Source organism: Ruminococcus sp. YE71, from assembly GCF_900119155.1.
GTDB lineage: Bacteria > Bacillota > Clostridia > Oscillospirales > Ruminococcaceae > YE71.
In genome coordinates this window covers 115,344-173,014 of the sequence record NZ_FPIR01000001.1, presented here as the reverse complement: position 1 = coordinate 173,014, position 57,671 = coordinate 115,344, and the positions used below count along the sequence as shown (strand labels likewise).

Sequence of the window (57,671 nt, the reverse complement as noted above, 5' to 3'; positions counted from 1 at the left end):
GGAGGTAATTTCCAATGGCAGTAAATAAGAAACCTATCCTTAAGACCTGCAGAGAGCTCGGCATCAGCCCCATGGTAATGGGCGTTGGCAAGGAGACTAAGAGAGACCCCGGCGCAGGCAAGCGCAAGAAGGTCTCCGAGTACGGCACACAGCTCAAGGAGAAGCAGAAGCTCAGATTTATCTACGGCGTTCTTGAGAAGCAGTTCAGACACACCTATGAGATCGCTCAGAAGATGGAGGGTCAGGCTGGTGAAAACCTCATCACCCTTCTCGAAGAGAGACTCGACAGCGTAGTGTTCAGAATGGGACTTGCTCTTACCAGACGCGAGGCAAGACAGCTCGTAACACACGGTCACTTCCTCGTAAACGGCAAGAGAGTTGACATCCCTTCCTACACCGTTAAGGTTGGCGATACCATCTCCCTCAGCGACAAGAGCAAGAAGAGCGAGAAGTTCAAGCAGATCGTTGAAGGCACAGCTGACAGACTTATCCCCGCATGGCTGGATGTAAACAAGGAAGCACTTACCGCAAAGGTTCTTCGTGCTCCTGTCAAGGAGGATCTTGACTACGAAGTTGAGGAGCACCTCATCGTCGAGCTGTATTCGAGATAATCCCCCGCCGCGGCTTTATAGAAGCTGCTGCATCCATCGTAAACGAGATCATGGTTCCTTACTGCCGCCGCAGATGTCTGCGGCCGGCATGGGATCCACAAAACAGGAGGGTTTTAAATGCTTGAAAAAATCGAAAAGCCTGAAATTGAAACAGAAGAGCTTAAGGCAAACGGCACATACGGCAGGTTTGTTCTTGAGCCGCTCGAGCGTGGCTACGGTATTACCTTAGGCAACAGCTTGAGAAGGGTACTGCTCTCCTCGTTACCGGGTGTCGCTGTAACATCGGTCAAGATCGATGGCGTACACCACGAGCTTACGACAATTCCGGGAGTTAAGGAAGATGTTACCGAAATCATCCTGAATCTCAAGGGACTTACGGCAAAACTGTACGGCGAAGGATCCAAGACCATATACATCGAGGCTGAAGGCGAATGCGAAGTCACCGCAGGTGACATCAAGGCAGATTCCGAGGTAGACATCCTCGTGCCCGATATGCACATCGCTACCCTCGGCGCCGGCGCAAAGCTGTATATGGAGATCACCATCGACAGAGGCAGAGGCTATGTTTCTGCTGAAAAGAACAAGTCCCTGACACCCAACGCACCCATCGGTGTTATTGCTGTTGACAGCATCTACACCCCTGTGCTGAAGGTAAATTACACGGTTGAAAACACCCGTGTAGGTCAGATCACAGACTATGACAAGCTCACCTTAGAGGTATGGACCGATGGTACTATTTCCGCTAAGGAAGCGGTTTCAATGGCAGCCAAACTCCTCAACGAGCATCTGAATCTCTTCATCGACCTGTCCGAAGAGGCAAGTGTTGTTGAGATCATGGTAGAAAAGGACGACAAGGGCAAGGAAAAGATCCTTGAGATGACCATTGAGGAACTTGACTTATCGGTGCGCTCGTTCAACTGCCTGAAGCGTGCAGGTATCAACACTGTGAACGACCTTATTGAAAAATCCGCTGAAGAAATGATGAAGGTCAGAAACCTTGGCAAGAAGTCGTTTGACGAAGTCAAGGAGAAGCTCCATTCGCTGGGCTACGACCTCAGTTCTGAAGAAGACAATTAACTTATCAGGAAGGAGTTGAAGATCATGCCGGGTACAAGAAAGCTTGGAAGAACGAGCGACCACAGAAAGGCTATGCTCAGAGCTATGGTTACTTATCTTCTGGAAAACGGTAAGATTGAAACAACTGTAACGAGAGCGAAGGAAGTCAGCGCTATGGCTGAAAAGATGATCACTCTCGGTAAGGCAGGCGACCTGCACTCTAAGCGTCAGGTTTTCTCCTATGTAACTAAGGAAGCTGTTGCTAAGAAGCTGTTTGACGAGATCGCACCTTCTTACGAGGGCAGACAGGGTGGTTACACCAAGATCGTTAAGATCGGACCCCGTCGCGGCGACGCAGCTGAAATGGCTATCATCTCGCTTGTTTGATAGAAATACAGTTATGTGATATAAGGGCACTTTTGTCGAAAGGCAGAAGTGCCTTTTTTGCCTTATGTGCGGAAGGGTATATTTTTTCGGGGGTGTTTTTGAAATCGCTGGCGCGATTTGGGGGCTTTGCCAAAAATCGCTTCGCTCTTTTGGCAAAATAAAATCGGCATTTCGCGCTTGTAGGTCAGGTGGAGCTTTGCTTTCTTGCGGAGCTCTTTCTCTCTGTTTTTTGGGAAATGCCGATTTTATATTTGTGGGTTACTGTGGCGCTCTTACGGGTCATAGCAACCTTTCGGGGCGGGGACTCTGTCCCCGCGCCCCTGCTGGGGGGACCCTTTGAAAAGGGTCTCCCCCAGACCCTCCCCTAAACTTTTTGATTCTCTGGCGCATCCGAGGGGTGTGCGGGGGTGGTTGCATAGAAACGCCCCGAGAACCGGGGCTCGGGGCGTTTTGGGTTTGGTTTATATTTACTGCTTCTGGGTGAGTACCAGTTTTTCCGCCGCTTCGGGGTCGAGCGGTCTGCCCCAGATATATCCCTGTATGAAATCACATCCGATACTCCGCAGCGTCTCCAGCTGTTCCATATCCTCCACACCTTCGGAAATTACCCCGAAATTCATGATGTGTCCGATCGAAATGATAGCCGCAACATACTGCTTCGCCGAGTCGCCCGTGTTCATCTTGTCGATGAACGACTTGTCGATCTTCAGCAGGTCGGCAGGGAAACTGTTCAGATAGCTCAGCGATGAATACCCCGTCCCGAAATCGTCGATGGCGATCTTGATGCCCATCGCCTTCAGGTCGTTGATACATTGGAGCGCCTTGTCCGCCGACTCGATCATGATGGACTCGGTGATCTCAATCTCCAGTTGCGATGCAGGCAGGCCGCACTCCTCGATGATGGCTTTGAGCTCCGCAAGAAAATCGGTCTTCATCAGGTGTCTGACCGAGATGTTCACGCTGAGGGTGATGTCCGCGCCTGTCTTTTTCAGTATTTCACTGAAAAATCTCGCGGAATTTTTCAGAACACAGATGTCCACCTTGTCGATCAGCCCGACCTTCTCCGCAACGGGAATGAACTCGCCCGGGCTTATCATACTGCCGTCGGTGTCCTTCATACGCGCCAGCGCCTCAAAACCGCGCAGTCTGTGCTCCATATCGAACTGAGGCTGCAAATTGAAGAACACCGTCTCGTTTTCGAGTGCGAGTCTCAGCTTACATTCAATGTCGAGGGTGCGTTCGGTGTTGTTCATGAGGTCGGGCGTGAACCTGCGGATGCGGTTGGTACTGCTGTTGGTGCGCTTGACCTCGTACATGGCGGCGTCGGCGCAGGTGAATAGCATATCCGTGTTGTCCGCGTCGGTCGGGAACTCGGTGTAGCCGAAGCTCGCGGTCATGTACAGCTCGCAATCGGTGATGCTCATGGGTCGGGCAAGCTCCTTCTCGTAGAACCTGATGGAGTCCAGCAGCTGATCCTCGGAGCTGTAGTCACGGATCACAAGCGAGAACTCGTCGCCGCCCTGTCTCGTCACGAAGTCGTGAGTCCCCGTACTTCCCGAGTCGGCAGCCGTCCTGAGCCGTCGGGCGATCTCCCTGAGAACGTCGTTGCCCATTTCGTGCCCGAAGGTATCGTTGATGCTCTTGAAGTTGTTGAAGTCGATGGACACCAGCGCGAACTTTCCGCCGCGTTTCACCAGATCATTCACAAGCTCGGTGCAGGCGAAGCGGTTCGGGAGCCGCGTGAGGGTGTCGGTGACCGCCTGATTTCGCAGTCGTTCCTGGTATTTATTGATCCTGACGTTGTTTCGGTACAGGAGCGTCATGACGACGATGGTCATGAGATTCAGGAAAACGCCCGGGATTGTGCTCGGCGAGTGGTTCACGAAGATGTTGTTCAGCTGCATCGGAAATTGCAGCAGGAGCAGTCCCAGCGAGGTGAAGTACCCGACCTTGCCGTAAAGCACCACGATGCAGAATATGCACATATGCGACACCGATGAGAACACGCCTGTCAGCGTTGACATCGGCACTTTCATGTCCGCGAACCCGAACGCCGCGTCCGACCTGGAAACTATCGTCAGAAGCCTGATGGCAAGGAAAAACAACAGCAGAAGCAGAGCGAAGAAATACGTTGGCGCATTCCCGTTGGACGACAGCCGACTCAGGGTCTTGTCTATATTTTTCTCTTTATTTTTATCTTTTCTCAAACTTCTCCCCCCTAAAAGCAAAAAGGGTATCAGCCGCACAGCGATATGCAGGCGACTTTTATTATATTATACAATATTTAAGAAAATATTTCAAGGGGTATAGACAAAATTATTTAAAAGTCTTGTAAATATATGCTGTTAAAATATGCCATATTTGTTAATGCTGCCGTTTAGTTATGCACCCAGCCCTGTTCAGCCCGGAATTCATCGAGCAGGCTCCTGACCTTATCCATGATGAGGGGCTTGATGAACCAGTCGCTGCCGTAGCCGATAGCTATGCTGATCTTGCTGTCGCTGTTTTTGAACTGATCTATCTTGTCGTCCACCATGCTCTCGGCTTTTTCGAGCAGCATATCGTAGACCTTTTCCTGAGCGTAGGTCTTGACTAGGTCGTAAGCCAGCGCTTTGAGCTGCTGCATCGTCTCGGAAGTCACGAACTCCATCAGCCTGTCGAACCTGCCCTTTTCCTCCTGCACGGCGGCATTTTCGGCGGTCTCCTTGAAGGTAACGGATGTAGTACACCACCTCGGTATGGTTGCCCTCGCCGTAGAAGAGGGTATCGTCCACCTTATGGAAAACGGTGTCCTCCTCGCAGAGCATATAGAAGTCGCCGAAGTCGTAATTTGATGAGTTGAACGGCGGAGCGGCTGGGTGGGTCTTCGCCGCGGAAGTGGTCGTCTGAGTCGTGGTCGAAGCGGTGGAGGTAGTGGTCGTCGTAGTCGTTGCCGAGGTCGTGACAGCAGGTTCGGTCTCGTCGGGCGACTCGGCGGCAGTCGTCACGGAAGTCTTTTTCTCGTCGGAATCTTAGGTCGAGCTCTCAGCGCTTTTTCCGCAGGAGACTGCCGAAAGTGTCATTACGAGAGCAAGGCAGGCAGCGGCGATTTTCTTTTTCATGATGATCCTCCATATAGAAAAAAGTATGATATACTATTTTATCAGGAATATCCGACGAAATTCGAGATATCATGTGTCTGAATGTTTGATTTCTTAAAACATTGACATTTCGTAACAAAAAACAGCGGAGACTTTTTCACGGTCTCCGCTGTTTCTCAGCTTACGGCTGAGTCATCGTGCAGAACTTAGTGTCTGCCGCCCTGCTTGTAGGAGTCGATCATCTTCTTGACCATCTGACCGCCGACCGAGCCTGCCTCTCTTGAGGTAAGGTCGCCGTTGTAGCCCTGCTTGAGGTCTACACCGACCTCGCTTGCTGCCTCCATCTTGAATCTCTCAAGAGTCTGTCTGCCTTCGGGAGTAGTTACACCTTTCATTTCGTTCGTCCTTTCTGTTTCGTTTCGGGCTTGCACTAATATTATATGCCGCTCGCTGTCTTTTATTTATGCCAATTATTTCTGATTTTTTTCTCATGAGTGCGGGTTTTGCTTGGGGGAGACCCTTTTGAAAAAGGGTCTTCCCCCAAACCCCCTCACTAAAACTTTTTATGCTTTTTGGCTTTTGGGTGTTTCTACCCGACTTTGTGCAGGTCGGGTAGAGTGGCGCTCTTCTCTTCAATTGTGCGCTCTTTGCCAAAAAGACGTTCATGAAGAGCGTTACGCACCATTTGAGCGTAATCCTCAGAATACATCTTTTGAAATGTCAAGGGACTATCTTCCCGACCACATCCACCGAACAACATATCAAAAGTCTTTGGAAAGGGGTCCGCCTTAGCTTCGCACGGCAAGGGGAGAACCTTTCTTCTAGCCGTGCGAAGCTAAGGCGAGTTTCCCCCAGCTAAACCCGCACACAAAAAAAGCGGCGCTGACGCGCCGCGGGGTTCATATCATGAAGACGCCGATGGTCAGCTTTACTGCGAAGAGCAGCATCATAATGATGAAAGCTGTGCCGTTCATCAGCTGATTGGCGATGTTGATGTCTGAGCTCTGAGGTTCTTTGAGCTGTTCGCCGATGGTGTAGGTGCGGAGGAACTGTTCGTTGTAGACCTCCTCGGGGATCATGGAGATACCGAGCACGCCTGCGAGTACTGCGCGGCAGCCGCCGAAGCAGGTGCGCAGGCACTTGCCCGAATCGCTTTTGAGTATCTTCTCGGCGGATCTTGTGTTAAGTTTAAGGAACAGCGCGTCCACCAGCATGATTATCGAAGCGAGCTTACCGGGCAGGAAGCAGAGAGCGTTCTGAGCTTTTTTGAGCGGCTCGGCGAAGTTCTTTTCGGGGTCGGACTCGGTGGGGCAGAGGTTCGCGGCGGTGTCGATCATGCGGAACAGCAGACCTGCGGGGCCGCCCAGCAGGAACATATACAGCAGCGGTGCAGCCGCCGAATCAACAGTCCTGTCAGCGATGCCCTGGATAGTGGCTTTTATCAGCTCGTCGTCCTCAAGGTCGGCGCAGTTGATGCCACTGATAACGGAAGCGCAGCGCTCGGTCTTAGCGTAGTTGCCCGACCTCACGCTTCGGGCGGCAGCCGCGGAGAGCTTCTGCACGCCTTTCAGATCCATGACGCTCCAGCAGATGACACCGTCGAGGATAATCGCCAGCACGGGGATGAAGGTGTACAGCAACACGAGAATGAGCAGCAAAGGCAGAAGTGCGATGAGGATGATGAGTGTGAGGTACACGGTGCCTGCGGTGTGCTGACCTTCGTCGCTGTCCTCGTACTTGCCCGAGATGGAAGGCGCGAGCTTGTCGCAGAGGATGGCGGTGAGCCTTGAAGCACTGATAACGCGCGGTGTTCCGACCACCACGCTCAGAATATATCCTGCCGTCATAGCGGCGAGAGTGCTTATCAACATATTTTATTTGCTCCTTCATATAACAGAGTATATAGATTACTCTTTATTATAACATACCAACGCCTAAAAATCAACCCCTCGCCGCGAAAAAATTGAGGGAAAAATGTGGGGATTTTAACTGGTGGAAACCTTTCCAAAGACTTTTAATATTGGGAAAAATGGATCGGGTTTCTTCATTTTGTTTCTCGCCGATTTGATGAAGATATGATTCAGGGCGGAAGATGTTCTCCTCCGCCCTGTAAAAATGATTGACTTTTGATGATCGTTAAAGACCTGCTAAGGTGAGTCATTAGCGTCCCACACCAACTGCCGCCCTCGAGCCGCACAAACTATCAAGTCTGTACAACTGAAATTGAGAGGGCTTTGGCGCAGGGCTTACTTACTGCCAGTCTACTACGTCGAGCCATCTCATGAGGAGGTCTTTCTGCTCCTCGATGCCCTTGTCGAGCTGGGCGGCTGCCACGATGGGGAGCCACTGCTGAACGTAGTGCATGGATGTGCCTGTGGCGGTGCAGTACTTGTCCAGATACTTGTCGGCGAGTGCGGGTCTCTTCAGCGAGAGCAGCAGGTAGGTCTTTGCCGCGTCAGCCGAAGCGTTGCCCTGACGAGCACTGCCCCAGTTGAGTACGAAGGTGCCTTCGTCGTTGAGGATGACACAGTCGGGGTCGAAGTTGTTGTGGCAGAGCTTGATGTGCTTGGGCATCGAGTCGAGACGGGTGAGGAGCTCGTACTTCTTGATCTCGTCGATCTGACCCAGCGACTTGATCTGTCTTGCCAGCTTGTCCTTGAGTTTCGAGAGGAGCGGCATATACTGATCGTGGATCTCGCACTGGATGTCAACCAGCTTGTCGATGTACATATCGGCTCTGTCGGGATCCTCGTCGATAAGCTGACCGAGGGTCTTGCCCTCTATCCAGTCCATCGAGATAGCCCACTTGCCGTCGATGAGCGAAACCTCGTGCAGCACGGGTATTTTCAGGTCGGAGAACTTCAGCGAAGTCTCACATCTTGCGTGGGTGAGGGCAGCGTACAGGCACTTCTCCTTGTACTTCTCGTCCTTGTAGACTTTTACAGCCATGCCGTCGGATTCGTATACGTCGTAGATATCTCCGCTAGCGATAAAGTTTTTCAGTTCCATAAAAATTTGCTCCTTTTTTATATGTATTTCCGATAAAGAGGGCAGATGTCTTGTGCAGAATGCACATCTGCGGTCTGTACTTATCTGATGTCTATATTATACTACACTTTTTCCGATTTGTCCAGTACTATTTGTGCAAAATGATATATTTTACATAACGTTAACACATAAGATATATTATATTCATATAAAAACCCGTAGAATCCCGACTTACGAAAGTTTGTACTGTTGAATTTTTGTGGATATTGACGTATACATTTTGTTCACTATTGATAAAAATGTCTTAATCATTTGTGTAGGCTGTATATAAAACCAGCAAAAAACCGCATAAAAAACTATACTTTGACAGATTGACAAAAAAATAACAATCTGCTATAATAGAATCATGGGGAACAGAAAAAAGCCCCGGACAACCAAGCCGAAAGTTTACTTTAAACGCAGCCGACAGTTATGATATCAAATGTAAGTCGGCAGAGAAAGGAATGGTCCGATTATGGCTATGGCTAAGGAAATCAAGCTCGTTGACAGTGTTGAGGCTCTCGAAGCAAAGCTCGCTGAGATAAGAGCCGCTCAGAAGATCTTCTCGACTTACTCTCAGGAGCAGGTTGACAAGATATTCAAGGCTGCCGCACTTGCTGCTAACAAGGCAAGAATACCGCTTGCAAAGATGGCTGTCGAAGAGACAGGCATGGGCATCGTAGAGGATAAGGTCATCAAGAACAACTACGCTGCCGAGCATATCTACAATAAGTACAGAAACACACAGACCTGCGGAGTGTTCGAGGAGAACGAGTCCTACGGTACAAAGCGCATCTATGAGCCTATCGGACTTGTGGCTGCTGTAATACCGACCACCAACCCGACCTCCACATCTATATTCAAGTGCCTTGTCTGCTTAAAGACAAGAAACGGCATCATTATCAGCCCGCACCCCCGTGCTAAGAACAGCACTATCGAGGCTGCACGCATCGTGCTCGAAGCTGCTGTTGAGGCAGGCGCACCTAAGGGCATCATCGGCTGGATCGACGTTCCTTCCCTCGACCTCACCAAGAAGGTAATGGAAGAGGCTGACATCATCCTCGCTACAGGCGGCCCCGGAATGGTGAAGTCCGCTTACTCGTCGGGTACTCCCGCTATCGGCGTGGGCGCAGGCAACGCTTCGGCTATCATCGACAAGAGCGCCGACATCAAGACTGCCGTTAACTCCATCATCCATTCCAAGACTTTCGACAATGGTATGATCTGCGCTACCGAGCAGACCGTTATCGTTGACAAGACCATCTACAACGATGTCAAGAAGGAATTCAAGGCACGCGGCTGCTACTTCCTCAAGGAAGACGAGGCTGACATGGTAAGAAACACCATGCTCATCAACGGCGCACTCAACGCTAAGATCGTTGGTCAGCGCCCCTGCAAGATCGCTGAGATGTGCGGTTTCTCCGTTCCCGAAGAGACCAAGGTGCTCATCGGTGAGGCTACCTCTACCGACCGCTCCGAAGCCTTCGGCCACGAGAAGCTCACCACCATCCTCGGTATGTACAAGGCTAAGGATTTCGACGACGCTCTCGACAAGGCTGACACACTGCTGACCAACAACGGCGGTCTCGGCCACACCAGCGTCCTCTGGATCGACACCAAGACCGAAAAGGAAAAGTACGCCAAGTTCTGCGAGAGAATGCGCACCTGCCGTCTTATCGTGAACACTCCGTCCTCGCTGGGCGGTATCGGCGACCTCTATAACTTCGACTTCGCACCTTCGCTGACCCTCGGCTGCGGCTCGTGGGGCGGCAACTCGGTATCCGAGAACGTAGGCGTGAAGCACCTGCTCAACATCAAGACAGTAGCAGAGAGGAGAGAGAATATGCTGTGGTTCAGAGCACCCGAAAAGGTGTACTTCAAGAGAGGCTGTCTGCCTGTTGCGCTTGACGAGCTCAAGACCGTTATGGGCAAGAAGAAGGCATTCATCGTTACCGACCAGTTCCTCGGCAAGAACGGCTACACCAAGCCTATCACCGACAAGCTCACCGAGCTGGGCATCGCTTACAGCACATTCTTCGATGTTGCTCCCGACCCGACTCTCGGCTGCGCACTTGAGGGCGTAAAGGCTATCCGCGCATTCGAGCCTGATGTCATCATCGCACTTGGCGGCGGCTCGGCTATGGACGCTGCGAAGATCATGTGGGTACTCTACGAGCATCCCGAAGCTGACTTCATGGACATGGCTATGCGCTTCATCGACATCCGCAAGAGAGTTTACACCTTCCCGAAGATGGGCGAAAAGGCTTACTTCATCTGCGTTCCGACTTCCTCGGGTACAGGTTCGGAAGTTACACCTTTCGCAGTTATTACCGACGAAAAGACAGGTCACAAGTACCCACTCGCAGACTACCAGCTCCTGCCTAACATGGCTATCATCGACACCGACCTTATGATGAGCGCACCTAAGGGACTGACAGCCGCATCGGGTCTGGACTGCATGGTACACGACCTTGAAGCATACGCATCCGTAATGGCTACCGACTTCACCGACGGCATCGCTATCCGCTCGCTCCAGATGACCTTCGACAACCTCAGAGAGTGTGTTGACAACGGTCAGACCGCTGTAAAGGCAAGAGAGAAGATGGCTCACGCTGCTACGATGGCAGGTATGGCGTTCGCAAACGCATTCCTCGGCATCGGACACTCGATGGCTCACAAGCTGGGCGCATATCACCACCTGCCGCACGGCATCTGCTGCGCACTCGTTATCGAGAACGTCATGAAGTTCAACGCTAACCCCGTTCCTACCAAGATGGGCACATTCTCGCAGTACGAGTATCCGCACACCCTGGAAAGATATGCCGAGATCGCAAGAGCGCTCGGAGTTGAGGGCAAGGATGACAAGGCTCTGTTCGACGGCCTGCTGAAGAAGATCGCTAAGCTGAAGGAAGACGTAGGCTGCAAGAGAACTATTGCAGAGTACGGCATCAGCGAAGAGGACTTCCTTGCGACTCTCGACCAGATGAGCGAGGACGCATTTGACGATCAGTGCACCGGTGCGAACCCGAGATACCCGCTCATTTCGGAGCTGAAGGAGATATACAAGGCTTGCTACTACGGCACCGAGTATAACGGTTAATCAGAATTCATCAAAAAACTTCCAAATAAAAAGAGAAGAAACGCTGTCCGTGTTTGTGCGCGGACGGCGTTTCTTCTTTGTTTCGCCGTTAAAATACAGTGTTAGTATCTCATCATCCTGTTCTTCGCCCATGATGGTGACGGTCACACAGTCATTTTCCCAGCTGACATCCCAATTGTACTCGTTCATATATTTTCCGTCATTGGAAAGATCGAAATCGGTACGGCTGATCTCTTTGCCGTTTTCCAAAAGAGTGATACTGCCGTTCTGAGAACCAAAAAACACAGGCTCACTTTCTGCACTCAGTATCACCGCATAACTGCCCTGTTCCACCCTGTCTATCTCACGCGGCAGATCATCTGACCGGGCGGTTGACCAAAGATATATCATCACAATAACAACCATGATCCATTTGACAGCAGCTGCCAATACGGGGAACAAAAGAAGGCATATCATCACTCTGCTGAAAAAGCGGTCGGCTTTGTTTGGGGTATAGGTCTGCTTTCCCTGCTCATCCATACTTCGTAAACTCCACAGCCCCCGTCTTTTCGTCAACGATGACCGCCGCGCTGTGGGGGTGGTTCATGTCGCGGTTGTCGGACAGGATGTATACTACCGCTTCGTCCGAGAAATACTTCTCGAAACTCGGGTCGCAGAACAGGTTCGTGTTCTTTGGGACGAGGCTCACATATTCTTTCGCGTGCTGTGCGGCATTCTCCCTGCCGTCGCGCAGAACACTGCTGCTGTAGTATCTGCTCTCGTCCGTTAACGCAAGCAGCGGAAATTCACTCTCCGCCTGCGCCGAAAAACGCTCGGCGACCAACTGCACATACTCTTTGTCGGCAGTGAAACTCACCGTGATGTGTCCTGTGCCCTGCATAAAACCCGGCAGATAACTCATGCAGTACGCGCCGTGATGCTCGCGGACTTCCTCGGGCGCGGGGAAATAATCTGGGTAGTTCGTGTTGCGGTACATATCCATGTAGGTTTTCTGGAAGGGGAGCTGCCACGCCCGCCCCGAATCCATCACCATCGGCGGAGTCGATAGCCCCATCGCCGACACCACCGCCGCAATGAACACCCGCCCGATGAGGTTCTTCGGGTTGCTGACGACATTTCGGCGGCGGCGGTTGACCGCCCATCCGAGCCATACGCCGCCCACAAGCAGCATGAAACCGAACTTCGCGGCGTTGGTCAGCAATAACCCCGCGCCGCCGAACACCACCAGTACGCCCGAAACGATGATGTCGGTCATTCTTCTTCGCCCTCCCTGCGGAATTCGAGGATGTCGCCGGGCTGACAGTTGAGCACTTCGCATATCTTCTCAAGGGTCGAGAAACGGACGGCTTTCGCCTTGCCCGTTTTCAGCACCGACAGGTTCGCAGGCGTGATGCCGATCTTCTCCGAAAGGTCGTTGGAGGAGATCTTGCGCTTCGCCATCATAACGTCAAGGTTCACAATGATAGGCATGAGTTCTCCCCCTTTCAGATGGTAAAGTCGTTTTCCGACTTGATCTCGACCGCCTGTTCAAAGACGTTTTTGAGCACCCTCATGATGAGCCCGAGCATGACCGCCGCGAAGGCAGGCAGCGCGAAGAGGTATCTCCACAGCCCCATCATGGCGAAGGCACAGCCTGCGAGCATACACGCCCAGGAGATGCTTCGGAGACAGCTTGTGTTCTGGACGATGAATATCTCGCCGCGGTCGATGTTGCGGAGGAGAATGTGGAGCGACACCAGCGCCCACACAGCGAAGCCTTCGCAGATGTAGAGGGTGATGATGGTAGGCACGACGATAGAGCCGCCGATGAGTCCCATGCCCTGTGAGGCTTCGTCGTACCATTGAGCGAAGAACGGCACGAAGAAGGTCAGCATGAAGATGAGGACCGAGAAAGTCGTCACGAGTATGCGCGACAGTTTAAGCGAGCGAGTAGGATTCCACATAAAAAAACTCCTTTAATATCATCAAATGAAGCGGTCAATACCGTCGGTGAAGGTCTCTATGCTTTGATTATACCACATCCAAACCTGTTTGTCAACACTTTTTTATCGAAAAACAATATATTTATTCTGGAAAATAAAAAGAACAGCACCGCTCCCCCTCGGAACGGTGCCGTTCTTTGTTTTGCTGTCTCTATATAAATATATCGCGAAATATATTTATCGTGGATTGACCGCGGGGAAACGGGCGGAATTTTCGTCCGCCGTTTCCGTTGATGCGGTATGACTGCGGCGCGGTGCAGGCGCACCGTTTACGATAGACACTCCATTTTTGCCGCAGAGATCTCTGATGTTTTTGTAGTTTTGTTGTCTGTTGTTCTCCTGGAACATTAACATTATACCATTGTGAAGGGGGAAAGTCAACAAAATGTATCCCCGTCAAAAGTTACGGGAACCTTTGACGGGGTGATGAGGTATGATGAACCGATGCGAACAATGTCCCCGTACACGCCGGAGAGCGTCAGCGATTCGAGTGAAACCCAAAAGTCAGTCGCAATACAGAAAAAAGGCGGGAAGCAAGCCCCCGCCCCACAGGATCACATCCTGAACGGTGTGTCGCCGTCTGCCATGTACAGCAGGGCGTTGCAGACCGCGGCGGCGACGTTGCTGCCGCCTTTCCTGCCGCGTGCCACTATGCAGGGGATGCCCGACTCTATCAGCATCTCCTTCGACTGTACGACGTTCACAAAACCGACGGGCATCCCGATCACCAGCTCGGGGCGGAAAACGCCTTCTCTTATCAGCTCCGAAAGCCGTACCAGAGCGGTCGGGGCGTTGCCGACTGCGTAGATAAGCTTTCTGTTCAGCCGCGCCGCTTTGTCTACCGATGCCGCCGCTCTCGTGCAGCTCAGCCGCTTCGCGTCGGCGGCGATGTCCTCGTCAGCCATGAAACACTCGCACTCGCAGCCGTGACGGCTCAGCGCTCCTTTGTTGATGCCCGAACGCGCCATGTTCGTGTCGGTCACGAACAGCACACCTTCCGAGATCGCACTCAGCGCTGCCGACACCGCACCATCCGAAAAGTACAGGTTGTCCGCATAGTCAAAGTCCGCTGTCGTGTGGATGGCTCGCATTATGATGGGACGCTGCTCGTCGGGGAACACCCTGCCGCCCAGCTCGCCTGCGATTATCTCAAAACTGCGCCGCTCAATGTCGGTCGGCAGTACGTATTCAAGCTCTGTCATACGCCGCTCCTCGCTATCCTGTAAATTTCATCCATGTCCAGCGCCGACCGCACTTCGTCGGCAAGCAGGTCGAGCTGGGTGCTGCGGTACTCGCGGCGACCGATGACGGGCTGCTCAAATCTCAGCCCCTTCGCCGCAAACAGCGCCCTCAGCAGCCGCCCGCAGACCTCGGCAGTGTCGAACACCCCGTGGACATAGCACCCTGCCGCGTTCCCGCTGAAACTGCCGCCGATGTCCGTCAGCGGCGAACCTTCCGACTCCGTGCGCCCCATGTGTATCTCGTAGCCCTCGAATCCCGCGCCCGACAGACAGGAGAAAAATCCTTCGACAGCCCCGAAACTGCCGCTGACACGCTGCTGACGCTTCTCTCCGCCGAATACCGTCCGACAGGGCAGCAGCCCCATGCCGCGGATGCTTCCGCCGCCTTCACAGCCTTCGGGGTCGGAGATCGACTCACCCATTATCTGGAAGCCGCCGCAGATGCCGAACACGGGCACCCCCGCCGCCAGCGAACTCTTCACCGCCGCTTCAAGACCGCTCTCACGCAGCCATTTCATGTCCGCGATGGTGCTCTTCGTACCCGGGATGATGATGAGGTCGGGCTGCCCCAGCTCGGCAGGTCTGCCAACGTAGCGCACCGACACCCCCTCGTACTGGGTGAAAACGTCGAAGTCGGTGAAGTTCGACAGCTTCGGCAGACGGATGACCGCGATGTCCACAAGGCCGCTCGTCGGGCGGCTGACCAGCTTCTCCGAAAGGCTGTCCTCGTCCTCAAGGGCACAGCGGATGAACGGCACGACCCCGAGAACGGGCTTGCCGCCTTTCTCTTCAAGTATCTTCACGCCGTCGGAGAACAGGCTGCGGTCGCCGCGGAAACGGTTGACTATCATGCCCTTGACCAGCGTGCGCTCGTCCTCGTCCAGCAGCATCAACGTGCCGATGAGCTGCGCGAAAACGCCGCCGGGGTCGATGTTCCCCACCAGCAGGACGGGGGACTTCACGAGCTTTGCAAGCCCCATGTTCACGATGTCGTCGCGCTTGAGGTTGAGCTCGACGGGACTGCCTGCGCCCTCGATCACGATGATGTCGTTCTGCGCCGCGAGGGTGTTGTAGGCGGTCATGATATCGGGGATGAGGTAGCGCTTGCTTCGGAAGTAGTCGCGGGCGGACATATCGCCGCGAACGCGGCCGTTGACGATGACCTGCGAGCCGACATCGGTAGTAGGTTTGAGCAGGACGGGGTTCATGAGGGCGGAAGGTTCGAGGCCTGCGGCTTCAGCCTGAAGAGCCTGCGCACGACCTATCTCGCAGCCGTCGGGCGTGACGAAGGAATTGAGCGCCATGTTCTGGGATTTGAACGGCGCGACGCGGAGACCATCCTGACGGAAGATCCTGCAAAGGGCGGTCGCGAGCAGACTTTTGCCGGCCCCCGACATAGTCCCCTGAACCATAATTGACATAGACATAATAAAGTCACCACCATGTAGGAAATAAGAAGACGCTGAGCAGATACAACTGAAAAGCAAGTATCACCACAAACATTTCCGAGCGCGAAATGAAGAACCAAAACAAACGAGGGTCGTATCAGTGGGTCCAGCGCCACCGCGCTGGTCAGAGTCCAGAGGCGGAAGCCTTTGGCGAGGTTTGGAGCAGAGCTCCAATTTTCGCCGAAGGCGAAACAAAAGCCCCCCCACCAAAAGAGAAACCGCACCAACACCATAAAATCGGCAAATCTCGAGCCATCATCCCCAAAGGCTCAACATGAAAAACCATCGCAACCTACCAAGAACAACAAGATTTGCCGATATTATTTTCACGAGAGAGCGCCAGCGATTCGAGTGAAACCCCCAGTCGGTCGCCAGACCGACCCAAACACTCAAATCACCCCCAAAAAAAACCACCATAAATCAATTATACCACAAATCCCCGAATATTCCAACAATCACACCAATGTCAAAACCACCAAAAAGCACCCGCACCGATTGTAAAAGTTCGCCAAACAAAAAACTAACAGACCCTAACAAAAAAGAGACCCAGGGAGAGGTCTCTTTCTGCTTTTTCTTTATTCTTTCCTTTTTGAAAGACGTTATTCGCTAATTTCGCTGTCAGCGGCGTCAACTGCGAGCGCAGGAGTTGCGGTCTCGCACCACTGCTTTTCGTGCTCTTCGATCTCGGCTTCGGTGTAGGAGCCGTCGTCTTCGAGCAGATATACCTTGCTGTTCTCCTTGTCCATAGCAACGGTGGCTATCTTTGTGTATATCTTCTTCTTGTATGTATAGTAATCGAACATATAGCAGTCCTTCTCGCCGCCCTCAGTGGGAACGAGAACGTCGCCGATGTAGCCGTACATCAGCTTGCCCTTTGCGTCGGGGAAGATGTCTTTCAGCTCGACTGTCAGCCTGTCGAAATCGTCGAGTGCTTCGTCGGGGAGCTTTAAGAAATTGCCCTCGGGACGCGACTCCTCAGCCTCGGAAACGGTCTCGCTGACATTCTTGACTTTCTTGGTCTCCTTGGTCTCGGTCTTGCCGCAGCCTGCCATCAGAAAACTTGCCGCGAGGATAACTGCCATAACACCTTTGAATCTCATTATCCAAACCCCTCATCTTTCTCCGTCCGATACGGTTTCTGTTTCTCTTGTTTTTAACCTTGCTAACACAGTATATCACTTTTGAAAGTGCGTGTAAATAGAAGTAAAAATTAGTTTACAAAAAAAATCCGATTGCAACAAAAAAGCCACAATCGGACAAGTTATTTTGTGATGTTTAACAAATCGGCAGTTACCATTTTGTAAGATATCGCTAATAAAAGTGGCAGAATCCTACTTAATGACCTTCCCGAGCAGCTCCGCACTGTGTATCTTGATGTGCTCAAGCATATGCGCGATGTTGCCTTCTCCTGCGTAGTGCTTCATGTCGGCGAAGTTGCGCCTCAGGTCTGTCCAGATGAGCTTGTTCTCATCGCCGTGGGGCTTGAACGGCTTGTTCAGCCTGCCTACGTACACCTCTACGTAACAGTCGTCCATCGGATAGCAGAAGTCCATCAGATGCCTGAGCGTTATGTCGTCCGACGTGATGGCGGTCTCCTCCTCAAGCTCACGGTATGCCGCCGAAAGATGCTCCTCGTCGTCCTCGATCTTGCCGCCCACGAGGTTCAGCAGACCCTTATACGGATCCTTCTCGCGCAGGCACATGAGCCACTTGTCGGCGTCCTGATCGAACACGGCGATACAATTGTAACCTTGCATTTTTTCATACTCCTTCAATTTCAATAAAAGATATTATAGCACATCCGACCTGCCGAATGTTTAACGATTTATGACTGTATGTCGGAATTTGCGAAAAAAATATTTAACGTGCAGGTTGACAAGCGCGTTTTTTTGTGGTAAAATATATTCATCACGCAGATATAGTATAGCGGTTATTATTTCAGTTTCCCAAACTGAGGATGCGGGTTCGACTCCCGTTATCTGCTCTTTTGTATGCTTCAAGGCACTCCTGTCACGAAAATGACAAGAGTGCCTTTTTGTGTCTGTCAGTGGATAAGTTTCTTTGCTTTGTTGACTATACATCGGTCGTTGTCGTAGGCGAGCAGGTCGGCGGCGCGGTTTATCTCGACCCATTTGACGTCGGATATCTCGTTCTCCTGAGGTTTCAGCTCACCGCTCTTCGCCTTTGCGATGAAGTACACCACAACTTTCTGGGTGTCTTTTTTGGGGCTGTATGTAACAAGCTCCCTGAAGGTGGGGTCTATCATCACGTCGATGCCTGTTTCTTCCTTTATCTCGCGCATAGCAGTCTCGACCTCGGTCTCGCCGTCCTCAACGTGACCTTTCGGGAACGACCAGTGACCGCTGTTGATGTGCTTGATAAGGAGTATCTCGGTATTGCCGTGATACTTCCGATAAACTATCCCACCGCATGATTTCTCGTGCAGCATCTGTCATACTACCTTTCATTAGGATTCATTGAATACTATTATAGCATATTTTTTTTCATTTGTCCATAGATAATATAAAAATATTTGTTTTTTTGTGCAAATAAGCAATAATTTGTCATAAATCCCCCAAATCCCCGAAATATTCGCACCCGAAACCGCCCCGTAAAAAAAATCCCGCAGACCGAAAAAAGTCTGCGGGACAGATGTTTATCATCAGTTTTGCTTTGTGAAATAAGTTCCGTAAGCGTAGCCGTACTGACCGTTGTATTCAACGTAGTACCAGCCGTAGTTAGAGGAGCCGTAGACCTGGATCTCGGCGCCGTAGGGCAGGGTCGCGAGGTTCTCGCTCTGAGAATCGGGGGTAGGATGCAGGTACACGGGGTCGTTGACCATGTAGGTGCCTGCTATCGAAGTGTCAAGATCCGCGGGGAGCTCGACAGTCTTTTTCTCTTCCTCTTCTTTTTTAGCGGTAGTCTTTTTCTTGGCTTTTTTTGTGGTGACCACTTCTTCGTTAAGGTCTTCGGGCGCTTCGATGGCGAGGTATTCGGTCTCGGTCAGATGACCTGTCTTGATGTTCTTCGCCAGCTCTTCGCCGCTGACAAACAGGCTCTTCGCAAAAAGCATCACGATAATGATGACGATGAGCAGTGTCAGGAAAACTGCGATGATACCCTTTATGGTGGTGCTGTAGTCCGCTGACTGTTCGGGAACAGGTGCAGGCATAGGCGCAGGCCTCTGCTGCGGATGCGGCTGTGATGACGACGGTCTGCGCTGAACAGATCTCTGCTGCTGCGGACCGCTGCTTCTCGGGCGTGTGCGCTCATCCGAAGGTCTGCGGTTCTTGTTTGTATTGCTGCCGGCAGGTCTGCCGTTTCTTCTCTCTCTCGGATCGTAACCCTGTGGCATGATCCAGCCTCCTTTTCAAAAAATGCTTTACCCTACTATTATACACCAATCCCCGCAAAATGTCAAGAGGAAAATTCTTGCGTGGTGTACGGGGAGTTTCTTCCGGAACCCCTTCCAAAGACTTTTGATATTTTTTGAGAGAGTTTGGGAGATAGTCTTTTTCGGTAAGGTTTCCCTCAGTAAAAACCACCGCCGACACTTTGCGAAGCGTCGGCGGTGATCCATCTTGATATATTTTCCGAATCTCGTATTTCTTATTTTGAAAGGTCGTGGTGGAGATTTTCGGTGGCGTCAGTGCTGTAGCCGCCGCAGTTGTAGAAGAGCTCACGGATAGCGAGAGCGCATCCCGAGAGGAAGTGGTGTTTATCCTCAACGAACGAGAGGGAAACAGCGTTAGCGACGCGTTCGCCGCCTATCCTCATGACGGTCTCCTTGAGTTTCTCGTAGGAGACCTCATTGGAGAACGGGAACTTATGCAGAACTATCTTCTGCGGGTTGGTGGAGAAGTAGAGGTTGTTTATCAGCACAGCCATCATCAGCAGGAAGCTGTCAACGATCTTCACCACAGCGGGGTCGCGTTTCGAGTAAGCGGTGAGCACCATTTCCATCGTGATATTTTCGGGCAGACCCTTAGCCGCCTGATAGAGGAACGGAGTCTGATCCTTCGAGAACACCCTTACTATCCTGCGCTTGATAGCGGTCGTAGTGAGCTCATTCTCGACACAGCCGCGTCTTCCGCAGTCGCAGATGCGTTCGGAAGTCGGGTTGATTATCATTTTATTCACGAAGTCTGTACGGTTATCGTAGGATCTGATAGGCTCGTTCAGGTTGGTGAACACGAAGTTAAGGCTGCGTCCGTACTGTAAAAATGCGATATTTATGCTTGAAGGGTCGCGGTCTTTAAGGAAGTCGATATTCGCCATAGCGGTACCCTTGACGGAGTTATCGAACACCATCGGCAGGGAAGTATAGCTGCTCATGAAGTGTTCGAGCTGAGAGAAGTCAGCCTGACCGTGTTCGATAGTCACGTCCATTTTCTGGAACATGGTGGGGTAGATAGCGAAACCGATACCGAGGAGCGAGGACTGATCGAGGCAGTTATCGCTGAGGACGTCGTTCATCGATTTGATGAAGAAGTTGTAGATAGTCTTTCTGTCGGTAGCGTCGGTTATCTTGAGGTTACGCTTATCGAGAACGTCACCCGAGAGGGTAGAAAGACCGATGCTGACGAGTTCCTCTTCGACGGTCATGCCAAGTGCGAACTTATAGTGGTGATTGATATCGATAAGTATCTTTTTTCTTCCTCTGGGAGCCTTTTCGCTGATATGCTTATACTCACCAATTTCGGAAATGATACCCTGATCTATCATCTCATTGGTGATGATAGTAACGGCTGCCCTTGTAAGTTCGAGAGCCGAGGCGATATCTATTCGTGAAGTCGGACCCCTCTGCTTCAGTATCTTGAGCACCTGCATTCTGTTGCGGCGTTTGAGGTCGAGCTTGCTTATTCCGTGCTGTTCCACTTAGTTGTCCTCCATGAGAAATTTTCAAACCGACACAGCAGGGGACTTTCCTGCGGTATCATTTTAAAAAGTTGTAATATATTTAATTATATCAGTTAAATATGAACAAGTTGTAAATAATCATCAAACTTATAACTTTTGTGACAAATTCTATATAATGTCCATGTCACAGCGCGATTTACTGTGCCATTTGCCGTTGCTTATTTCCTTGCTTTTACGCGTCAGAACGAGGTTTTGTGCGTTTTTTTGTGGGGCTTGCGGATGTGGTGCGCTTACGGGGCGTTTGAGTTGGCTGCTCATTTTTTGTGGTTTGCTGTGTGGGGGGTTACGCTTTCCTTATTACCAGCGTGACCTTGAATTCTCCGTCGGCTGTCTCTGCGAATGCGTCGCCGTCCATAAGCGTCATCAGCTTACGGCAGATATACAGTCCGAGTCCGCTTCCTTCAGCCGTCCCCGCGTTGCTTCCCCGCTTGAAACTCTCGAAAACGTGCGGCAGTTCCTCCGCAGGAAGCGTACAGCCCGTATTCGCCACGGTCAGCAGTCGGCAGTCCTCCTCGTCCGCAAATGTGAAGGTGATGCGCCGTCCGTCGCCGTACTTGATGGCGTTGTCCACGAGGTTTTGCAGGCACTCCGCCAGTCGGTCGGGGTCGCAGGAGAGCAGGCAGTTCGTGTGGTCGCTGATGACCAGCTCCGTCCCCAGCGGTTCCAGTCTCGACATGAACGGCATCCTGACTTTGTTCAGCAGGTCGTCAATAAACACTTCGGACATATGCACCTCGAATTTGATGAGGTCTTCGTTGGCGGCGTCGCGTATCTGACCCATCAGCCCCTCGATCTCGGAGGCGCGTTTGCTGATGAGGCGTGCAGTCTCGCGCTGTTTTTCGGGGTCGGGGTAGAGCCCCCTGGCGAGGGCTTCGGCGCTGAGCTTTATCGCCGAAAGGGGAGTTTTGATGTCGTGCGAGAGGGACAGCAGGAGCAGGCGTTTGTCGCGCTGAGCCTCAAGTTCGTGGCGGCGGCTGACTTCGAGGTGGTCGCGGAGCATCTCCACGCCCCATGTGAACTTTCCGAACCATCTGTTCTTATGCTCGGGCAGGGTCATGAAGAGGTTTCCCTTTGCGAGTTCCGAGGGCAGTTCGGTGAATTGTCCGAAGGGTTTGAGTACCGCCTTGCGGATGTAGACCAGCACGGTGAGCACGCAGATGAAACTCACTGTCATGACGATATTGACGGCTAAAAGAGTCTCGTTTTTCTGTTCGGGGATGCGGTATTCCACGCGCCATAGTCTGCCGTCGGCCTCGACGATGAGGTAGTGGCTGTCGGTGTGGTAGAGGTCGCCGTCATCAGGGAAAACGCCTGTGATACGGGTATATTTCGACAGGTCGGCGGAGCCCGTCCTGCTTATCTCGGCGGCGGCGTGTTTAGCCTCGACGCGGTAGAGTCCCTCGGCGGTCTCGCGGCGTGCGAGCAGTGTGATATTCAGCACGGCGGTGAGGGCGATCATGATGATGACGACCGCCGCCGTCAGTCTTGTGAACGCCTTCATACGAACTTATACCCGACCCCCCAGACGGTTAGCAGGCGCTGAGGTTTTCTTGGGTCGGCCTCCAGCCGTGAGCGAAGTCTGCTTATATGAACGTTAAGCGTCTGAGGTTCAGAAAGACTGTCACTTCCCCAGACGGCATTGAGCAGATATTCCTTTTTGAGCACCTTGCCCTTGTTCTCGATGAACAGCAGGAGCAGGTCGAATTCCTTGGCGGTCAGTTCGGTCTTCTGCCCCTTGATGACGGCGGTCTTGTCGGCGCGGTTGAGGGTTATATCGTCATCGGTGATAGTATCCTGAGAGTAGCGTCTGCGGAAGATCCCGCGTATTTTCGCGAGCATGATGTCGATATCGTAAGGCTTTTCGATATAGTCATCCGCGCCGAGTTCAAGACCGCTGAGCTTATCCTCTTTTGAAGTTCTGGCGCTGACGATAAGGATAGGCGTATCGGCGGTATCGCGTATTTTCGAGCAGACCTCGAACCCTGTTATATCGGGCAGGTTCACGTCAAGCACGACGAGTTTTGCGCCGTACCGCTGATAAAGTTCAACGCCGCGCCTGCCGCAGTCGGCTGCCGAGACGGTATAATTCTCGGCTCTGAGGAAGTCAGTCAGCAGTGCCGCCATATCCTTATCGTCCTCGATGATGAGTATATCCATAACTGTACCTCGCAATATTATTGGGTTTCGGTTTTTGGGGGGAGAGATCGTTTTTGGTCGGTCTTTCACTCGAATCGCTTGCGCTCTTCCGCGAAAAATAAAATCGGCAGATCGTGTGTTCTCGTTCTGTCGGCGCGGACCCCTCTTTCCGCGCCTTTCGGGACGTTCGCTTTCGGCTGCCGATTTTATCTTTGTTTTGGGGACGGTGTCCCTCTTTTGCCTTGCGGCAATGCGAGAGTTTCGCTCTCGCGCTCTTGACCAAAGGCTCCCGCCTCAGGACCCACTTGAACGCTGCTCGTTTGTGCGGGTCTTTCATTTTGAGCTCGGAAGTTTTATTTGTGCTGACGGCTTCTCTCTTGTTTCTTTTTCTTTCTTTTGGTTTTTACCAGCCTTGTTCCATCAGCCAGTTATTCAGAGTGCGTTCGCGGGTGCGGAGTTCGCTCTCGGTGCCGTCATATTTGCCAAGCTTTATCTCGGCATGGATGCTGCCGTCCATGATATACAGAACTCTGCTGCACTTCGCGGCAACCTTCGCATCGTGTGTCACACACATAACCGCTGTGCCTTCACGGTTTATCTCAAGCAGCTCGTTGAACACCTCATCCGAAGTGCTGCGGTTCAGCGCACCCGTCGGCTCGTCTGCGAAGATGACCTTCGGATGGTTCATCAGACTGCGGCAGATGCACGCTCTCTGTAACTGTCCGCCCGACGCTTCGTTGATGTCGTTCTCGGCGATGTCGTCGATACCCATGCGCTTCATGAGGTCACGGCCTCTGCGCTCGGTCTCCTTGCGGCTCTCCTTGTTTTTCTTCGAGCGGACGGAGGGCAGGATAACATTGTCCAGCACGCTCAGGTTCTTCATCATGTACATCTGCTGGAAGATGAAGCCCATCTCATCGAGCCTTACTTCCGCGAGCTTCTTGTCGTTCAGCTTCGAGATGTCCTTGCCGTCGAAGCTGACCTCGCCCGAAGTCGGTCTGTCCATTCCCGATACGCAGTACAGCAGTGTGCTCTTGCCCGAGCCCGAAGGTCCCATTACCGAAACCATCTCGCCCTCGTTAATTGTCAGGTCGATATTCTTCAGAACGTTGTTCTGTCTTTTGTTTACTACATAAGTCTTGCAGAGACCCTTTACGTCAAGTACCTTTTCCATGATTATACTCCTTTACGATGTGTTTGTCAACTGTTGTTCTTGTTTGTGTTTTTGTGGTTTTGTGTCTGACTGCTTTTTTGTCGGTCTTGCGGCCGACTTGGTCTTTCACTCGAATCGCTTGCGCTCTATCGCGAAAAATAAAATCGGCAGATCTTGTGTTCTTGCTGTTGCGGATGGGGATCATCATTCCGTGCCTTTCGGGGCGGTTGATCTTGGCTGCCGATTTTATTTTGATTGGGCTGTTCGTTGGTGCGATCACGTCTGCTTTGCGTGTGGTTCTTGTTTTGTTTCGCCTTCGGCGAAAACTGGAGCTCTGCTCCAAACCTCGCCAAAGGCTTCCGCCTCTGGACTCTGACCAGCGCGGTGGCGTCGGACCCACTTGAACGCTGTTCGTTTGTGCGGGTTCTTCATTTTGAGCACGGACGGTGGTTGTGCTTTTATTCGATGCTTGCTGCGTCGTTGGCGGTTATTGTGCGTGTGAAGAGGGAGGTGCAGAAGGCGCCGAGTGTTGTTACTGCTATCAGTATCATCGGGTTGATGAGGAAGATGTCAGCCGCATTGAATGAACTGGGCACATTTCTGACCTTTCCGACCATCGAAAGTATCGGGGTCAGTACACAGCCCGTGAGCGGGATGCTCGCTACAGATGCTATCACGCATACTATAACACTGATGAGCACGAATCTGAGCGTGTGCTGTGCGATTATCGAACCGTTCTGGGTGCCGAGCGCCTTCATCAGGGCGATGTCGCACTTCTCTTTCGCGATGAAGCTCCTCTCGATGAGTATCGTCAGCATCAGCACGATGATGATCGTTACGATGACGAGAAGGTACTTGACCGCATCCAGCGTGTTGCCGATGCCCAGCGTGTAGGTCGCAAAATCTCTGCCGTTGAATACCTGATCGGTGTTGTATATATCTTTGATCTTTTCGATGTTTTCGTCTATCTGAGCCTGTGTCAGGTCGCCGTCGAAGTAGATGTTGACGCCGAAGCCTCCAATTACTTCCTGCGGACTTATCTTTGTGCCGTTGTAGAGGATGCCGAGAAGTCCCGAGTTGTTCACGGTGGAGAACGCCGCCGTTACCATGCACTCGCGCTCGCCGTTGAGGGTCGTTACCTTGACGTGGTCGCCTATCTTTGCGTTCAGCTCTTCGAGCATACCCCATGAAAGAGCTATCTCGTCGTCCGCCCGGGGAGCACAGCCTTCATCGTATTTGAATGCGTCCATATCCTCACGGGGATTGTAGATGAATCTTCCTGCCAGAGCCTTGCCGTCGTGCTCGGTCTTGAGCATTACCATATAGTTGAAGGTGCATTTTGCGGGCATACCGTTCTCTTTGAGCTTTTCGGATATCGAATCCGCGAAGAGCTCGCCGCCGTGTTCCACCTTGTCGTACTGCGTGGCTTCATCGCTCTCGAAACTGCAGAAGTAAGCGTCGGCTATGGGCGATCCCACGATGCTGAGTATCTCGGCGTTTTTCATGGATGCGATGAGGTTCGAGACCAGCATTACCAGCAGCATACACAGGGTGAGTATCGCCGCCACCATGCCGAACTGTTTCGGCGAGCTGAAAATGTCATTGACGGCAAGGAAGCCTGTTGCCGAAAGTCTGCTCCTGCCGAGGTGCATCACGCTTCTTCTGCCGAAACGTTCGCCTGTCTGACCGTTTCTCACCGCGTCTATGGGCGAGAGCTTCTTTATCTTCGATGTGCATCCGAAGCAGAACAGCATGATGATGACCACGATGCCTGCCGAGCAGATGATACCTGCGAGAATGCTGTGGGTGTTGCCGAGACACATTACCTCGGAAACGCTTCTGAGCATCATTTTCGCAAAGGGCAGCGACAGGAAGAATCCGATGGCAGAGCCGATGATCGAGAGCGCCAGATACTTCACAAGGTAGAGGCTCCTGATGCTGAAATTGCTGATGCCGAGAGCCTTCATGACGCCTATCTCGCGGAACTCCTCGGTGATGGTGAAGCCGATGGTGAAGCGGAGTATCGCAAGGGAGATGCCCATAAGACCAAGGCTTGCCGCCAGCAGGATGTAGGCTACAACCATGTTCAGCACGAAGCACACCTTGACGAGGCTTGTGGAGAAGCTCATGCAGTTTATTCCCGAGATGCTTTCGAGGAGCTTTTCGTCGTCGGTAGTCTTTACGAAGCCTACGTAGCAGTGGTAATCTGTTTCCTGTGCGTCAGCAAAGAGGTAAGTGAAATCGCTGTCATTGACGATGATGCGGGGCATCGCGGTAAGTTCGGAACCGAAAACGATATCTTTCAGTGCGCCCGCGTATTCAAGTTCTACGGTCCTGTCTTTGATCCTGAATGAGACCGTATCTCCGACTTTGAGATCGGTATCTCTGTAGAAGTGGATATTTCCGTAAAATTTACCCTTTTCAACAGTTTCTATCCTATTATTGTTGATGTCGAAGTAATTGAGAACGGCGTTGTCGATGGAGAGCACATTGATCGTGTTGGGAATCTCCTTGATTTTTTTGCCGTCCTTAGTGACATCGCTCCAGGACTGGATGCAGCCGAAGTCTTCGATATCGTAATACTGAACGTAATCCTTACCTGCCAGGGTATCGACAAGATTGGATTTTTCGGAGTACATTATTATCATACGGTCGTAGCTGGGGATGCCTGATCTTTCGGAGAAGTAATCAAGTCCCTTAGTGACTGCCATAATGTTATTAGCGCTTGATGCAGTGAACATAGATGCGAGAATAACGAACAGCAGAAGAATGATGTTCATAGTACGTTTGCGCTTCAGATCTCTGCGCAGAATTTGTAAAAACATATCATGCACCTCTCAAAAGTAGTGTTATTGTTTTCCGTGATTACATGATAACATAAAAAGTATTAAATAAACTTTAAATATTTGCAGGAGCAAAAAAAGCCGAGTCCCGCACCAAAAAAACACACAAACAAAAAAATCATCCGAGGTGATGACCTCGGACGACGTTCTTGTTCTACAGTTTTATTTTTCATCTGTTCCGCTTTATGGGTTTTATGGGTTCTGTTCGTTGGGAATAGTAGAGGGTCAGGGCAAATACGAAAATGCCGATGTTCAGGCAGACAGCCCCGATCGTGTTCTCATGCACGGCTCCGAATATCAGCAGCGCCGCAGAGGGGATGGAAGCAGCCGCTGCCGAGAGGACTGCACACAAGTCAGCCGCTTTTTCGGATACCGTTATGTCAGGTTTAGTGTGCCTTTTCATGAAAAGGTACACGAGCCTGTTCGCACACAGTGCGAGACCCGCGGAAGCCGCGAGTATCACCGCACCGCAGATGCGCTCTTTGTCAGTCGGCGATGTGAACATCCGACCGAAGATGCAGCAGCTTGCTGCACACGCCGCAGGCAGCAGCAGTATACCTATGATACTGTTTACCGCAAGGCTGAGCGACAGCGGCACATACTCAAAATGACGTTTCATATACTGTCGCCCCTTTCTTTTGTTCTTTCTTTTCTGAGGGAGTTGTTTTTCTTTTGTTCTGTCTCTATGGTTATATTATACACTATCTAAAACGTTTGCGCAAGATGTCATTTGTCACTTTCGGAGTGACATTTGTCACTTTTTATGCTTTCCGAATGCTTTTTTATGGCTGAATATTGCGGAAAATCAAACGTTATGGGCGGTTTTTGATGTTTTACGTGCTTTGGAGGTTGGGGGTTGGCTTTAACGTTTTCATTCGCCTTGCGGCGAATCGGGGTCTTTCGCTCGATTCGCTGCTCTCCTGCGAAAAATAAAATCGGCAAATCGCTTGTTCTTGCGAATTTGGCGTGGTATTCTCATGCCGAGCCTTTCGGGACGGTTGTTTTTGGGTTGCCGATTTTATTATGGTGGGGACGTTTGAGCGCTTACATTTAAAAGCGGTTTTCCCTATGTGCCCACGTACCCCTCCCGAACTTTTTTAGCCTCTGGTGAATACGCTTCATTTGTGCAGTTTTTTTCTTGACCGAAAAAAATAATTTTTGCTCATTCTGCAAGTTGCTTATCGCTAATCATTCAATATCATGCCGCTTTTTGCCCATTTCTTGCCCTCTCTTGCATGAATATCTGATTTTTTATGCATAAGTTCATCATAAATTCAATTATAAGGGTGTTGACAAATCGGTTTAAATGAGGTATAATGAATTGGATAGGATTTTTGGGGAAATTTCCCCTTTTCTATAACACTAATCGGTTATTAATATTGAGAGGAGTTTTTTTACAATGGCAAGTCTGACAAAGAACCCTAACGTTAACGCTTGGGTCGATGAGATGATCGCCCTCACAAAGCCTGAAAAGGTAGTTTGGATCGACGGCAGCGATGAACAGCTTGAGGCTCTGAGACAGGAGGCTCTCGCTTCCGGTGAAATGGTGAAGATGAATCAGGATGAATATCCCGGTTGTCTCTATCACCGTACTCAGCCTAACGACGTTGCTCGCGTTGAGGACAGAACCTTCATCTGCTCCAACAAGAAGGAGGACGCAGGCCCGACCAACAACTGGATGGATCCTAATGAGATGTGGGCTATGCTCGAGCCGATGTACGACGGCGTTATGAAGGGCAGGACCATGTACGTTATCCCTTACTCCATGGGCCCGATCGGTTCCCCCCTCGCTAAGGTGGGCGTTGAGCTGACTGACTCCATCTATGTTGTTCTTAACATGGATATCATGACCAGAATGGGTACTAAGGCTTTCGAGAACCTCGGCGATACTTCCGATGACTTCGTTCGCGGTCTCCACTCCAAGGCTGACGTTGACCCCGAAAAGAGATACATCGTTCAGTTCCCCGAGAAGAATACTATCTGCTCCATCAACTCCGCTTACGGCGGTAACGTTCTCCTCGGCAAGAAGTGCTTCGCTCTGAGAATCGCTTCCTTCCAGGGTAAGAACGAGGGCTGGATGGCTGAGCATATGCTCATCCTCGGCGTTCAGAAGCCCGATGGTGACATCAAGTACATCACCGCTGCTTTCCCGTCCGCTTGCGGCAAGACCAACCTCGCAATGCTTATCCCGCCTGAGATCTACACCAAGCAGGGCTACAAGGTATTCACCGTCGGCGACGATATCGCTTGGATGAAGCAGGGCGAGGACGGCAGACTTTACGCTATCAACCCCGAGAACGGCTTCTTCGGCGTTGCTCCCGGAACTAACGCTAAGTCCAACTTCAATGCGCTCGCTTCTACCAAGAAAAACGCTATCTTCACAAACGTTGCTATCAACCTCGACAATATGACTCCCTGGTGGGAGGGTCTCGACAAGAATCCTCCTGTAAACGCTGAGGAGTGGAAGGGCGCTAAGGTCAACGGCCCCGAGTACGTTGCTTCGGGCGAAAAGCTCGCTCATCCGAACAGCCGTTTCACAGCTCCTGCTGAGAACTGCCCCTGCATCAGCCCCGAGTTCAACAATCCGAAGGGCGTGCCGGTCTCCGCTATCATCTTCGGCGGCAGACGTGCTAAGACCACTCCGCTGGTATATCAGTCCCTCGACTGGACTCACGGTACTTACATCGGTTCGGCAGTTTCTTCCGAGACTACCGCAGCTGCTACCGGTGCTGTAGGCGTGCTCCGTCACGATCCTATGGCTATGAAGCCCTTCATCGGCTACAACGTAGGCGACTACTGGAACCACTGGCTCGAAATGGGCGAGAAGCTCGGCGAGAACGCTCCTAAGATCTTCAACGTTAACTGGTTCAAGAAGGACGACGAAGGCAACTTCATGTGGCCCGGTTTCGGCGACAACATGAGAGTCCTCGACTGGATCATCAGACGCTGCGAGGGCACTGTTGACGCTCAGGAGACTCCTATCGGATACGTTCCGAAGCCTGAGGATCTCAACCTTGAGGGTCTCGGTCTCTCCGACGATCAGGTAAAGGCTCTGCTCGCAGTTGACAAGGATCTGTGGGCTGAGGAGATCAAGGAAATGAGAAGATACTACGACGAGGATATCGCTGCTAAGGGCGGCAAGATCCCCGCTGCTCTCTACAAGGAGCTCGATAAGCTCGAGGAGAGATTCAAGTAATTTTCCGCAAAAACTAAGCAAAGGCGCTCACAGGAGACTGTGGGTGCCTTTTTGCTTTGATGGCGGGTGATACACCCTCCGCAGTGCTGACGCACTAACTTGACAAAGCGGCGGAAATATAGTATAATAAAAATAGTTTTTAAAGAAAGGAATGTTTATCCTATGGGAATGACACTTACCGAAAAAATACTGCGCGCTCACCTCGTTGAGGGTGAGTACGTCAAGGGCGAGGAGATCGGCATCAGGATCGATCAGACCCTCACTCAGGACGCTACGGGTACTATGGCTTACCTCGAATTTGAGGCGATAGGCATACCGCGCGTCAAGACCGAGCGCAGCGTCGCTTACATTGACCACAATACCCTTCAGTCGGGCTTCGAGAATGCCGACGACCACCGCTTCATCGGCTCTGTTGCCAAGAAGCACGGTATCTACTTCTCCCGTCCCGGTAACGGTATCTGCCATCAGGTACACCTTGAGCGCTTCGGCGTTCCGGGCAAGACCCTCATCGGCTCCGACTCCCATACCCCCACAGGCGGCGGTATCGGCATGATCGCTATCGGTGCGGGCGGACAGGACGTTGCTGTCGCTATGGGCGGCGGCGCTTACTACATCACCTGCCCGAAGGTCGTTAAGGTGAACCTCACAGGCAAGCTGTCTCCGTGGGTCTCCGCTAAGGACGTTATCCTTCAGGTGCTCCGCATCATGTCCGTTAAGGGCGGCGTCGGCAAGGTCATCGAATATGTGGGCGATGGCGTGAAGACTCTCTCCGTTCCCGAAAGAGCGACCATCACCAACATGGGCGCAGAGCTTGGCGCTACCACCTCTATTTTCCCGTCCGATGAGATCACCCTTGAATTCCTCAAGGCTCAGGACAGAGCTGACGTATGGCAGCCCCTCGCAGCTGACGACGACGCTGAGTACGACGAGCAGATCGACATCGACCTCTCGAAGCTCGTTCCTCAGGCTGCTTGTCCTCACTCCCCCGACAACGTCAAGACCGTTGAGGAGATCGGCAAGCTGAAGGTAGATCAGGTCTGCATCGGTTCATGTACCAACAGCTCCTTCGTCGATATGATGAAGGTGGCATACATACTCAAGGGCAAGACCGTTGACCCGAGCGTTTCGCTGGCGATCGCTCCGGGATCAAAGCAGGTCCTCAACATGATCGCTAAGAACGGCGCTCTCTCCGATATGATCGACGCAGGCGCACGTATCCTTGAATCGGCTTGCGGCCCCTGCATCGGTATGGGTCAGTCGCCGAACAGCGGCGGTGTTTCCCTCAGAACCTTCAACAGAAACTTCGAGGGACGCAGCGGCACCAAGGATGGTCAGATCTACCTCGTATCGCCCGAAATGGCAGCAGTTTCCGCACTGACCGGCTACCTCACCGACCCGAGAGAGTTCCTCGGCGATATGCCCGAGTTCAAGCTGCCCGCACAGTTCGTTATCAACGACAATATGGTAGTTCCGCCTGCTTCCGAGGAGGAGATGGACAGCGTTGAAGTCCTCAGAGGACCGAACATCAAGCCCTTCCCCGAGACCAGCCCCCTCGACACCGATATCGAGTGCGGAGTTTCCCTCAAGGTCGGCGACAACATCACAACAGACCACATCATGCCCGCAGGCGCAAAGATCCTGCCCCTCCGCTCGAATATCCCGAAGATCTCCGAGCACTGCTTCACCGTATGTGACGAGGATTTCCCGAGAAGAGCGAAGAACATGGGCAAGTCGATCATCGTCGGCGGTTCCAACTACGGTCAGGGCTCGTCGCGTGAGCACGCTGCACTCGCACCGCTGTATCTCGGCGTTAAGGCAGTACTCGTGAAGAGCTTTGCAAGAATCCACAGAGCAAACCTCATCAACGCAGGCATCCTGCCGCTGACATTCGTCAACGAGGCTGACTATGATAAGATCAGCCAGGGCGACCAGATCGAGATCAAGGGCGTCCGTGCTTCTGTTGAGGCTGACAAGACAGAGCTTATCGTTGTAGATAAGACCGCAGGCGTTGAGATACCCGTACTCTGCGAGCTGACAGGCCGCACAAAGGACATCATCCTCGCAGGCGGACTGCTGGATTATACAAGAGTTCAGTTAGAGAATAAGTAAAAAAAGACCGCACAAACGAAGCGTGTTCGCCAGAGAATTAAAAAGTTTAGGAAAGGGGTCCGGGGGAGAACCCTTTCCAAAGGGTTTCCCCCGGGAAAATGAGCAGTCAACTCAAACGCCCCGTAAGCGCACCATAAAACAGTCCTCACCAAAATAAAATCGGCAGCCGACCTCAGCCGTCCCGAAAGGCGCGGAATGAGGATCCCAAATCACAATAACAAGAACACAATATCTGCCGATTTTATTTTTCGCGAGAGAGCGCAAGCGATTCGAGTGAAAGACCAAGTCGATCAACAGACCGACAAAAAACCTCACCCCCCTAAAAAGCAGGAACACATCAAAGAAGGAGCAGAAAAGAAATGTCAGTACATTATGGCCGTAATGACAGACACATAGCCAGATATAAAAAAGGAAACGGTATAGCTACCATCCTTATCACGCTGGAATGGGTCGTTATCGCCGTGAGCGGTCTTCTCGGAAAGATGCTTGGCATGGAAAACTGGCAGTTCGTAAATACACCGAATCTGCCTGCTCTTATCATCGTGTCGTTCGCTACATGGATAGGCAGCGCGTTTATCGGAAAATGGCTTTTCGGAGTCGTCGCGAACAAGTACTTCGGCGGTGACGAGGAAAAGACCAAAAAGGTCGATAAGATAGTTATGGCTGTCACAATGGTACTCTGGATGGTGCTTTTCTGCTTCGCGATAAACGCCTTCAATAAGGCGACCTACGGCGAAAACTGGGCGGAGGAGAACCGAAATAAAAATAAAGAACAAAGCTCTCAGACAAGCTGCTTTCATTATCAGCTGCCAACAGACTAAGAAAGGAACAGAATATGGAGATGACATCGACTGCTGTTATGCCCGCAGAGAAAAAAGGGCTTGACCGCAATCAGCTCAAATACCTCGTGATCTTTACGATGGTGCTCGACCACATGGCATGGGGTTTCGTGGACGCGAGAATACCCGTGCTCGGACAGGTGATGCACTTCTTCGGAAGACTCACAGGCCCTATGATGGCGTATTTCCTCGCCGAAGGCTATCACCATACACACGACGTGAGGAAGTATCAGAAACGACTCGGTATTTTCGCACTGGTCTCGTGGCTGCCTTTCGTTTTCTTTGAGGCAGGACTCGAAACCATCGCGGAAAATCCGATGGCACTTATCATTCAGGGCGTTATTTTTACACTGTTTCTCGGCATTACCGCGCTGAGAGTGTGGGACAGCGAGAAACTCTCAAAACCGCAGAAGGTCACGCTGGTGGTACTGCTGACCCTGCTTTCGCTCATCGGCGACTGGCCTATCATGGACGTGCTCGGACCGCTTTTCCTGCACGTTTACCGAAACGACAGGCGCAAAAGATGGCTCGCGATGGTACTGCTCTACGCGCCGCTGAACCTCTGTATAATGTTTATGAGCGGAAACGGACAGCCGTGGTATTACGGCTGGTATAACCTCGGGGTCGGGCTCGTGCCTTTGCTCGTGATATTCTGCTACAACGGCAGGGGCGGCAAAAAAAGCGCGTTCAACAAGTGGTTCTTTTACGTGTTCTACCCTGCGCATTTTGTTGTGCTCGGTGTGCTGAAATGGTACGTTTTCGGAGGTGTGTGATATGAACGATGAAGAAAAGCGCCGTCAGGCGATGGAAGAGTTCGAGCGACTCAAAATGCAGGGCGAAGTTCACCGCCGCTTTGAGGACAGACAGGCTCAGCTGAGACGCGAAAATATGTTCCGCAGATCGGGCTACAGCTATAGGACCAACGAAGAGGAGATAGAAGACCTTATCGAGGCCGCACCTGCCGGTATAGGCGTGCTGTTCGGCGTCGCTATCGCATTCCTGCTCGGCAGCCACGATTTGGGCGTGTATATCATTCTCGGCTCTATCGGCTTCTACGGCGGCGTGTTCGTTAAACACAACGCCTTCGGAAACGAGGACGCCGTGACCGCATTCCGCAGCACAAAACTCGCCTTCTGGATAGCCCTCGCAGGCGTTCTGGCAGGATTCCTTACCTGCCTCATGTAAATTGAGTGCAGGACTAATTTTGGGAAATACCCTTTCCAAAAATATCAAAAGTCTTTGGAAGGGGGTCTGGGGGAGAACCTTTCTTCAGAAAGGTTTCCCACAGTAAGACCTGCACTCACCCTACGTGATGCAGGAAAGAAATTGAATCGGAGGAAAATTACATGGCTAAGATTGAGATGAAGACGCCGTTAGTTGAGATGGACGGCGACGAGATGACTCGAATCATCTGGCAGGAGATAAAGGACATTCTGCTGACACCCTACATCGACCTCAAGACCGAGTACTACGACCTCGGCCTGCCGAACCGTGAGAAGACGAAGGATCAGGTCACTGTTGACTCTGCGAACGCCACCAAGAAATACGGCGTTGCGGTAAAGTGCGCGACCATCACCCCGAACGCGGCTCGTATGCCCGAGTACAACCTCTCGCAGATGTGGAAGTCGCCCAACGGCACCATCCGTGCGATGCTCGACGGCACCGTTTTCAGAGCGCCCATCCTCGTTAAGGGCATCACACCCTACATCCCCACATGGACAAAGCCTATCACCATCGCACGTCACGCATACGGCGATGTTTACAAGAACGTCGAGATGCAGGTACCCGCAGGCGCTAAGACCGAGCTGGTATGCACCGCTCCCGACGGCACCGTTACCAAGGAGACCATCCACGAGTTCACCGAGGGCGCAGGCATCATCCAGGGTCTGCACAACCGCGACGACTCCATCGGCTCCTTCGCAAGAGCCTGCTTCAACTACGCGCTCGACACCAAGCAGGACGTTTGGTTCGCGACCAAGGACACCATCTCGAAGAAGTACGACCACCGCTTCAAGGACATTTTCGCCGAGATATTCGAGGCTGAGTACAAGGAGAAGTTCGCGGCGGCAGGCATCGAGTATTTCTACACCCTCATTGACGACGCTGTTGCAAGAGTTATCCGTTCCGAGGGCGGCTACATCTGGGCTTGCAAGAACTACGACGGCGACGTTATGAGCGACATGGTAGCTACCGCATACGGTTCGCTGGCTATGATGACTTCGGTGCTCGTTTCGCCCGACGGCATCTACGAGTACGAAGCTGCACACGGCACTGTTCAGCGCCACTACTACAAGCACCTGAAGGGCGAGCCGACCTCGACCAACTCTGTTGCGACGCTGTTTGCGTGGACAGGTGCGCTGAGAAAGCGCGGCGAGCTGGATAACCTGCCCGAGCTGATGGCGTTTGCCGACAAGCTGGAGAAGGCGACCATCCGGACCATTGAGGACGGCGTTATGACAGGCGACCTGTATCTGCTGTCGAAGCTGGAGAACAAGCAGAAGGTAGGCACTGAGGAATTCCTGAGAGCCGTTGACGAGAGACTGAAAGCACTTCTGTAAAATCTAAAAAAGCCCCCGCAGTCTGTGCGGCAGGACAGCCTGCACAGACTGCGTTTTTTTCGCGGTACGTTCGGCTGCGCCTCACTCCATGAGTGCGGGATGGGGAAGCAGGCACCACTCCGTGTGAAGAACCGAAAGACCCGCACAAACGAAGCGTGTTCGCCAGAGAATCAAAAAGTTTAGGAAAGGGGTCTGGGGGAGAACCCTTTTCAAAGGGTTTCCCCCAGGAAAATGAGCAGTCAGCTCAAACATCACGTAAGCGCGCAAACATTCCCCACCAAACAAATAAAATCGGCAGCCCGGATCGACCGCCCCGAAAGGCTCGGCATGAGAAGTCCCAGCCACAAGAGCAAGAACACAAGATCTGCCGATTTTATTTTTCGCGAGAGAGCGCCAGCGATTCGAGTGAAACTCCAAAGTCGGTCGCAAGACCGACCAAAAGCCCCCCCATATATCCTAAACCCACAGTATTCCGCAACACCACGAAAAAAAACATCGGACCAAGTCCCCAAAAAACAAAATACACCCCAAAAATCACATTCCGAAAGGAGCAACCAAAGATGAGCTTTTCCGCAGAGGTGGACCTGCTGACAACACTGAACCTCGCGATGCAGCAGAACTATATTCCCCTCATCAAAAGCATAGTGGTCAGAAACGACGGCGATACGCCTGTGTACGGTCTGCACGTCAGGGTCACTTCCGAACCCGAGTTCGTGAGGGATTTCACCGCTGACATCGAAAAGGCAGAACCGCATCAGCCTGTCGAACTGTCGCCTGTCAGACTTCTGCTCTCGACCGAATACCTGTTCTCGCTGACCGAGAATATGGCGGCGATCGTCCGCGTCGAGATAACCGCGGATTCGCCCGAGGGCGGCGAAACTACCCTCTGGTGCGAGGATAAGCCCGTAGACCTGATGCCCCATAACCACTGGCTCGGTACACGGATACTGCCCGAAATGACCGCGGCGTTCGTTACCCCGAACCACCCCGCCGTTTCGCAGATCACCGCTAAGGCGGCTTCATACCTCGCCGAATGGACGGGCGACCCTTCCTTTACGGGCTACCTGACCCGAAACCCAAACATCGTCAAGAAACAGGCAGCCGCACTCTACGCCGCTTTGCAGGCTGAGAATATCGCGTATATCGTGCCGCCGCCGTCCTATAACAGCGTGGGTCAGCGCGTGCGGCTCGCCGATACCGTCCTGACTGCCAAGCAGGGAACCTGCATCGACCTCGCCCTGCTGTACGCTTCCTGCCTCGAAGCCGCCGGCATCAACCCCCTCGTGGTGGTCATCGAGGGTCACGCCTTCGCAGGTTTCTGGCTCGAAAAACAGACCTTCCCCGAGTGCGTCAACGACGACCCTGCCGCCCTCACCAAACGCGCCGCACGCGGTATCGACGAGCTCTGCCTTATCGAATGCACCGCCTTCACCGCAGGCAAGGACAGCACCGACTTCGAGAACGCCGAACGGCTGGCACTCTCCCACCTTGACGATACCGCCGCTTTCGACCTGACTATCGACATCGCAAGATGCCGCGCCAGCGGTATCCGACCCATCCCCATGAAGCTGGAGGAAGCGGACAGGATGGTCGCCGCCGACTGCAAGTCCGCCGCAAATACCGTCACCGCCGCTCCGAAGGACATCGACATGAACATCCACGGCGTCACCGCCGAAGCGCAGGAGCTGACCAAACAGGCGGTCTGGGAACGCAAGCTCCTCGACCTCAGTCTGCGCAACTCGCTGCTCAATTTTCGACCGGGGGCTATGAGCGTTCAGCTGATGACCGCCGAGCTCGCACGGCTTGAGGACGAGATCTCCCGCGGCGAGAGCTTCAAGATCATGCCCATGCCCGCCGAACAGTCCTTCAAGGCGTCCGACAGCAAGATCTTCGAGCTCGAAAACAACGCCGAGCAGATCAAGGCTATCTCCGAGTCGGAGTTCACCAGCTTCCGCCTTCGCAGCTTCTGCCACGCCGACGAGCTGGAGATCAAGCTCAAGAAACTCCACCGCAGCGCAAAGCAGTCCCTCGAAGAAAACGGCGCGAATACGCTGTACCTTGCACTGGGATTCCTCAAATGGTTCGAGACCGACCGCAGCGAAAAGCCGCGCTACGCACCCCTCGTGCTCATCCCCGTGGATCTGGTGAAGAACCTCCGCGAACGCGCATATTCGCTCCGCATCCGCGATGAGGACGCGCAGATGAACGTCACCCTCCTCGAAATGCTGCGTCAGGATCACGGCATCACCGTCAGCGGTCTTGACCCCCTGCCGCAGGACGAGAGCGGCGCCGACCTGGCACTCGTGTTCAACACCATGCGTCAGAGCGTCATGGCGAAGCCGCGCTGGGACGTTGAGGAAGCGGCGTTCATCGGGCAGTTCTCCTTCTCCCAGTTCATCATGTGGAACGACCTGAAAAACCGCAGCGACGATCTGGCGAAGAACAAGGTCGTCCGCTCACTGATGTCGGGCAGGCTCGAATGGGAGCCGCAGAACGGTCAGCTCGACGTCCGCAGTCTCGACAGCACCGTGAAGCCTGCCGACATGGCGATCCCCACCTCTGCCGACTCGTCTCAGCTGGCGGCTATCTACGCCGCCGCACAGGGCGAGAGCTTCGTGCTTCACGGCCCTCCAGGAACGGGCAAGAGCCAGACCATCACCAACCTCATCGCAAACGCGCTGTTTTCGGGCAAGAGCGTGCTGTTCGTCGCCGAGAAGATGGCGGCGCTGTCTGTGGTGCAGAACCGCCTTGCGAAGATAGGTCTTGACCCCTTCTGCCTCGAACTTCACTCCAACAAGGCTCAGAAACGTGCCGTTCTCTCACAGCTCGAAGCGACGCTGAACGTGGGGCGCATCAAGGAGCCCTCAGATTACGCGCGCACCGCTGAAAATCTCCACCTGATGCGTGAGCGCCTGAACACCGAGATCGAACGCCTGCACAGGAAAATGCCTGTGGGCATGACCCTCTACGACGCCATAGTCGGCTACGACCCGAAGGGCGAATTCGCGCCGCTCAGAGGTTTCACGCAGGAGTACGCCGCAACCCTCACCCCCGAACTGCACGACAGGCTCAGGAACGCCGTTTCGCAGACCGCCGCAGTCGGCACAAGGCTTGGGGACATCTCTGCGTCGCCGCTCCGTGACTACATCATGTGCGACTACTCCCCCGAGATACGCGACCGCTTCCTGTCCCTCTGCCGCGACACCGCTGCCGCCGCAGACCGCGAGCGCACTGCCTGCGAAAAGCTCTGCGCCGCCGCGAAGGAATCCCTCGACCTCAGCGCCGTCAGCCGCAAGAGACTGACCGACACCGCCGAACAGCTCTCGCAGAAGCGTGCGGCTGTGAACGCCGAACGCGCCGAGCTCGACCGCATTTTTGAAAAGAGCGTCTTTGACCTGAACGCCGCCGAGATGAAGCTGAACATCAAACGCGCCGAGCAGAAATGGGCGCTCCCTCAGCACTTCGCGCTCAAAAAGCTGGCGAAGGAGCTGGACATCCACTGCAAGCAGACGGGCACCGTCACGAAGGACAACCTCGCCGCGTCGGTGGAGCGGCTCATCGCATACGGCGAGCAGACCGCCGAGCTGACCGCGCTCGAACAGCAGAACAAGCTGGCGAACGAGTCGGAAGCCGCCGAATTCTGCCGCCTGTACGACGAGGAAAAAGCCGCACGCGCCGAGTACGACCGCGTGGTCAACGGCGATTTCGCAAAGTACGTGGACATCACCGCCTGCAACAACAGCGAGAACGTCTTTGAAGCCGTCACCGACGCCGCTTCAAAGCTGGCGAGAAATTCCGACCGCCTGCGTGAGCGTTCCGCGCTCCAGCGTTCGCTGAACGAGCTGAACGAGCTGGGTGCGGGCATCATCGGCGAGCTGTACATGAGCGGAAAAGTCCCTGCCGAAAAGCTCTCGGCTGCCTTTGACCATATGATTTGCCGCACCGTGATAGATACGGCGTTCCGCGACGATCCCGCAATAGGCACATTCAGCGAGGCGCAGTTCGACGACGAGGTGGAGCGCTACCGCGAGACCCTCGACTCATTCAGCCGCCTGACCGTTCAGGAGCTTTGCGCAAGGCTGTCGGCGAACGTGCCGAACACCTCGGCAGGCAAGGGAAGCTCAGAGCTTGCGACCCTGCAAAAGGCTATCCGCAGCGGCGGACGTATGCTCTCCATCCGAAAGCTGTTCGACCAGATACCGAACCTGCTGCGCCGCATCTGCCCCTGTATGCTGATGTCGCCCATCTCGGTGGCTCAGTACATCGACCCGAACTTCCCGAAATTCGACCTTGTCGTGTTCGACGAAGCCTCGCAGCTGCCCACCGCCGAAGCGGTCGGAGCGATAGCGCGCGGCGAGAACGTGGTAGTCGTGGGCGACCCCCGACAGCTGCCGCCGACCAGCTTCTTCTCCACCGCCCACATTGACGAGGAGAACTACGACAAGGAAGACCTGGAGAGCGTGCTGGACGACTGCCTCGCCCTCACCATGCCCTCGAAGCACCTGCTGTGGCACTACCGTTCGCGCCACGAGAGCCTTATCGCCTTCTCGAACGCGCGTTTCTACGAGAACAAGCTGCTGACCTTCCCCTCCCCCGATGACCTCGACTCAAAGGTCAGCTGGGTACACGTTGACGGCGTGTACGACAAGGGCAAGACCAAGCAGAACCGCGCCGAGGGCGAAGCGGTGGTGGCTGAGATATGCCGCCGCCTGCGCGACCCCGTTCTCTGCCGCGAGAGTATCGGCGTTGTGACCTTCAGCATCGTTCAGCAGAACCTGATAGACGACCTGCTGTCCGACGCGTTCCTTGCCGACCCGTCCCTCGAAACGGCTGCGAACGCCATGTACGAGCCGATAATCATCAAGAATCTCGAAAACGTGCAGGGCGACGAGCGCGACGTGATACTGTTCAGCGTGGGCTACGGTCCCGACAAGGACGGCAAGGTGTCGATGAATTTCGGTCCCCTCAACCGTGACGGCGGCTGGAGACGACTGAACGTTGCGGTCTCCCGTGCGAGAAAGGCGATGACCGTTTACTCGACCCTGCGACCCGAGCAGATAGACATGAGCCGCACCCGTTCCGACGGCGTGGAACAGCTCAAAGCCTTCCTCGAATTCGCGGCGAAGGGCAAGCAGGCACTGGCGGTCAACGCCGCCGACAGCCGAACCGTTTCCGACGGTTTTGCGGAAGAGCTTGCCGAGCGTCTGCGCCGTGAGGGCTACGACGTGAGAACGAGCGTCGGCTGTTCGGGCTACCGCGTTGACCTTGCGATAGTCGATCCCGACGAACCTTCGCGCTACCTGCTGGGCGTTATCTGCGACGGCAGACAGCACTTCGACAACGCCACCGCCCGCGACCGCCACATCGTCCAGCCGTCCGTGCTGGAGGGTCTCGGCTGGAAGCTGCACACCGTTCATGCCCTCGACTGGCTGAACGACCACGACAAGGTGGTGGAGGACGTAAAGACCTCGGCAGAGGATGCGCTGTACATCAAGCGCAATCCCCCCGAGCCCGAGGACATCCCCGAGCCGCCGAAGCCGATAGCCGCGCCGCCGATTGAGTTCGAGCGTGAGGAAGCGCCCTCGCCGCTGGCAGAACGCTGCGAGAAATACTCGGCGTGGGAGGTGCAGGCATCGGGCACGTCAAAGGACTTCTACCTGCCCGAAACGCTCCCGAAGATAGCCGAGAACATCGGCTGGATTATCGAAGCCGAAGCACCCGTTTCCCTGCAAAGCGTCAAAAAGCGCATCATCGCGGCGTGGGGCATCTCCCGCGCAGGCAGTAAGGTGGACGCTGTCTTCCTCGAAGCGGTGAACAAGGCTGGCGGCATCATCCGCGAATACGAGAGCGGTGCGGAGTTCATCTGGGCGGCATGGCAGCTGCCCGACGCCTACGACGGCTGCCGCGTGCCTGCCGAGGGCGAGAAGCACAAGCGTCCCCTCGACGAGATAGCTCCCGAAGAGATAGCGGCGGCAGCTCAGCTCATAATCTCGGAGCAGATAGCTATGAGCGTCACCGACCTCGAACGCGAAACAGCCCGTCTGTTCGGCTGCCCGCGCCTGACCGACACCGCGAAAGCATCCCTCTCCGAAGGCATCGGCAGAGCACAGGAACTCGGCAAAATAATCATCTCCGAAGACAAAGTGACCATGCCTTAAACATCGCCCCTGAGTGCTTTAATAGTGCTCGGGGGCGATGCTGTCTGCGGGTGATATTGGGGGAGACCCTTTTGAAAAAGGGTCTCCCCCAAACCCCCTCACTAAAACTTTTAATACTTTTTGGCTTTTGGGTGCTTCTTCATTATTTTGTGTTGGTCGGAAAGTTAGTAGTTTTTCTTCTCATTAGTGTGACCTTGCCAAAAAGACGTTCAATAGAGCGTAACGCACTATTTGAGCGTATTCATCAGAAGACATCTCCTGAAATGTCAAGGGACTATCTTCACGACCACAACAAACAAAAACATATTAAAAGTCTTTGGAAAGGGGGCCGCCTTAGCTACGCACGGCAAGGGGAGAACCTTTCTTCAGAAAGGTTTCCCCCAGCGAACACCCCAGCGAACACCCCGCAGACTTTCGGCAGCAGAAAAGCCATAGTACATTGAAGTACTATGGCTCAAATTCTGAACTGTGTGTTTTTGCTTAAACCTCAGCGATGACTTCAACTTCCACGAGGACGTTCTTGGGGAGAGTCTTTACAGCCACGCAGGAACGTGCGGGCTTGGAGGTGAAGTACTTGCCGTAGATCTCGTTGAATGCGCCGAAATCGCCCATATCAGCGAGGAAGCAAACGGTCTTTACAGCCTTGTCGAGGGAGCTGCCTGCCGCTTCAAGAAGGTTCTTGAGGTTCTGGCATACCTGCTCGGTCTGACCCTCGATAGTGTCAGCCTCAACGTTGCCTGTTGCAGGGTTGATAGCGATCTGACCCGAGGTGAATACAAGTCCGCCCACTACCTTTGCCTGCGAATAGGGTCCGATAGCGTCGGGTGCGTTTTTTGTGTAGATAGTTTCTGCCATGTTGATCTGCTCCTTTTTAAATAAATTCCTGCCGATCCGTATAGGTGTGCTGTTGACAGCGGACATTCATTCCGGATTTTCAAAGGGGTTCTCCCCCGTTAATACCCGCACAACCCGATACGTTCGGAAAATTATTGCGGTGAGAGGTAGTTGCCGTCGCCGTCCCTGTAGCTGTCGGAGGCGATCATTATGAGATCGATGATCGTTCCGATACCCCAGAGACCTGCGGTACACAGCCAGAGGATGCCCGTGCCGATCTTTCCCGTTGCGAGGCGGTGGATGCCGCCCACTCCGATGAAACCGAGGCAGCACAGCAGAAGCGTGTTGGTCTTCTTGTACTTGCCAAGGGTCTTGACCGTCGGCGAATAGCTGTTGTACTGGTTATACTGGTTGTATTGATTGTACTGATTGTACTGGTTGTACTGATTAAAGCCGTTCTGACCCTGCTGCTGGCTGTAGTCGGGTACGACTTCAGAGGGCGCACGGTAGGTCACGTTCGGAAAACCGCCGTTGTCCTGCTGAACAGTCGGCGCTGTAGGCTGGAACTGCGGCATCTCGACCCGCGGCTGTTCGCCGTACTGTCGGGTGTTCTGCTCGGGAAACGGTGCTCCGCAGTAGATACAGAACTTGCCGCCCTCAAGCGTTTCGTTTCCGCACGACATACATAACATCTTGCAGTCCTCCCTTTGTTTTGTTCTCTGATCTCTGTTATCTGTTCACTATCCTGAAACCTGCCTCGGTGAGAGCCGTGCGGATCTCCTTGATGTGGTCGAAGTCTCTTGTTTCGAGGACGATGCGGAGGATACAGTCGGTGATGTCGCTGTCCTCGCTCGCACGTTCGTGGTGGATGGAAACAACGTTTCCGCCGAGGTTCGCGATGACCTGCGAAACGCCCACGAGCTGCCCGGGCTTGTCCTCAAGCTGGATAGCCAGCGTATCGGAGCGGCCCGACTTGAGCAGACCGCGCTTGATGACTCTCGAAAGTATGGTAACGTCGATATTGCCGCCCGAAACGAGGCAAACGACCTTCTTGCCCTTTACGGGAACCTTGTTGAACATAACAGCCGCCACCGAAACAGCGCCTGCGCCTTCGGAGATGAGCTTGTGCTGTTCGATGAGTGCGAGTATCGCGGAGCTGACCTCGTCGTCGGTAACGGTAACGACGTCGTCCACGAACTTCTTGCAGTACTCGAAAGTATTCTCGCCTGGTTCCTTTACCTTGATGCCGTCAGCGATAGTCGAAACGCTGTCGAGGCATTCTATCTTGCCATCCTTGAGGGAGTTCACCATCGAGGGTGCGCCTGCCGCCTGAACGCCGTAAACCTTGATATTCGGGTTAAGGGTCTTGAGTGCGAAAGCCACGCCCGAGATAAGTCCGCCGCCGCCCACAGGCACAACTACAGCGTCAAGGTCGGGGAGCTGTTCGATAAGTTCGAGACCGATAGTACCCTGACCTGCGATAACATTCTCGTCATCGAAGGGGTGAACGAAGGTATATCCGTGCTCGTCGCGCTGTCTGAGCGCCTCATTGTAAGCGTCGTCATACACGCCTGGAACAAGGCATATCTCCGCGCCGTAGCTCTTTGTAGCCTCGACCTTCGAGATAGGTGCGCCGTCGGGCAGGCAGATAACAGCCTTGATGCCGTTCTTCTGAGCCGCGAGCGCAACGCCCTGAGCATGGTTTCCTGCCGAGCAGGCAACGACACCTCGTGCCTTTTCCTCATCGGTCAGCTGAGAGATCTTGAAATACGCGCCCCTTACCTTGAACGAACCCGTGACCTGCAAATTCTCGGTCTTGAGATAAACGTCCGCATCGGGGTTTATTTTCGGTGCTTTTATGCACTGCGTAGGTCTTATCACCTCTTTGAGAACATGAGATGCTTTGTAAACCTTGTCAAGTGAAAGCATTAATGGTCATTCCTTTCGAGTGTTATATATCCATATATAAGTTATATTTTACTACAATCAGTTTGAAATGTCAAGAGAAATTTTATTAAGATAAAGCACTAAATACTCTCGTTTTTTGTGCTATTGTACGAGGGGGTGTTGGTGCGGAGCTTTGCTTTTTGCTTCTTTTTGGGGGTTATTTACGGGCTTTTGAGCGGCGCTTGGGGGTTTCACTCGAATCGCTGACGCTCTCTCGCGAAAATAAAATCGGCAGATCGCGTGTTCCTGTACGATCTGCCGAATCTTTCTGTTTGCGCCTTTTTTGACGTTTTATTTTGGGTCTGCCGATTTTATTGGCGGGTACGGGGATGTTGCAGCTGAGGCGGGGTTTTCCCAGGGGCTGCCGCCCCCGGACCCCTGCCAAGCGCGGTGGCGCTTGACCCACTTGAACGCAGCTTCATGTGTGCGGGTCTGTTTTTTTGAGCTCGGAAGGGGTGTTTGTCGGGTGACATCTTCTGAAAAAAGGTTCTTTCTCAAACCTCTCTTAGGGCTTCACTCTTTTTGGCAAGGGGTATCCACCTGCCAAAAACACCGCAAAATGATGAATCTGCTCTTTTTATCTGAAACAGGATACCCCTTGCCAAAAAGCATTAAAAGTCTTTGGAAGGGGGTTCGGGGGAGAACCTTTCTTCAGAAAGGTTTCCCCCGAGAAAACTCACTGCCCGAACTTAGGCTCGCAGGTCAGGTTGACGCCGAGGCGCTTGAAGATGCGCTCGTCCACCGAGCTGAGTATTACCGTGGAGTGTACCTCACAGCCGCGGAGCTTCTCCAGCTGGTCGATCGCCTTCTTCGCGTTCTCATCGGTGTTCGCACAGATGGACAGCGCGATGAGCGTTTCGTCCGTATGTATCCTCGGGTTGTTGTTTCCGAGATGGTTTATCTTCAGATCCTCGATAGGCTCGATGACCTCGGGCGACATCAGCAGCACGCTGTCGTCGATGTTGCCGAAATATTTCAGCGCGTTCAGTATCAGCGCCGAGCACGCACCCAGCAGCTCCGAAGTGCGTCCCGTCAGGATAGTTCCGTCGGGAAGCTCCATCGCGGCGGCAGGTTCGCCCGTCTGCTCTTCCTTCGCCAGCGCGGCAGATACCACTTTCCTGTCCTCGGTGGAAACGCCTGCCTGATTCATCAGCAGCTCCAGCTTGTAAACGTCATCGTCCGAAGCGGTGCCCTTCTTCTTGTCGCAGAGGGTCGCGTAGTAGCGGCGTACTATTTCTTCCTTCGCGGCCTCGCATACAGCCTCGTCGTCGAAGATGCAGTTGCCTGCCATGTTCACGCCCATGTCTGTAGGCGACTTGTAGGGCGACTCGCCGAGGATGCGCTTGAACATCGAGTTCAGCACGGGGAATATCTCAACGTCGCGGTTGTAGTTGACGGTGGTCTTGCCGTAAGCCTCCAGATGGAACGGGTCGATCATGTTCACGTCCGAAAGGTCGGCGGTGGCAGCCTCATAAGCAAGGTTCACGGGGTGCTTGAGTGGGATGTTCCATATCGGGAAGGTCTCGAACTTGGCGTAGCCTGCGTTGAGTCCGCGCTCATGCTCGTGGTAGAGCTGCGAAAGGCAGGTCGCCATCTTGCCGCTTCCGGGGCCGGGGGCGGTGATTACCACCAGCCTGCGCGAAGTCTCGATGTAGTCGTTCTTTCCGAAACCGTCCTTGCTCATGATGCGGCTGAGGTTCGAGGGGTAGCCCTCTATCTTGTAGTGGTGGTATACCTTTATACCCAGCGATTCAAGACGCTTCTGGAACGCATCCACCGAACGCTGACCCTCGTACTGCGTCAGCACCACCGAGCTGACATACAGCCCGATCTTCGAGAAGATGTGGTACAGTCTGATAACGTCCTCGTCGTAGGTGATGCCGAGGTCGCGTCTTATCTTGCTGTTTTCAATGTGCGAAGCGTTGATGACGATGACTATCTCCGCGTCGTCGCTCAGCTGCATCAGCATCCTGAGCTTGCTGTCAGGCTCGAATCCGGGCAGTACGCGTGAAGCGTGGTAGTCGTCGTACAGCTTGCCGCCGAACTCCAGGTAGAGCTTGTCTCCGAAATTTGCTATTCTCTCTCTGATGTGTTCGGACTGCATTTTAAGATATTTCTCATTGTCAAAGCCAACTTTTCCGCTGCTCATAGTGAAACTTCCTTTCTGTCACAATACAACATACACGGTTATTATAACACGTTTTTTTTCGTTTGTCAATCGCAGCCGAAAACTGTATTTCTGCGGAAGACAGTGTGTTTATGCGCATATCCGCAGGGTTTATGACGGCAAAAACAGATAGTTCATCAAAATTTTTCCTGCGTGTAAAAAAACTCTGCCGCTGCAAATCACACGCCTGCACGTACTTTCGGCAGACGTTCTGCGTATTGTCCAAAATTGGAGCGAAAGTTTATAAAAACCTTATGCAATATCTCGTGCAAAAAAACGGCTGCGTGACTTGACATATCTCGGAAAAAGTGGTATACTTGTTGTGTACTCTGCAAATACACTTGTACGTTGGAGGTGGACGAGCATTGGAAAGGTCATCGGGACTGGTCATTGTTGATGAGGCTGTACTGCCCGAGGTCATAGTTAAGGTGCTCCGCGCAAAGGAGCTCAGAGCCGCTTCACAGCAGATGTCCTCCTCGGAGGCGTGCAGGATAGTCGGCATTTCACGCAGCGCTTATTATAAATATAAGGACAGCGTGTTCAGATATGAGGAACAGTCACAGGAGAATATCCTCTCTCTCGGACTTCTCCTCCGAGACAGACAGGGAGTGCTCTCGGCAGTTATCTCTCAGCTGTACGAACAGGGCTTCAATATCATCAAGATAAACCAGAACGCTCCAGTGGATTCGGTGGCTTCGGTCTCTATCTCCGTCAGACGCGACGGAATGTGCCCCGACGGCACCCTCAGAGAAAACCTCAGCCGCATAGACGGCGTCCTCGAAGTTCAGCTCACTGTGGGCTACTGACGCTTCTTGCGTGCGGAACTCTTTGGGGAGTTTGGAGTTCTTCTCTTCAATAGTTTGCCCCTTGCCAAAAAGACGTTCGATGGTGTTTAACGCCTTATTTGAAATTATTCGTCAGGTGGTATCTCTTGAAATGGTTACAGTCAAACGTATCCTACACATCCACATGACGACAATATCAAAAGTCTTTGGAAGGGGGGCTGGGGGAGAACCTTTCTTCAGAAAGGTTTCCCCCGGTCAAGACCCGCACTCACAGAAGTCGTGGGCGGAATCGGTATGTTATTATTTGTTACATATACAGAAAGGTAAGGAAATATATGAAAAACGTAGCAGTATTGGGATACGGTGTTGTAGGTTCGGGAACGGTCGAGCTGTTTGAGAAGAACAGGGAGTCGATCTGCAAGAAAGTCGGCAGGGACTGTGATATCAAGTATATCGTTGACCTGCGTGATTTCCCCGGAGACAAGTTCGAGAGCCTTCTTGAGAAGGACTTCAACAAAGTTCTTGAGGACGACGAGATCGAAGTCGTAGCCGAGGTCATCGGCGGCATCAACCCTGCGTATCAGTTCACAAAGGCGGCGCTCGAAAAAGGCAAGAGCGTAGTCACCTCTAACAAGGAGCTGGTAGCCGCAAAGGGTGCTGAGCTTCTCAAGGTAGCTCACGACCACAACGTCAACTACCTCTTCGAGGCGAGCGTTGGCGGCGGCATCCCGATAATCCGTCCGCTGAACAAGTGCCTTGCAGGCAACACCATCGAGCAGATCAGCGGTATCCTCAACGGCACCACCAACTTCATCCTCAACAAGATGATAAAAGACCAGATGGACTTTGATTCGGCTCTCAAGCTCGCACAGGAGCTGGGTTATGCCGAGAAAGACCCCACCGCAGACATCGAGGGTCATGACGCCTGCCGAAAGATCTGCATCCTCGCTTCGCTGGCTTACGGCAAGCACGTTTACCCCGAGTTCGTTCACTGCTCGGGCATCAGCCACATCACTCCCGAGGACGTTGCATACGCCGAGAATGCAGGCTGTGCCATCAAGCTGATCGGTTCCGCAAAGCCTGTCGAGGACGGCAGGATCACCGCTATCGTTTGCCCGAGACTGGTAAACAAGACCAATCTTCTCGCGGCTGTTGACGGCGTTTACAACGCTATCTCGGTAACGGGCGACGGCGTCGGCGACGTTATGTTCTACGGCAGAGGCGCAGGCAAGCTGCCTACCGCATCGGCTGTTGTAGGCGACATCATCGACTGCCTGAAGCACAAGGACCGTTCGGTAATGATCTCCTGGGAGGACTGCACCGACAAGAGCTACGTGGTAAGATACAAGACCGCCGAGAACTCCATGTACGTGCGCATCAATGCGGAGAACGCAGACGAGCTCAAGCCCGCGCTGTCCGAGCTGTTCGGAAAGCTCACCTATCTTGAGAGAACGAACCGTCCCTCGAACGAGCTTGCGTTCATCACCCCGACCATGGTCGAGAGCGTCATCGACGAAAAGCTCGCCGAGCTCTCCCACTCCGCAGACATCATGACAAAGATCAGACTTCTGTAAATAACACCACTATCCGCACGCAGTGCCAAATGCGTGCGGATAGTACTATAAACAGATAAGAAATAAGAGATAAGAGCTTCATGCACTTTCTTTTATCCCTTATCTAAAAATGAGGTTAACATATATGAAGGGCTATAGAATAACATTCATCCGTCACGGTGCTACTCAGGGCAACGTTGACGGTAAGTATATAGGCGTCACCGACCTGCCGCTCAGCGCGGAGGGTGCGGCGGTGCTGTATGAGAAAGTCGAGGAGGCAGGCTATCCGAGCTTTCAGAAGGTCTACCTCTCGCCGCTGAAAAGGTGCTTGCAGACCGCGTACATCATGGCGCAGAACGCACCTATGGTGGAGATACCCGAACTCGTCGAGATGGACTTCGGCGACTTCGAGGAAAAAACTCCCGCCGAACTCAAAGACCTGCCCGAGTATAAGAAATTCTTACAGGGCGGTCTCGACAATCCGCCGCCTAACGGCGAGAGCGCACGTCAGGTGGTGACACGCTGCTTCAAGGCGATGGCGAAGATAATCGAGGACATGATGGAGGAAGGTCTGACCAACGTCGCGGTGGTGACTCACAGCGGCATCATCATGAACCTGATGGCGTGCTTCGGACTTCCGAAAAGAAGCCCCATGGAATACGCCTGCGACTTCGGCGAGGGCTTCGAGGTGCTGGTGACGGCACAGCTGTGGCAGCGCTCGGGGGCGTTCGAGATAATAGGTTCGTGGCCGCCCGTGTACGAGGAACAGAGAGGCGAATACTTCATCGACCGAGAGAACGAGGAAAATGACTAAACAGGTAAAAAAAGTCCAGAGGGCACCCGCACCAAAGCCCAGGACAAACAGGGAAATACGTCTGGATGCGCTGAGGAAGATAATCAATTCTTCGGATATAGCGGCGATAAGCACGGTGTACTTTTTCTCCGCGGTGTCGTTCATATTCATTATCGAAGCGCTGATAATCAACTCCGCAAAGCTGTTAGGACTGACAGGCTACAAGCCCTTCGAGCTGGATTATTACAAGTCCCTCTCGACGGGTCTGCTGCTCATGATAACGAGGGCGGCGGTGTATCATGTGATGCTGGTAGCGGTGTCGTATCTTGTGCGGAGATACTACATTAACGTGACCGAAAACGCCAACGAGGTCGCGAGGTATATGTCGCGGCACAGCAGAAGGCTTTTCATCCCCAGCATAAAGTGCGGTCTGAAACTGACCCTCTTCAAGCTGATGCTGAGCGTTCCGCTGGGGCTCGGGATATACGGTATAGTGCATTTTTACCACAAGGGCATGACAGGCAGCATACACATGGCAGGACTTGTGATGTTCATGCTGTGCATCGGTTTCTCGATAGTGTGGGCAGGTGCGATGCTGCATTATTTCGTATCGCTGTCGCTTTTCAAGTACATCGTCGAGCTGAATCCGCGTGTCAACTTCTTTGACGCCTGCGACCTTTCGGTAAAGCTCATGGAAGGCAGACACAGACGCGTGTTCTTCTTCATGGTCTCGCTGGTGCCGTATGCACTTCTGTGCGTGTTCATCTATCCTGCGGCGGTCATCTTCCCCTACTTCACCGAGTGCAGGATGCTCCTCGCGAAGGACATCATGGGCGAATACTGGCAGGACAAGCTCCCCGCTATGGCAAAACGCTGGGAAAAGCAGCAGGCAAGGGAAACTTATTCGGATCTGAGATAATAGACAAAAGATAAGGGAAAAGGTGTCCGTACCGCGGACGGATCTGATCCATCGCCGTGGGCGATACCTTTTCTCTTATCTGTTTTTTTCGGGGGTGTTTTTTATGCGTGAGAGCATTCTTACGATTCCAGTAAATGAGATATTCGAGAAGAAGTGCGGATGTCCCGTATGTGCGATGCGTGACGAGTTAGAGCAGCACGCGGTGGAGTACATCATGGGTGCGGCGATGATGGAGCCCGATGTGCGCATCGAGACCAACAAGACGGGTTTTTGCAAGGAACATTTCGAGCAGATGCGAAGCTGCAAGAACAGGCTCTCGCTGGCGCTGATGTTACAGACGCATTTGCAGGAGTTACAGAAGAACGTATTCAACGACAAAGGATTTTTCGAGACGAAGGATTCAAAGAACCGCAAGACGACGGAGCGGGTAGCGCGGATAGTGAATGATTGCTTTGTGTGCAACAAGATAGAGTGGGCATTCACGCGGTGGCTGACGAATATGTTTGATCTGTACAGGAACGAGAGGGAGTTCAGGGAGTTATTCAGGGAGCAGGAGTATCTGTGTCTGCCGCACTATCGTACTTTGATGCGGAGGTCTGAGGAGATGGACAAGGGGTACAAGAACGAGTTTCGTGAGAGTTGTACGGAGTTGGTGAAGGGGTATCTGAACGAGTTGGAGAAGGATATTTCGCACTATTGCAAGATGTATGATTACAGAAACACGGGCAAAGATGCAGACTGGGGCAATTCAAAAGACTCGATAGAGCGAGCGATAAAGTTTCTGACGACGAGATAAGCCAACGTCCCGTGTTCGTTTGATTTTTTCAGATTGGAGTTTGGTATGGATAGTTATGAACGCCACAAAAGAATATGGCGTATCCTCTATGGGATGCTGGGACCCATCGTCCGCAGAATGTTCGGACTCTCCTGCGATGTCCCCGAGATCGACGGTACTGTCCTGCTAATCTCTAATCACGTTACCGCCTGGGACCCCATCCTCGTGGGTCTCAGCCTTCACAAAAAACAAGTCTACTACGCGGCCAGCGAACACCTCTTCCGCTTGGGTCTGCTGACTAAATTTATTGTCTGGGCGGCTGACCCTGTCCCTCGCCGTAAGGCGGCTTCGGGCGTCGATACGGTCATAAAATGCCGCCGCCACCTCGATCAGGGTCACTCCGTCTGCATCTTCGCAGAGGGCGAACAAAGCTGGGATGGTCTCAGTATCGACGTTTTTTCCGCAACAGGTAAACTCGCGAAAGGCTCGGGCGTGACCCTCGCAACTATGCGCATCGAGGGCGGTTACCTTAGCTGCCCCCGATGGAGTAAGACCGTCAGACGCGGAAAAGTTCACTGCCGCCTTGTCGGACTGTACTCTGCCGAACAGCTGAAAACCATGAAGCCCCGCGAGATAACCGCGCAGATAAACCGCGATATTTTTGAAAACGCATGGGAACGTCAGTCGGCAGAACCTGTCGAATACCGCGGACGTCGGCTCGCAGAAGGTCTCGAACGGATGCTCTACCTCTGCCCCGAATGCCGAAAGATCGGCGGTCTGCACACAAAAGGCGACCGCATCCGCTGTACCTGCGGCATGGAACGCCGATACCTCACGACGGGTCTCTTCTCGCCTTCCGCTCCCTTCTCGCAGCTGTACGAATGGGACATCTGGGAGCGCGAACGTCTCAAAGAACGCGATTTCGTACACGATGAACTGCTCTTCTCCGACAGCGGTCTGACGCTCGTCAGGCTCGGCGGCGAACACGAGGAAACTCTCATCGCTAAGGGCGAGATGCGCCAGTACGAGGACAGACTGGAATTTGCGGAACACACGTTCCCGATGGACGACATAAAAGACATGGCACTCGTGCTCACAAACAGGCTCCTGTTCAGCATAGCCGACAACTACTACGAGGTCCGCACCAAAGGCACCGCCAACCTCCGAAAATACCACGAATTCCGCCTTTGCAGGTGAGCTTTGGGGCAGAGAGTGCGGGTCTTATCGGGGAGTTTGATAGAAAACGCTGAAAAGGCGCGTATCTGAATTTTTGGGCAAAGGGGGAAGGCCGAATGGATTATTCTTCGGGGAATCAGGGGCTTTGGGAGCTCGTTATTCAGCTGGGACTTATTGCTTTTGCGATAATGCTGGCGTATCTGGTCAGACAGCGGTTCGCAGTAATAAGGAAAAGTCTGATGCCCGTGGCGGTGATGGCAGGGTTCATGCTGCTGGGGGCGAGGTATCTGGGAGTCGTCAGCATCGACACGGAGCTGATGGAGAAGCTGGTGTACCACGGCATCGCGCTGGGTTTCATCGCGATGAGTCTCCGCGTGCCGACGAAGAGCGCAGGGGACGCGGAGCGGCTCACGGGGCTCAGGTCGGGAGCGGTCATCGTCAGCTCGTACATGGTGCAGGGCATCGTGGGGCTCATCGTGTCCATCGCGCTTAGCTGCACAGTGATGCCCGACCTTTTCAAGGCATCGGGGCTGCTGCTCCCGATGGGCTACGGTCAGGGACCCGGGCAGGCGAACAATGTGGGCACGACCTACGAATCGCTGGGTTTTGAAGGCGGTCGGAGCTTCGGGCTCGCGATAGCTGCCGCAGGGTATCTTGCTGCCTGCACGGCAGGAGTCGTCATCATGAACATCTGGGTCAGGAGCGGCAGGATAAGTTCGCGGCGTACCGCCGCCGAGAAGAAGCCCGACGTTGATTTTTTTCAGGGCGAGAACGAGATACCTGTCTCGGACTCTATCGACAAACTCTCGATGCAGCTTGCGATGGTGCTGCCCGTATACTTGCTGACCTATCTTGCGGCCTGCGGCATCACGAAGGGGCTCGCGGCGGTATCCGAGGGCGCAGCGGCGTCGTTAAGTCCGCTGATATGGGGATTCAATTTCATCATCGGTTCGGCGATAGCGATGATGGTGAGAGCGGTAATGGAGAAGCTGCGTGGGCAGGGCGTCATCCGTCGGCAGTATCAGAACAACTATCTTCTGAACAGGATATCGGGATTTTTCTTTGACATAATGATAACAGCGGGCATAGCGTCGATACACATTGAGGACATTCGTGGGCTGTGGCTGCCGTTCATTCTGATGGCGGTATTAGGCGGAGCCGTAACGTTTTTGCATTTATGGGCGGTATGCAGGAGAGCGTATCCCGAGTATTTTCATGAGGGATTCATCTCGATGTTCGGGATGATGACAGGTACGATAAGTTCGGGGGTATTGTTGTTAAGGGAGATAGACCCCGAGCTTTCGACGCCTGCCGCGGGCAATCTGATAACGGGCAGCAGTATGGGGATACTGTTAGGCTCACCTGTATTGATATTAGTAAGTATAGCGCCGCGGTCAGACGGGATGTGTATGATATGTCTTGGTGCAGTAGCGGCATATTATGCGATATTGATGTTAGTGATATTCAAAGCAGGCAGAAAGAAACAATAACGCTCACCTTAAACTAAAAAGGGAATTTTGGAATGATACACGATAATATTCGACCTCTCGCAAAACTTGTTGACGCTTCTAAGGATTTTCCTTCGGGTGACGGCGTCATCAGAGTGCTTAAAAATATTGACCTCGAAATATTTCCCGATGAATTCGTCGTCGTGCTCGGTGAGTCGGGCTGCGGTAAAACTACTCTCATGAATATCATCGGCGGCATGGATCAGCTTACCGATGGTAAACTATTCTTTGAGGATAAGGACTTCTCTCACCCCCCCGAAAAGGAACTTACCGCTTACCGCCGCCGCTCTGTCGGCTTCGTGTTTCAGGACTATAACCTTATGCCGAACCTTACCGCTCTCGAAAATGTTCAGTTTATCGCTGAACTTGCCGATGACCCTATGGACGCTCACGAGGCTATTGAAAAGGTGCGGCTCACTGACCGCGCCGATCATTACCCGGGTCAGCTCTCGGGCGGTCAGCAGCAGAGAGTCTCTATCGCAAGGGCGATAGTCAAACGTCCGAAACTGATCCTCGCTGATGAACCTACCGCCGCCCTCGACCATAACACCGCTATCGAAGTCCTCCGCACTTTTGAGGAGATAGTCAGGGGTCAGGGCACTACCGTTATGATGGTGACCCATAACGCTGAGATAGCCCGAATGGCTGACCGTGTCGTCAGACTCAGAGACGGCAGGATAGACTCCGTCAGCGATAATCCGCATCCGCTCCGCGCGGAAGAACTGGTCTGGTGACGCTATGAGACCTACTCAGCTCAAAGACGCTATCAGAAATATCCGCAGACACCGCGTTTCTTACCTGTCGGTCATAGTTATCGCTTTCCTCGGGGCGGCGGCTTTCCTCGGTATCGATTATGCAGGCTGCGCCCTCAGAAGAAACTGCTCGCGGATGTATAACGACGCAAACTACCGCGATATCGAGATAGTCTCCACCCTTGCCCTCACCGAAGAGGATATCGACGCTGTCTGGCAGACCGACGGCGTCAGCGACGTGGAACAGGTGTGGCAGACAAAGGCGAAGGTCTCGTCGGGTCAGGTCAGACAGGACGCCGACGTCATCTCGCTCACCGAACGGATAAACCGTCCGCAGGTCACAGACGGCAGACTCCCGAGGAAACGCCTCGAATGTGCCGTCGAACAGCGGCTCGCCGAACAGATGGACTGGCATATCGGCGACAATATCGAGCTTTGCGGTGCGGACGGCGGTACTGCCGCGTACCTGAAAAGCAGCGGCTATACCGTCACGGGGTTCGTCAGCCACCCCGACCACACCAACCTGAACGTCCCCGATACGCTGTACGTCATGGTGCTGCCCGAAGCTTTCGACATCGACGGGATATACGACTGCTGCATGAAAGCCGAGGTCACCATCGACAGGAAGGCGGCGCCCGACCGTTTCGGGAAAAGGTACGGCAGGGAAGTGGCTGAGGTCTGCGGACGGCTTGAGACCCTCGGCAAAGAACGCTCGGCGATACTCGACGAGATATACCGCGAGAATTTCGCGGACGAGGACTACGACACCGAACCGCGCTGGTTCGTCCTCGACGGTCACGGCAACGCCTGCTTCGTGCAGCTGATATACGGCAGCGGCAACCTGTTCAGCATGGAATCCACCTTTGCACTGCTGTTCATCGTGGTGGGGGCGCTGGTGATATACGCTTCGATAACGCGGATGGTGGACGAACAGCGCACCGTCGTGGGAACGGCAAAAGCCCTCGGACTGACCGCAGGCGAGATAGCCGCGAAATACCTGCTCTACGGTGTCTCGGCGACCCTTATCGGGCTGACCGCAGGCATCCTGACGGCGCGTTTCGGGATGGAGAAGTTCATCCTGCACACCTACGACCGCTACTACACCTTCGACATCACCGCACCGATGACGGCGGTCAGACCCACGGTGACGGTGCTGACGGCAGGGCTGATGCTCGCGGCTGCCGCGTCGCTTTTCTCGTGCAGGAAGCTGATGCAGCTCCCCGCGACCGAGCTCATGCGTGCGAAAGTTCCGCAGAAACATCTGTGCCCGAAAGGGAAGAGCAGGCATCTGCTGTCTCTCCGCACGCGGCTGATACTCACGAACATCCGCCGCGACCTTGGACGTGTCATCGTGACGGTCGCCTGTGTGGCGGGGTGCTGTTCGCTTGTGGTGATAGGGTTCACCCTGAAATCCGCGGTGGACGGTTCGCCCGAAAAGCAGTACGGCACGATAGTTGACTACGACCTTCGGGTGAGGTTCGACACCGACACCTGCCCGGGCGCTGCCGACAGCATCGCGGAAGTTCTGGACAGGGCAGGCGCGGAGCACACGGCGCTGTACTCGACTTTCGTGACCTACCGCATCACCAACATCCAGACGGCGGAGCTGATCTGCACCGACATCGGCGAGTTCGGGGAGATGTTCCATATGCGCGGCATCGATACGGGCGAGCCGATAGTTCCCACGGAGGAGGGCGTATTCATCCAGAAGCGGCTTGCCGAGGAGTACGGTCTCAGCGAGGGGAGCGAGTTCGGGATAACCGTCGGCGGAAAGAAAGAGTGTACGGTCAAAGTAGCAGGGATATTCGACAACTACATCGGCAGACCGATGGTAATGAGCGAGGAGTATTACGAGAAGCTGACGGGCAGGAAGTATCTGCCGAACGAATATGCGGTGAAGCTGAACGGTGCGGACGAGGGCGAGCTGATTTCGGCGCTGAGTCAGGTGAGCGGTTTCGAGAGTGCAAAGGCATCGGACGCAGACAGAGCGATATTCGAGGCATCGACATCGGCGGTGACGGTCATTGTGATACTATTCATTCTGATGTCAGCGGTAATGGCGGGGTTTGTGCTGTTGAACCTGACGGTCAGCGACATCCTTCACAAGAAGACGGAGCTGACGGTAATGCGCATCAACGGTTTCACGATACGGGAAGTCAGGGGGTATGTACTGCGGGAGGCGGCGATGACGAGGGTCATCGGGATGATCGCGGGTATCATATTCGGTTCGGTGACAGCGTACAGGATAGAGCGTTCGATGGAGCAGCCGTTTGTCCAGTTTGACAGGGGGATAAGTCTGACGGCGTGGATCGCGGGCATAGGGATAACGATAATATTCACGGTATTGATAGACGTGATAGCGTTAAGACCGATAAAAAATCTGAAGTTAAGCGAACTGAATAAGATATAAAAAAGCCCCGAGCACACCTCGGGGCTATATTTATCCGCATCCCGTGTTCGGCCGGGGCAGAAAAAGTTTGTCTGGATTATCTGTATTCTTCTCTCTTCTCTTTTGCTGCTTCTACAAGATTTTTCAGACTCGGTATCGTTTCCTCATTCCCTCTCGTCTTTAATCCACAGTCGGGATTGACCCATAACTTCTCTATCTCTATCCTGTC

Annotated in this window: 49 protein-coding genes and 1 tRNA gene (1 of these 50 only partly in view); 23 read left to right on the top strand and 27 right to left on the bottom strand. The window is 53.3% G+C overall.

The genetic code is table 11. The features are described from left to right. The first annotated feature begins 14 nt into the window (after positions 1 to 14). The 3 genes from rpsD (at position 15) to rplQ (ending at position 2,054) form a co-directional block, all read left to right on the top strand. On the top strand, positions 15 to 611 hold the full coding sequence (gene rpsD / locus BT142_RS00705) for a 30S ribosomal protein S4 (protein WP_072416282.1): 597 nt from the start codon (positions 15 to 17) through the stop codon (positions 609 to 611). 117 nt (positions 612 to 728) lie between these two features. Further along, positions 729 to 1,688 (top strand): DNA-directed RNA polymerase subunit alpha, encoded by a 960-nt coding sequence (locus tag BT142_RS00700; RefSeq protein WP_072416281.1) that lies wholly within the window; start codon positions 729 to 731, stop codon positions 1,686 to 1,688. Positions 1,689 to 1,712: 24 nt separating this feature from the next. Beyond that, complete coding sequence (gene rplQ / locus BT142_RS00695) at positions 1,713 to 2,054, top strand: 50S ribosomal protein L17 (protein WP_072416280.1); 342 nt, start codon at positions 1,713 to 1,715, stop codon at positions 2,052 to 2,054. A gap of 467 nt (positions 2,055 to 2,521) precedes the next feature. Here rplQ and BT142_RS00690 read toward each other — a convergent pair whose 3' ends face one another. Beyond that, positions 2,522 to 4,261 (bottom strand): putative bifunctional diguanylate cyclase/phosphodiesterase, encoded by a 1,740-nt coding sequence (locus BT142_RS00690; protein WP_072416279.1) that lies wholly within the window; start codon positions 4,259 to 4,261, stop codon positions 2,522 to 2,524. Positions 4,262 to 4,431: 170 nt separating this feature from the next. After that, the gene (locus tag BT142_RS00685) at positions 4,432 to 4,737 is read right to left on the bottom strand and encodes a hypothetical protein (protein ID WP_072416278.1); all 306 of its coding nucleotides are present in this window, start codon (positions 4,735 to 4,737) and stop codon (positions 4,432 to 4,434) included. A gap of 22 nt (positions 4,738 to 4,759) precedes the next feature. On the opposite strand from BT142_RS00685, the gene BT142_RS19835 reads away from it, so the two are divergent. After that, positions 4,760 to 4,888, top strand: coding sequence for a hypothetical protein (locus BT142_RS19835; protein WP_278277283.1), 129 nt, complete (start codon positions 4,760 to 4,762; stop codon positions 4,886 to 4,888). 58 nt (positions 4,889 to 4,946) lie between these two features. Further along, positions 4,947 to 5,069 (top strand): hypothetical protein, encoded by a 123-nt coding sequence (locus tag BT142_RS19830; RefSeq protein WP_278277284.1) that lies wholly within the window; start codon positions 4,947 to 4,949, stop codon positions 5,067 to 5,069. 271 nt (positions 5,070 to 5,340) lie between these two features. On the opposite strand, the gene BT142_RS00680 is transcribed toward BT142_RS19830, so the two are convergent. From BT142_RS00680 to BT142_RS00670, 3 genes are all read right to left on the bottom strand, one after another. Then, entirely contained in the window at positions 5,341 to 5,529 is a 189-nt protein-coding gene (locus tag BT142_RS00680) for an alpha/beta-type small acid-soluble spore protein (protein ID WP_072416277.1), read from the bottom strand. A 504-nt stretch (positions 5,530 to 6,033) separates the two neighbouring features. Beyond that, positions 6,034 to 7,005: a cobalamin biosynthesis protein gene (locus BT142_RS00675; protein WP_072416276.1), complete on the bottom strand. Its 972-nt coding sequence runs from the start codon at positions 7,003 to 7,005 to the stop codon at positions 6,034 to 6,036. A 379-nt stretch (positions 7,006 to 7,384) separates the two neighbouring features. Beyond that, positions 7,385 to 8,143, bottom strand: coding sequence for a phosphotransferase family protein (locus BT142_RS00670; RefSeq protein WP_072416275.1), 759 nt, complete (start codon positions 8,141 to 8,143; stop codon positions 7,385 to 7,387). Between the two features lie 499 nt (positions 8,144 to 8,642). Between BT142_RS00670 and adhE the strand changes: the two genes are divergently transcribed. Then, complete coding sequence (gene adhE / locus BT142_RS00665) at positions 8,643 to 11,261, top strand: bifunctional acetaldehyde-CoA/alcohol dehydrogenase (protein ID WP_072416486.1); 2,619 nt, start codon at positions 8,643 to 8,645, stop codon at positions 11,259 to 11,261. Here the strand turns inward: adhE and BT142_RS00660 are convergent, their stop codons facing one another. From BT142_RS00660 to BT142_RS00625, 9 genes are all read right to left on the bottom strand, one after another. After that, entirely contained in the window at positions 11,262 to 11,780 is a 519-nt protein-coding gene (locus BT142_RS00660; protein WP_072416274.1) for a hypothetical protein, read from the bottom strand. It abuts the gene before it with no gap. Further along, entirely contained in the window at positions 11,773 to 12,516 is a 744-nt protein-coding gene (locus tag BT142_RS00655) for a hypothetical protein (protein ID WP_072416273.1), read from the bottom strand. Before BT142_RS00655 ends, BT142_RS00660 begins: the two co-directional genes overlap by 8 nt. Beyond that, a complete protein-coding gene (locus BT142_RS00650; protein ID WP_072416272.1) occupies positions 12,513 to 12,731 on the bottom strand; it encodes a helix-turn-helix domain-containing protein in 219 nt (72 codons plus the stop codon). Before BT142_RS00650 ends, BT142_RS00655 begins: the two co-directional genes overlap by 4 nt. Positions 12,732 to 12,745: 14 nt before the next feature. Then, a complete protein-coding gene (locus tag BT142_RS00645) occupies positions 12,746 to 13,204 on the bottom strand; it encodes a DUF2975 domain-containing protein (RefSeq protein ID WP_072416271.1) in 459 nt (152 codons plus the stop codon). Positions 13,205 to 13,420: 216 nt separating this feature from the next. Then, the gene (locus BT142_RS19360; protein WP_207647517.1) at positions 13,421 to 13,597 is read right to left on the bottom strand and encodes a hypothetical protein; all 177 of its coding nucleotides are present in this window, start codon (positions 13,595 to 13,597) and stop codon (positions 13,421 to 13,423) included. A gap of 200 nt (positions 13,598 to 13,797) precedes the next feature. Next, complete coding sequence (locus BT142_RS00640) at positions 13,798 to 14,445, bottom strand: precorrin-8X methylmutase (RefSeq protein WP_072416270.1); 648 nt, start codon at positions 14,443 to 14,445, stop codon at positions 13,798 to 13,800. Beyond that, positions 14,442 to 15,911, bottom strand: coding sequence for a cobyric acid synthase (locus BT142_RS00635; protein WP_072416269.1), 1,470 nt, complete (start codon positions 15,909 to 15,911; stop codon positions 14,442 to 14,444). The genes BT142_RS00640 and BT142_RS00635 overlap by 4 nt, the downstream gene beginning before the upstream one ends. 620 nt (positions 15,912 to 16,531) lie before the next feature. Further along, the gene (locus tag BT142_RS00630; protein ID WP_072416268.1) at positions 16,532 to 17,032 is read right to left on the bottom strand and encodes a hypothetical protein; all 501 of its coding nucleotides are present in this window, start codon (positions 17,030 to 17,032) and stop codon (positions 16,532 to 16,534) included. Between the two features lie 231 nt (positions 17,033 to 17,263). Next, entirely contained in the window at positions 17,264 to 17,689 is a 426-nt protein-coding gene (locus BT142_RS00625) for an NUDIX hydrolase (protein ID WP_072416267.1), read from the bottom strand. A 155-nt stretch (positions 17,690 to 17,844) separates the two neighbouring features. Here BT142_RS00625 and BT142_RS00620 point away from each other — a divergent pair. After that, positions 17,845 to 17,916 (top strand) — tRNA-Gly (locus BT142_RS00620). Positions 17,917 to 17,976: 60 nt separating this feature from the next. On the opposite strand, the gene BT142_RS00615 is transcribed toward BT142_RS00620, so the two are convergent. The 8 genes from BT142_RS00615 to BT142_RS00575 form a co-directional block, all read right to left on the bottom strand. Beyond that, entirely contained in the window at positions 17,977 to 18,381 is a 405-nt protein-coding gene (locus BT142_RS00615) for a bis(5'-nucleosyl)-tetraphosphatase (RefSeq protein ID WP_072416266.1), read from the bottom strand. Positions 18,382 to 18,594: 213 nt separating this feature from the next. Further along, a complete protein-coding gene (locus BT142_RS00610) occupies positions 18,595 to 19,287 on the bottom strand; it encodes an SH3 domain-containing protein (RefSeq protein WP_084659252.1) in 693 nt (230 codons plus the stop codon). Positions 19,288 to 19,541: 254 nt separating this feature from the next. Next, a complete protein-coding gene (locus tag BT142_RS00605; protein ID WP_072416265.1) occupies positions 19,542 to 20,810 on the bottom strand; it encodes an ROK family transcriptional regulator in 1,269 nt (422 codons plus the stop codon). Between the two features lie 325 nt (positions 20,811 to 21,135). Then, positions 21,136 to 22,353 carry a sensor histidine kinase gene (locus BT142_RS00600; RefSeq protein ID WP_072416264.1) on the bottom strand — a complete coding sequence of 406 codons (1,218 nt, stop codon included), beginning with the start codon at positions 22,351 to 22,353 and terminating at the stop codon, positions 21,136 to 21,138. Beyond that, on the bottom strand, positions 22,350 to 23,009 hold the full coding sequence (locus BT142_RS00595) for a response regulator transcription factor (protein WP_072416263.1): 660 nt from the start codon (positions 23,007 to 23,009) through the stop codon (positions 22,350 to 22,352). Before BT142_RS00595 ends, BT142_RS00600 begins: the two co-directional genes overlap by 4 nt. Positions 23,010 to 23,391: 382 nt before the next feature. Then, on the bottom strand, positions 23,392 to 24,162 hold the full coding sequence (locus BT142_RS00590) for an ABC transporter ATP-binding protein (RefSeq protein ID WP_072416262.1): 771 nt from the start codon (positions 24,160 to 24,162) through the stop codon (positions 23,392 to 23,394). Between the two features lie 437 nt (positions 24,163 to 24,599). Beyond that, a complete protein-coding gene (locus tag BT142_RS00580; protein ID WP_072416260.1) occupies positions 24,600 to 26,921 on the bottom strand; it encodes an ABC transporter permease in 2,322 nt (773 codons plus the stop codon). A 232-nt stretch (positions 26,922 to 27,153) separates the two neighbouring features. Further along, the gene (locus BT142_RS00575) at positions 27,154 to 27,603 is read right to left on the bottom strand and encodes a hypothetical protein (RefSeq protein WP_072416259.1); all 450 of its coding nucleotides are present in this window, start codon (positions 27,601 to 27,603) and stop codon (positions 27,154 to 27,156) included. 780 nt (positions 27,604 to 28,383) lie between these two features. Between BT142_RS00575 and BT142_RS00570 the strand changes: the two genes are divergently transcribed. The 7 genes from BT142_RS00570 (at position 28,384) to BT142_RS00540 (ending at position 41,844) form a co-directional block, all read left to right on the top strand. After that, positions 28,384 to 30,180: a phosphoenolpyruvate carboxykinase (GTP) gene (locus tag BT142_RS00570; protein WP_207645630.1), complete on the top strand. Its 1,797-nt coding sequence runs from the start codon at positions 28,384 to 28,386 to the stop codon at positions 30,178 to 30,180. 162 nt (positions 30,181 to 30,342) lie between these two features. Next, positions 30,343 to 32,289: an aconitate hydratase gene (locus tag BT142_RS00565; RefSeq protein ID WP_072416258.1), complete on the top strand. Its 1,947-nt coding sequence runs from the start codon at positions 30,343 to 30,345 to the stop codon at positions 32,287 to 32,289. A gap of 359 nt (positions 32,290 to 32,648) precedes the next feature. Then, a complete protein-coding gene (locus BT142_RS00560; protein ID WP_072416257.1) occupies positions 32,649 to 33,110 on the top strand; it encodes a hypothetical protein in 462 nt (153 codons plus the stop codon). Between the two features lie 14 nt (positions 33,111 to 33,124). Further along, positions 33,125 to 33,901 (top strand): TraX family protein, encoded by a 777-nt coding sequence (locus BT142_RS00555; RefSeq protein ID WP_072416256.1) that lies wholly within the window; start codon positions 33,125 to 33,127, stop codon positions 33,899 to 33,901. 1 nt (position 33,902) lies between these two features. Then, on the top strand, positions 33,903 to 34,313 hold the full coding sequence (locus BT142_RS00550) for a hypothetical protein (RefSeq protein WP_072416255.1): 411 nt from the start codon (positions 33,903 to 33,905) through the stop codon (positions 34,311 to 34,313). A gap of 161 nt (positions 34,314 to 34,474) precedes the next feature. Beyond that, a complete protein-coding gene (locus BT142_RS00545; protein WP_072416254.1) occupies positions 34,475 to 35,686 on the top strand; it encodes an NADP-dependent isocitrate dehydrogenase in 1,212 nt (403 codons plus the stop codon). Positions 35,687 to 36,246: 560 nt separating this feature from the next. Next, positions 36,247 to 41,844 (top strand): DUF3320 domain-containing protein, encoded by a 5,598-nt coding sequence (locus tag BT142_RS00540; RefSeq protein ID WP_072416253.1) that lies wholly within the window; start codon positions 36,247 to 36,249, stop codon positions 41,842 to 41,844. A 480-nt stretch (positions 41,845 to 42,324) separates the two neighbouring features. On the opposite strand, the gene BT142_RS00530 is transcribed toward BT142_RS00540, so the two are convergent. The 4 genes from BT142_RS00530 to BT142_RS00515 all read right to left on the bottom strand — a co-directional run bounded on the left by BT142_RS00530 (position 42,325) and on the right by BT142_RS00515 (position 46,774). Further along, the gene (locus BT142_RS00530; RefSeq protein WP_072416251.1) at positions 42,325 to 42,699 is read right to left on the bottom strand and encodes a RidA family protein; all 375 of its coding nucleotides are present in this window, start codon (positions 42,697 to 42,699) and stop codon (positions 42,325 to 42,327) included. 131 nt (positions 42,700 to 42,830) lie between these two features. Beyond that, positions 42,831 to 43,370 (bottom strand): TM2 domain-containing protein, encoded by a 540-nt coding sequence (locus tag BT142_RS18375; RefSeq protein ID WP_242871893.1) that lies wholly within the window; start codon positions 43,368 to 43,370, stop codon positions 42,831 to 42,833. A gap of 37 nt (positions 43,371 to 43,407) precedes the next feature. Continuing rightward, a complete protein-coding gene (gene ilvA / locus BT142_RS00520) occupies positions 43,408 to 44,607 on the bottom strand; it encodes a threonine ammonia-lyase (RefSeq protein ID WP_072416250.1) in 1,200 nt (399 codons plus the stop codon). 694 nt (positions 44,608 to 45,301) lie between these two features. Further along, positions 45,302 to 46,774: a DUF1846 domain-containing protein gene (locus BT142_RS00515; protein WP_072416249.1), complete on the bottom strand. Its 1,473-nt coding sequence runs from the start codon at positions 46,772 to 46,774 to the stop codon at positions 45,302 to 45,304. Positions 46,775 to 47,157: 383 nt separating this feature from the next. Between BT142_RS00515 and BT142_RS00510 the strand changes: the two genes are divergently transcribed. The 9 genes from BT142_RS00510 (at position 47,158) to BT142_RS00470 (ending at position 57,463) form a co-directional block, all read left to right on the top strand. Continuing rightward, positions 47,158 to 47,598: an amino acid-binding protein gene (locus tag BT142_RS00510; protein ID WP_072416248.1), complete on the top strand. Its 441-nt coding sequence runs from the start codon at positions 47,158 to 47,160 to the stop codon at positions 47,596 to 47,598. Between the two features lie 314 nt (positions 47,599 to 47,912). Then, on the top strand, positions 47,913 to 49,151 hold the full coding sequence (locus BT142_RS00505) for a homoserine dehydrogenase (protein ID WP_072416247.1): 1,239 nt from the start codon (positions 47,913 to 47,915) through the stop codon (positions 49,149 to 49,151). A gap of 124 nt (positions 49,152 to 49,275) precedes the next feature. Then, positions 49,276 to 49,944 (top strand): histidine phosphatase family protein, encoded by a 669-nt coding sequence (locus BT142_RS00500; RefSeq protein WP_072416246.1) that lies wholly within the window; start codon positions 49,276 to 49,278, stop codon positions 49,942 to 49,944. Beyond that, complete coding sequence (locus BT142_RS00495) at positions 49,937 to 50,842, top strand: hypothetical protein (RefSeq protein ID WP_072416245.1); 906 nt, start codon at positions 49,937 to 49,939, stop codon at positions 50,840 to 50,842. The genes BT142_RS00500 and BT142_RS00495 overlap by 8 nt, the downstream gene beginning before the upstream one ends. Before the next feature lie 103 nt (positions 50,843 to 50,945). Beyond that, positions 50,946 to 51,638, top strand: coding sequence for a DUF6062 family protein (locus BT142_RS00490; RefSeq protein ID WP_072416244.1), 693 nt, complete (start codon positions 50,946 to 50,948; stop codon positions 51,636 to 51,638). Positions 51,639 to 51,683: 45 nt separating this feature from the next. Further along, on the top strand, positions 51,684 to 52,814 hold the full coding sequence (locus BT142_RS00485) for a lysophospholipid acyltransferase family protein (protein WP_084659250.1): 1,131 nt from the start codon (positions 51,684 to 51,686) through the stop codon (positions 52,812 to 52,814). A 95-nt stretch (positions 52,815 to 52,909) separates the two neighbouring features. After that, complete coding sequence (locus BT142_RS00480) at positions 52,910 to 54,283, top strand: sodium/glutamate symporter family protein (RefSeq protein WP_072416242.1); 1,374 nt, start codon at positions 52,910 to 52,912, stop codon at positions 54,281 to 54,283. A 32-nt stretch (positions 54,284 to 54,315) separates the two neighbouring features. Next, positions 54,316 to 55,035 carry an ABC transporter ATP-binding protein gene (locus BT142_RS00475; RefSeq protein WP_072416241.1) on the top strand — a complete coding sequence of 240 codons (720 nt, stop codon included), beginning with the start codon at positions 54,316 to 54,318 and terminating at the stop codon, positions 55,033 to 55,035. A 4-nt stretch (positions 55,036 to 55,039) separates the two neighbouring features. After that, entirely contained in the window at positions 55,040 to 57,463 is a 2,424-nt protein-coding gene (locus BT142_RS00470; RefSeq protein WP_072416240.1) for an ABC transporter permease, read from the top strand. Positions 57,464 to 57,539: 76 nt separating this feature from the next. Here the strand turns inward: BT142_RS00470 and metE are convergent, their stop codons facing one another. Next, on the bottom strand, positions 57,540 to 57,671 hold the end of the coding sequence (gene metE / locus BT142_RS00465; RefSeq protein ID WP_072416239.1) for a 5-methyltetrahydropteroyltriglutamate--homocysteine S-methyltransferase. Its footprint extends 2,142 nt past the window's final position; the window shows 132 of its 2,274 coding nt (coding positions 2,143-2,274); its start codon lies off the right edge, out of view — the gene reads right to left on this strand; its stop codon occupies positions 57,540 to 57,542.

What these genes read in the sequence shown, in the direction of transcription:
- BT142_RS00485 (WP_084659250.1), top strand. Translation starts at nt 51,684, where the DNA reads ATGGATAGTTATGAACGCCACAAAAGAATATGGCGTATCCTCTATGGG.
- BT142_RS00640 (WP_072416270.1), bottom strand. Translation starts at nt 14,445, where the DNA reads ATGACAGAGCTTGAATACGTACTGCCGACCGACATTGAGCGGCGCAGT.
- BT142_RS00600 (WP_072416264.1), bottom strand. Translation starts at nt 22,353, where the DNA reads ATGAAGGCGTTCACAAGACTGACGGCGGCGGTCGTCATCATCATGATC.
- BT142_RS00700 (WP_072416281.1), top strand. Translation starts at nt 729, where the DNA reads ATGCTTGAAAAAATCGAAAAGCCTGAAATTGAAACAGAAGAGCTTAAG.
- BT142_RS00560 (WP_072416257.1), top strand. Translation starts at nt 32,649, where the DNA reads ATGTCAGTACATTATGGCCGTAATGACAGACACATAGCCAGATATAAA.
- BT142_RS00680 (WP_072416277.1), bottom strand. Translation starts at nt 5,529, where the DNA reads ATGAAAGGTGTAACTACTCCCGAAGGCAGACAGACTCTTGAGAGATTC.
- BT142_RS00575 (WP_072416259.1), bottom strand. Translation starts at nt 27,603, where the DNA reads ATGAAACGTCATTTTGAGTATGTGCCGCTGTCGCTCAGCCTTGCGGTA.
- BT142_RS00540 (WP_072416253.1), top strand. Translation starts at nt 36,247, where the DNA reads ATGAGCTTTTCCGCAGAGGTGGACCTGCTGACAACACTGAACCTCGCG.
- BT142_RS00490 (WP_072416244.1), top strand. Translation starts at nt 50,946, where the DNA reads ATGCGTGAGAGCATTCTTACGATTCCAGTAAATGAGATATTCGAGAAG.
- BT142_RS00615 (WP_072416266.1), bottom strand. Translation starts at nt 18,381, where the DNA reads ATGCTGCACGAGAAATCATGCGGTGGGATAGTTTATCGGAAGTATCAC.
- BT142_RS00500 (WP_072416246.1), top strand. Translation starts at nt 49,276, where the DNA reads ATGAAGGGCTATAGAATAACATTCATCCGTCACGGTGCTACTCAGGGC.
- BT142_RS18375 (WP_242871893.1), bottom strand. Translation starts at nt 43,370, where the DNA reads ATGTTATGTATGTCGTGCGGAAACGAAACGCTTGAGGGCGGCAAGTTC.
- BT142_RS00610 (WP_084659252.1), bottom strand. Translation starts at nt 19,287, where the DNA reads ATGCCACAGGGTTACGATCCGAGAGAGAGAAGAAACGGCAGACCTGCC.
- BT142_RS00480 (WP_072416242.1), top strand. Translation starts at nt 52,910, where the DNA reads ATGGATTATTCTTCGGGGAATCAGGGGCTTTGGGAGCTCGTTATTCAG.
- BT142_RS19360 (WP_207647517.1), bottom strand. Translation starts at nt 13,597, where the DNA reads ATGTTAATGTTCCAGGAGAACAACAGACAACAAAACTACAAAAACATC.
- BT142_RS00660 (WP_072416274.1), bottom strand. Translation starts at nt 11,780, where the DNA reads ATGGATGAGCAGGGAAAGCAGACCTATACCCCAAACAAAGCCGACCGC.
- BT142_RS00655 (WP_072416273.1), bottom strand. Translation starts at nt 12,516, where the DNA reads ATGACCGACATCATCGTTTCGGGCGTACTGGTGGTGTTCGGCGGCGCG.
- BT142_RS00670 (WP_072416275.1), bottom strand. Translation starts at nt 8,143, where the DNA reads ATGGAACTGAAAAACTTTATCGCTAGCGGAGATATCTACGACGTATAC.
- BT142_RS00475 (WP_072416241.1), top strand. Translation starts at nt 54,316, where the DNA reads ATGATACACGATAATATTCGACCTCTCGCAAAACTTGTTGACGCTTCT.
- BT142_RS00550 (WP_072416255.1), top strand. Translation starts at nt 33,903, where the DNA reads ATGAACGATGAAGAAAAGCGCCGTCAGGCGATGGAAGAGTTCGAGCGA.
- BT142_RS00530 (WP_072416251.1), bottom strand. Translation starts at nt 42,699, where the DNA reads ATGGCAGAAACTATCTACACAAAAAACGCACCCGACGCTATCGGACCC.
- BT142_RS00675 (WP_072416276.1), bottom strand. Translation starts at nt 7,005, where the DNA reads ATGTTGATAAGCACTCTCGCCGCTATGACGGCAGGATATATTCTGAGC.
- ilvA (WP_072416250.1), bottom strand. Translation starts at nt 44,607, where the DNA reads ATGCTTTCACTTGACAAGGTTTACAAAGCATCTCATGTTCTCAAAGAG.
- BT142_RS00470 (WP_072416240.1), top strand. Translation starts at nt 55,040, where the DNA reads ATGAGACCTACTCAGCTCAAAGACGCTATCAGAAATATCCGCAGACAC.
- BT142_RS00590 (WP_072416262.1), bottom strand. Translation starts at nt 24,162, where the DNA reads ATGGAAAAGGTACTTGACGTAAAGGGTCTCTGCAAGACTTATGTAGTA.
- BT142_RS00495 (WP_072416245.1), top strand. Translation starts at nt 49,937, where the DNA reads ATGACTAAACAGGTAAAAAAAGTCCAGAGGGCACCCGCACCAAAGCCC.
- BT142_RS00570 (WP_207645630.1), top strand. Translation starts at nt 28,384, where the DNA reads ATGGCAAGTCTGACAAAGAACCCTAACGTTAACGCTTGGGTCGATGAG.
- adhE (WP_072416486.1), top strand. Translation starts at nt 8,643, where the DNA reads ATGGCTAAGGAAATCAAGCTCGTTGACAGTGTTGAGGCTCTCGAAGCA.
- BT142_RS00555 (WP_072416256.1), top strand. Translation starts at nt 33,125, where the DNA reads ATGGAGATGACATCGACTGCTGTTATGCCCGCAGAGAAAAAAGGGCTT.
- BT142_RS00635 (WP_072416269.1), bottom strand. Translation starts at nt 15,911, where the DNA reads ATGTCTATGTCAATTATGGTTCAGGGGACTATGTCGGGGGCCGGCAAA.
- BT142_RS00630 (WP_072416268.1), bottom strand. Translation starts at nt 17,032, where the DNA reads ATGAGATTCAAAGGTGTTATGGCAGTTATCCTCGCGGCAAGTTTTCTG.
- BT142_RS00565 (WP_072416258.1), top strand. Translation starts at nt 30,343, where the DNA reads ATGGGAATGACACTTACCGAAAAAATACTGCGCGCTCACCTCGTTGAG.
- BT142_RS00580 (WP_072416260.1), bottom strand. Translation starts at nt 26,921, where the DNA reads ATGAACATCATTCTTCTGCTGTTCGTTATTCTCGCATCTATGTTCACT.
- BT142_RS00650 (WP_072416272.1), bottom strand. Translation starts at nt 12,731, where the DNA reads ATGCCTATCATTGTGAACCTTGACGTTATGATGGCGAAGCGCAAGATC.
- BT142_RS00645 (WP_072416271.1), bottom strand. Translation starts at nt 13,204, where the DNA reads ATGTGGAATCCTACTCGCTCGCTTAAACTGTCGCGCATACTCGTGACG.
- BT142_RS00595 (WP_072416263.1), bottom strand. Translation starts at nt 23,009, where the DNA reads ATGGATATACTCATCATCGAGGACGATAAGGATATGGCGGCACTGCTG.
- BT142_RS00515 (WP_072416249.1), bottom strand. Translation starts at nt 46,774, where the DNA reads ATGAGCAGCGGAAAAGTTGGCTTTGACAATGAGAAATATCTTAAAATG.
- BT142_RS00545 (WP_072416254.1), top strand. Translation starts at nt 34,475, where the DNA reads ATGGCTAAGATTGAGATGAAGACGCCGTTAGTTGAGATGGACGGCGAC.
- BT142_RS00625 (WP_072416267.1), bottom strand. Translation starts at nt 17,689, where the DNA reads ATGCAAGGTTACAATTGTATCGCCGTGTTCGATCAGGACGCCGACAAG.
- rplQ (WP_072416280.1), top strand. Translation starts at nt 1,713, where the DNA reads ATGCCGGGTACAAGAAAGCTTGGAAGAACGAGCGACCACAGAAAGGCT.
- rpsD (WP_072416282.1), top strand. Translation starts at nt 15, where the DNA reads ATGGCAGTAAATAAGAAACCTATCCTTAAGACCTGCAGAGAGCTCGGC.
- BT142_RS00505 (WP_072416247.1), top strand. Translation starts at nt 47,913, where the DNA reads ATGAAAAACGTAGCAGTATTGGGATACGGTGTTGTAGGTTCGGGAACG.